The 57,671-nt window shown below is 72.6% G+C and carries 11 protein-coding genes and 1 pseudogene (2 of these 12 cut by a window edge); 8 read left to right on the forward strand and 4 right to left on the reverse strand.

The window, feature by feature from the left end:
• From ACZ7LU_RS06085 to ACZ7LU_RS06120, 8 genes and pseudogenes are all read left to right on the forward strand, one after another.
• Nucleotides 1-670: the final stretch of a type I polyketide synthase gene (locus ACZ7LU_RS06085; protein WP_471916488.1), read on the forward strand. 8,402 nt of this gene lie to the left of the window's left edge; the window shows 670 of its 9,072 coding nt (coding positions 8,403-9,072); the start codon falls outside the window, past its left edge; the stop codon is at nucleotides 668-670.
• Nucleotides 671-676: 6 nt separating this feature from the next.
• A complete protein-coding gene (locus tag ACZ7LU_RS06090; RefSeq protein WP_471915837.1) occupies nucleotides 677-7,393 on the forward strand; it encodes an SDR family NAD(P)-dependent oxidoreductase in 6,717 nt (2,238 codons plus the stop codon).
• Nucleotides 7,394-7,445: 52 nt separating this feature from the next.
• Nucleotides 7,446-19,874: an SDR family NAD(P)-dependent oxidoreductase gene (locus ACZ7LU_RS06095; protein ID WP_471915838.1), complete on the forward strand. Its 12,429-nt coding sequence runs from the start codon at nucleotides 7,446-7,448 to the stop codon at nucleotides 19,872-19,874.
• Between the two features lie 75 nt (nucleotides 19,875-19,949).
• Nucleotides 19,950-20,120 (forward strand): annotated as a pseudogene (locus tag ACZ7LU_RS06100) (hypothetical protein); the annotation flags it as partial.
• A 30-nt stretch (nucleotides 20,121-20,150) separates the two neighbouring features.
• Nucleotides 20,151-32,132, forward strand: coding sequence for an SDR family NAD(P)-dependent oxidoreductase (locus ACZ7LU_RS06105; RefSeq protein WP_471916489.1), 11,982 nt, complete (start codon nucleotides 20,151-20,153; stop codon nucleotides 32,130-32,132).
• A gap of 49 nt (nucleotides 32,133-32,181) precedes the next feature.
• Complete coding sequence (locus ACZ7LU_RS06110) at nucleotides 32,182-44,451, forward strand: SDR family NAD(P)-dependent oxidoreductase (protein ID WP_471915839.1); 12,270 nt, start codon at nucleotides 32,182-32,184, stop codon at nucleotides 44,449-44,451.
• A gap of 77 nt (nucleotides 44,452-44,528) precedes the next feature.
• Complete coding sequence (locus tag ACZ7LU_RS06115; protein WP_471916490.1) at nucleotides 44,529-49,559, forward strand: type I polyketide synthase; 5,031 nt, start codon at nucleotides 44,529-44,531, stop codon at nucleotides 49,557-49,559.
• Nucleotides 49,556-52,471, forward strand: a complete 2,916-nt coding sequence (locus ACZ7LU_RS06120; RefSeq protein WP_471915840.1) for a helix-turn-helix transcriptional regulator — start codon at nucleotides 49,556-49,558, stop codon at nucleotides 52,469-52,471. Before ACZ7LU_RS06115 ends, ACZ7LU_RS06120 begins: the two co-directional genes overlap by 4 nt.
• Nucleotides 52,472-52,528: 57 nt before the next feature.
• Here the strand turns inward: ACZ7LU_RS06120 and ACZ7LU_RS06125 are convergent, their stop codons facing one another.
• The 4 genes in view from ACZ7LU_RS06125 to ACZ7LU_RS06140 are tightly spaced (at most 55 nt apart) and all read right to left on the reverse strand, a layout consistent with a single transcriptional unit that may run on beyond the window.
• Complete coding sequence (locus ACZ7LU_RS06125) at nucleotides 52,529-54,046, reverse strand: NAD(P)/FAD-dependent oxidoreductase (protein ID WP_471915841.1); 1,518 nt, start codon at nucleotides 54,044-54,046, stop codon at nucleotides 52,529-52,531.
• A complete protein-coding gene (locus ACZ7LU_RS06130; RefSeq protein ID WP_468085829.1) occupies nucleotides 54,043-54,465 on the reverse strand; it encodes a nuclear transport factor 2 family protein in 423 nt (140 codons plus the stop codon). Before ACZ7LU_RS06130 ends, ACZ7LU_RS06125 begins: the two co-directional genes overlap by 4 nt.
• 55 nt (nucleotides 54,466-54,520) lie before the next feature.
• Complete coding sequence (locus tag ACZ7LU_RS06135; RefSeq protein ID WP_471915842.1) at nucleotides 54,521-54,955, reverse strand: nuclear transport factor 2 family protein; 435 nt, start codon at nucleotides 54,953-54,955, stop codon at nucleotides 54,521-54,523.
• Nucleotides 54,952-57,671: the end of a type I polyketide synthase gene (locus ACZ7LU_RS06140; RefSeq protein ID WP_471915843.1), read on the reverse strand. 8,590 nt of this gene lie beyond the right edge of the window; only the last 2,720 of its 11,310 coding nucleotides appear in the window; the start codon falls outside the window, past its right edge — the gene reads right to left on this strand; it ends in the stop codon at nucleotides 54,952-54,954. The genes ACZ7LU_RS06135 and ACZ7LU_RS06140 overlap by 4 nt, the downstream gene beginning before the upstream one ends.

Raw genomic sequence — 57,671 nt, forward strand, 5'->3', positions numbered from 1 at the left:
GGCCCGACTGGCCGCCCTGTCCGCCCCCGAACAACTCCGTCTGCTCATCGACGCCGTACGCACCCACGCCGCCGCGGTCCTCGGCCGCACCGACCCGGAAGCGCTGCGCGGGGACGCCACCTTCAAGCAGCTCGGCCTTGACTCGCTGACCGCCGTGGAACTGCGCAACCGGCTCGTGGAGGACACCGGCCTGCGCCTGCCCACCGCCCTCGTCTTCCGCTACCCGACCCCCGCGGCGATCGCCGCACACCTCCGCGAGCGGCTGACCAGCCCGAGCGAGACGGCCGCCACACAGCGGTCCGGAGGGCAGACGCTTGCAGCGGGGCAGGCGTCGTCCGCGCGCGCCCCCGGCGGATCGGCCGCCGGACCGCCCGCCGCAGACACCGTGCTGAGCGACCTGACCCGCATGGAGAACACCCTCTCCGTGCTCGCCGCCCAGCTGCCCCACACCGAGACGGGCGAGATCACCACCCGGCTCGAAGCGCTCCTCACGCGCTGGAAGACCACGAACGCCACGGCGAACGACAGCGGCGACGGCAGCGACGGCGATGGCGACGCCGCCGACCGCCTCAAGGCCGCGTCCGCCGACCAGATCTTCGACTTCATCGACAACGAGCTTGGTGTCGGGCACGGCACCTCGCGCGTGACCCCCACTCCGAAGGCCGGGTGACCGCACATGGCGAGTGAAGAGCAACTGGTCGAATATCTGCGCAGGGTGACCACCGAGCTCCATGACACGCGTCGGCGCCTGGTGCAGGAGGAGGACCGCAGGCACGAACCGGTGGCCCTGGTCGGGATGGCCTGCCGCTTCCCGGGCGGCGTGGCCTCTCCGGAGGACCTCTGGGACCTGGTCGCCGCGGGCAAGGACGCCATCGAGGACTTTCCCACCGACCGGGGCTGGGACCTGGAGGCGCTCTACGACCCGGACCCGGCCGCGTACGGCACCAGCTATGTCCGCCACGGCGGGTTCGTGGACGACGCGGGCTCCTTCGACGCCGACTTCTTCGGCATCAGCCCGCGAGAAGCCCTGGCGATGGACCCGCAGCAGCGGCTGATGCTGGAGACGTCCTGGGAGCTGTTCGAGCGCGCCGGCATCGACCCCGTCTCCCTCAAGGGCAGCCGTACCGGCGTCTACGCCGGGGTGTCCAGCGAGGACTACATGTCCCAACTGCCCCGCATACCCGAGGGGTTCGAGGGGCATGCCACCACCGGCAGCCTCACCAGCGTCATCTCGGGCCGTGTCGCGTACAACTACGGCCTCGAAGGCCCGGCCGTCACCGTCGACACGGCCTGTTCCGCCTCGCTCGTCGCCATCCACCTGGCGAGCCAGGCGCTGCGCCAGCGTGAGTGCGACCTCGCCCTCGCGGGTGGCGTGCTCGTACTGTCCAGCCCGCTCATGTTCACCGAGTTCTGCCGCCAGCGGGGCCTTGCTCCCGACGGCCGCTGCAAGCCGTTCGCCGCCGCGGCGGACGGCACCGGCTTCTCGGAGGGCATCGGTCTGCTCCTCCTGGAGCGCCTGTCCGACGCGCGCCGCAACGGCCACAAGGTGCTCGCGGTGATCCGCGGCTCCGCCGTCAACCAGGACGGCGCGAGCAACGGCCTGACCGCCCCCAACGACGCCGCGCAGGAACAGGTCATCCGCGCCGCCCTCGACAACGCCCGCCTCACCCCGTCCGAGGTGGACGCCGTCGAGGCGCACGGCACCGGCACCAAACTGGGCGACCCCATCGAGGCCGGAGCGCTGCTCGCCACCTACGGGCAACACCGCGCCCGGCCTCTCCTCCTCGGCTCCCTCAAGTCCAACATCGGCCACACCCACGCCACCGCGGGCGTCGCCGGTGTCATCAAGACCGTCATGGCGATACGCAACGGTCTGCTCCCCGCCACTCTCCACGTCGAGGAACTGAGCCCGCACGTCGACTGGGACGCGGGCGCGGTCGAGGTCGTCACGGAGCCCACCCCGTGGCCCGAGACCGGCCACCCCCGGCGCGCGGGCGTCTCGGCGTTCGGGATCTCCGGGACGAATGCGCACTTGATCCTGGAGGAGGCGCCGCCGGAGGAGGTTGTGCCCGCCCCCGTGGTTGTGGAGTCGGGTGGGGTCGTTCCGTGGGTGGTGTCCGGGCGGACGCCGGAGGCGTTGCGTGAACAGGCCCGGCGACTCGGCGAGTTCGTGGCGGGCGACACGGACGCACTGCCGAACGAGGTCGGCTGGTCCTTGGCCACGACCCGGTCGGTGTTCGAGCACCGGGCTGTGGTCGTGGGGCGTGATCGGGATGCGTTGACGGCCGGTCTGGGGGCGTTGGCTGCGGGTGAGGCTTCGGCGGGTGTGGTGGCCGGGGTTGCTGGTGATGTGGGTCCTGGGCCGGTGTTGGTGTTTCCGGGGCAGGGGTCGCAGTGGGTGGGCATGGGTGCCCAACTGCTGGACGAGTCGCCGGTGTTCGCGGCGCGGATCGCGGAGTGTGAGCGGGCGCTGTCGGCGCATGTGGACTGGTCGCTGAGTGCGGTGTTGCGCGGGGACGGGAGTGAACTGTCCCGGGTGGAAGTCGTACAGCCCGTGTTGTGGGCGGTGATGGTCTCCCTGGCTGCCGTCTGGGCGGACTATGGCGTCACTCCGGCCGCTGTGATCGGGCATTCGCAGGGTGAGATGGCTGCCGCGTGTGTGGCGGGGGCGCTGTCTTTGGAGGATGCGGCGCGCATCGTAGCGGTACGCAGTGACGCGCTTCGTCAGCTGCAAGGGCACGGCGACATGGCCTCGCTCGGCACCGGTGCCGAGCAGGCTACTGAGCTGATCGGCGACCGGCCGGGCGTGGTCGTCGCGGCCATCAACGGACCGTCTTCGACGGTGATTTCGGGGCCGCCGGAGCATGTGGCAGCGGTCGTCGCCGATGCAGAGGCGCAGGGGCTCAGGGCTCGCGTCATCGACGTCGGGTATGCCTCGCACGGCCCCCAGATCGACGAGCTGCACGATCTGCTGACGGAGCGCCTGGCTGACATCCGGCCCTCGAACACGGACGTGGCCTTCTATTCGACGGTCACCGCCGAGCGTCTGACGGACACCACGGCCCTGGACACGGATTACTGGGTGACCAACCTCCGCCAGCCGGTCCGGTTCGCCGACACCATCGAAGCGCTGCTGGCCGACGGTTATCGCCTGTTCATCGAGGCCAGCGCGCACCCGGTGCTGGCCCTGGGCATGGAGGAGACCATCGAGCAGGCGGACATCCCCGCCACGGTCGTCCCCACCCTGCGCCGCGACCACGGCGACACCACCCAGCTCACTCGCGCCGCCGCCCAGGCCTTCACCGCCGGCGCCGACGTCGACTGGCGGCGCTGGTTCCCGGCCGACCCCGCCCCCCGCACGATCGATCTCCCCACCTACGCCTTCCAGCGTCGCCGCTACTGGCTGGCCGACACAGTGAAGCGGGACAGCGGATGGGACCCGGCCGGGTCGGGGCATGCCCAGTTGCCGACCGCGGTCGCCCTCGCCGACGGGGGAGTGGTGCTGAACGGCCGGGTGTCCGCCGAGCGCGGTGGCTGGCTGGGCGGGCATGTGGTGGCGGGGACGGTTCTGGTGCCGGGTGCGGCGTTGATGGAGTGGGTGTTGCGCGCCGGTGATGAGGCGGGATGCCCGACGATTGAGGAACTGACTCTCCAGGCGCCGTTGGTACTGCCCGCATCCGGTGGGTTGCAGGTTCAGGTGGTCGTGGGTGCGGCCGATGAGCAGAGCGGCCGTCGCGACGTACATGTGTATTCGAGGTCTGAGCAGGACGCGTCGGCGGTGTGGCAGTGCCATGCCGTCGGTGAGCTCGGGCGCGCGTCGGTGGCGCGGCCGGTGCGGCAGGCCGGGCAGTGGCCTCCGGCGGGGGCCGAGCCGGTGGAGGTGGGCGGCTTCTACGAGGGGGTCGCGGCCGCCGGTTACGAGTACGGTCCGGCGTTCCGTGGGCTGCGCGCGATGTGGCGGCACGGTGATGACCTCCTTGCGGAGGTCGAGCTGCCGGAGGAGGCCGGTTCGCCGTCCGGTTTCGGCATCCACCCGGCGCTGCTGGATGCCGCCCTGCACCCGCTGCTCGCGCAGCGGAGCCGGGCCGGGGCCGGGGCGGGGGCCCACGGCGGGCAGGTGCTGCTGCCGTTCAGCTGGAGCGGTGTTTCGCTGTGGGCCAGTGAGGCCACCACGGTGCGGGTGCGGCTCGCCGGGCTGGGCGGGGGCGACGACGAGACGGTGTCCCTGACGGTCACCGACCCCGCCGGTGGCCCCGTGGTGGACGTGGCAGAGCTGCGGTTGCGGTCGACGAGCGCCCGGCAGGTGCGGGGTTCGGCAGGCCTTGGTGCGGACGGGCTCTACGAGCTGCGGTGGACACCGTTGCCCGAGCCGCTTCCCGTACCGGTCCCCGCGAACGGTCGCGATGTGGCCGACGACCTGTCCGGATGCGCCGTGCTCGGCGAACTGGTCGCGGAACCGGGCCCAGGCATCGACCTGGAGGGCTGCCCGTGCTACCCGGGCGTCGACGCGCTCGCCGACACCGCCTCCCCGCCCTCCGTGATCCTCGCCCCCGTGCACAGCGACACCACAGGCGGCGACGGACTCGCCCTGACGGAACGGGTGTTGCGCGTCATCCAGGACTTCCTGGCCGCACCAAGTCTGGAACAGAAACAGACGCGCCTGGCCTTCGTGACCCGGGGCGCGGCGGACACAGGCAGCACGACGGGAGGCTCGGCTGCCCCGTCAGAGACAGTCGACCCGGCGGTCGCGGCCGTATGGGGCCTGGTACGCAGCGCGCAGTCGGAAAACCCCGGCCGCTTCGTACTACTGGACACCGACGCGCCCCTCGACCAAGCGTCCGTCGCCCCCCTCGTGGACGCGGTGCGGTCTGCCGTGGAGGCGGACGAGCCCCAAGTCGCCCTGCGCAGCGGGCGGTTGCTCGTGCCCAGGTGGGCGCGGGCCGGCGCGCCCGTCGAGCTGGCCGGGCCGGCCGGAGCGCGGGCATGGCGGCTGGTGGGCGGAGACTCCGGGACGCTGGAGGCCGTCGTGGCGGAAGCCTGCGACGACAGCGTGCTGCGCCCGTTGGCGCCGGGCCAGGTCCGCGTCGCCGTCCATACGGCCGGGGTCAATTTCCGTGACGTCCTGATCGCCCTGGGCATGTACCCGGACCCGGACGCGCTGCCCGGCACCGAGGCGGCCGGCGTGGTGACGGAGGTCGGCCCGGGCGTCACCCGCCTGTCGGTGGGCGACCGCGTGATGGGCATGCTGGACGGCGCCTTCGGCCCGTGGGCCGTCGCCGACGCGCGGATGCTGGCTCCGGTCCCGGCCGGCTGGGACACCCGGCAGGCGGCCGCCGCCCCCGCCGCGTTCCTGACGGCTTGGTACGGGTTGGTGAAGCTGGCCGGCCTGAAGGCCGGTGAGCGCGTGCTGATCCATGCCGCGACGGGTGGTGTGGGGATGGCGGCGGTGCAGATCGCCCGGCATGTGGGTGCCGAGGTGTTCGCGACCGCGAGTCCGGGCAAGCACGCCGTGCTGGAGGAGATGGGCATCGATGCCGCCCACCGCGCCTCCTCCCGGGACCTCGCCTTCGAGGACGCCTTCCGGCAGGCCACCGACGGCCATGGCGTGGACGTCGTCCTCAACAGCCTCACCGGTGAACTGCTCGACGCGTCCCTGCGGTTGCTCGGCGACGGTGGGCGCTTCGTGGAGATGGGCAAGAGCGATCCGCGCGACCCCGAGCTGGTCGCGCTGGAGCACCCCGGGGTGTCGTACGACGCCTTCGACCTCGTCGCCGACGCCGGGCCCGAGCGGCTCGGGCTGATGCTCGACAGGCTCGGCGAGCTCTTCGCCGCCGGATCGCTGGTGCCGCTGCCGGTCACCGCATGGCCGCTGGGGCGGGCGCGAGAGGCGTTCCGCCACATGAGTCAGGCGAGGCACACCGGCAAGCTGGTGCTCGACGTGCCCGCGCCGCTCGACCCCGACGGCACCGTCCTCGTCACCGGGGGCACCGGCACCATCGGCGCTGCCGTGGCCGAACACCTGGCGCGTACCGGGGAGAGCAAGCACCTGCTCATCGTCAGCCGCAGCGGGCCGGCCGCCGACGGCGCCGAGGAACTTGCCTCTCGTATAGCCGAGTTCGGGGCCGAAGCCACCTTCGTCGCTGCCGACGTGAGTGAGCCCGGCGCGGTCGCCGCCCTGATCGAAGGGATCGATCCGGCCCATCCGCTGACCGGCGTCGTGCACGCCGCCGGAGTACTCGACAACGCCCTGATCGGCTCCCAGACCACCGAAAGCCTCACCCGCGTATGGGCGGCGAAGGCCGCCGCCGCGCAGCAACTCCACGAGGCCACAAGGGAGTCGAGGCTGGGACTGTTCGTGATGTTCTCCTCCTTCGCCTCCACCATGGGCACCCCCGGGCAGGCCAACTACTCCGCCGCCAACGCCTATTGCGACGCGCTGGCCGCTCTCCGACGTGCGGAGGGGCTCGCCGGTCTGTCCGTGGCGTGGGGGCTGTGGGAGGCGACCAGCGGCCTGACCGGGACGTTGTCGGCGGCCGACCGGGCCCGCATCGACCGGTACGGCATCAGGCCGACCAGCGCGGCACGCGGCTGCGCCCTGCTGGCAGCGGCACGCGCCCACGGGCGCCCCGACCTGCTCGCCATGGACCTGGACGCCCGCGTACCCGCCGCGTCCGACGCTCCGGTGCCCGCCGTACTGCGCACTCTGGCGGCCGCCGGAGCGCCCGCCACCGCCCGCCCCACCGCGGCGGCGGCCGCTGACGGGGCGGCGGACTGGTCCGGCAGGCTCGCCGGCCTCACCGAGGAGGCGCGGCTCGAACTCCTCACCGAGCTGGTGTGCACCCACGCGGCAGGGGTGCTCGGGCACGCCGACGCGGGCGCGGTCCAGGTGGACGCGCCGTTCAAGGAACTCGGCTTCGACTCGCTGACCGCCGTCGAACTGCGCAACCGGATCGCCGCCGCGACCGGCCTGAAGCTGCCCGCCGCCCTCGTCTTCGACTACCCGCAGGCTCGCGTTCTCGCCGCCCACCTGGCCGAACGGCTCGTCCCCGAAGGCGCGGGCGCCATGGGCGGTGTGAGCGGTGCGGAGGGCGTGAGTGACGCGTACGGGGCGGGCGGTCCGGGCGGTGACATGACCGCCCAGGTCCTGCTGGAGGTGGCCCGCGTCGAGCACACCCTGTCCGCCGCCGTCCCGCACGGCCTGGACCGGGCGGCCGTCGCGGCCCGCCTGGAGGCGCTGCTCGCCCGCTGCACGGCGACGACGGCGGCCACAGGGGCCGCAGGAGCCGCGGTGGAGGGTGACGGCGACAGCGACGGTGACGGCGCCGTGGACCAGCTGGAGACGGCCACCGCCGAGCAAGTACTGGACTTCATCGACAACGAACTCGGGGTGTGAGCCGCGTGCCGGCCGCACACCAGGCGATCACGGGCGGGGAGCTGCAGCGCACATGGTGAGCGAAGAGAAACTGGTCGACTACCTCAAGCGTGTCTCCGCGGACCTGCACGCCACCCGGCAGCGGCTGCGCGAGGCGGAGGAGCGCGGCCAGGAACCCGTGGCCGTGGTGGAGGCCGCCTGCCGCTACCCCGGCGGCATCCGCACCCCCGAAGACCTGTGGGACCTGGTCGCTGCGGGGGGCAACGCCCTGGGCGCCTTCCCCGACAACCGCGGCTGGGACCTGCGACGCCTCTTCCACCCCGACCCCGACCACCCCGGGACGACCTACGCCCGCGAGGGCGGCTTCCTCCACGACGCCGACCTGTTCGACCCGGAGTTCTTCGGCATCAGCCCCCGCGAGGCCGCGGTCCTCGACCCGCAGCAGCGACTGCTCCTGGAGTGCGCCTGGGAAGCATTGGAGCGCGCGGGCATCGACCCGCGGTCCCTCCAGGGCAGCCGCACCGGCGTGTACGCGGGTGCCGCCCTGCCCGGCTTCGGCACCCCGCACATCGACCCCGCCGCCGAGGGCCACCTGGTCACCGGCAGCGCCCCGAGCGTCCTCTCGGGCCGGCTCGCCTACACCTTCGGCCTCGAAGGGCCCGCGGTGACGATCGACACCGCCTGCTCGTCGTCCCTCGTCGCCGTGCACCTGGCGGCCCACGCGCTGCGGCAGCGCGAGTGCGATCTGGCGCTCGCCGGCGGTGTCACCGTCATGACCACCCCGTACGTGTTCACCGAGTTCTCGCGCCAGCGCGGCCTGGCCGCCGACGGCCGGTGCAAGCCCTTCGCGGCCGCCGCGGACGGCACGGCCTTCTCCGAGGGCGCCGGACTCCTCGTACTGGAACGCCTCTCCGACGCCCGCCGGGCCGGCCACCGGGTGCTCGCCGTCATCCGCGGCTCGGCCGTCAACCAGGACGGCGCGAGCAACGGCCTCACCGCCCCGAACGGCCCCGCCCAGCAGCGCGTGATCCGGGCCGCCCTCGCCGGGGCGCGGCTCTCGCCCGCGGAGGTGGACGCGGTCGAGGCGCACGGCACCGGCACCCGGCTGGGCGACCCCATCGAGGCCGACGCGCTCCTCGCCACCTACGGTCAGGAGCGCCACGGGGGCCGACCGCTGTGGCTCGGCTCGGTGAAGTCCAACATCGGCCACACGCAGGGCGCGGCCGGTGCCGCGGGCCTGATCAAGATGGTCCAGGCGCTGCGGCACGAGACGCTGCCCGCCACGTTGTACGCCGACGAACCCACCCCGCACGCCGACTGGGAGTCGGGCGCGGTGCGCCTGCTCAGCGCGCCGGTCGCCTGGCCGCGCGGAGAGCACGGGGAGCACACCCGCAGGGCCGGCATCTCCTCCTTCGGCATCTCCGGCACGAACGCCCACCTCATCCTGGAGGAGGCGCCCGCGGCCGACGCCGAAGGAGCGGGCGGCGACGGCGATGGCGACGGGGGAGGGGCGCGGCCGGTGGTGCGGGTCGGCGCCACGGGCCCCCGCGAAGAGCAGGGCCAAGTGCAGGGCCGAGAGCAGGGTCAAGGACAGGGCCGAAAGCAGGGTCAAGGACCGGGCCAAGAGCAGCACCAACAGCAACGTCAGCAGCAGCGGTCGTCGATGATGCCGACGCCGCACCTCCCGTGGCTGCTGTCCGCCCGCAGCCCCGCCGCGCTCCGCGCCCAGGCCGACGCGCTGGCGAACCATGTCGCCCACGCGGACCACTCCATCGCCGACATCGGCGGCACGCTGTTGCGTCGCACCCTGTTCGAGCACCGGGCGGTCGTCCTCGGAGCCGACCGTGATGAGCGTGCCGCAGCGCTTGCCGCCCTCGCGGCGGGACGCGCACACCCCGCGCTGACCCGGGCCGCAGGGCCGGCGAGGAACGGCGGCACCGCCTTCCTGTTCACCGGCCAGGGAAGCCAACGCCCGGGCATGGGGCGTCAGTTGTACGACATCTTCGACGTCTTCGCCGAGTCGCTCGACGAGACCTGCGCCCGGCTCGACCCCCTGCTCGAACAGCCGCTGAAGCCCGTCCTGTTCGCCCCCGCCGACACCGCGCAGGCCGCCGTGCTGCACGGGACCGGCATGACACAGGCCGCGCTGTTCGCCCTCGAAGTCGCCCTGTACCGCCAGGTCACCTCCTTCGGGATCGCCCCCAGCCACCTGACCGGGCACTCCGTCGGCGAGATCGCCGCCGCTCATGTCGCCGGGGTGTTCTCCCTGGCGGACGCCTGCACGCTGGTCGCGGCCCGGGGTCGCCTCATGCAGGCCCTGCCCGCAGGTGGCGCCATGCTCGCCGTCCAGGCGGCCGAGGACGACGTACTGCCGCTGCTCGCCGGGCAGGAGGAACGTCTCTCCCTCGCCGCCGTCAACGGCCCCACCGCCGTCGTCGTGTCCGGCGAGGCCGCCGCCGTCGGGGAGGTGGAGAAGGCCCTGCGCGGGCGCGGACTGAAGACCAAGCGGCTCAACGTCAGCCATGCCTTCCACTCGCCGCTCATCGAGCCGATGCTCGACGACTTCCGCGAAGTGGCCCGCGGACTGACCTTCCACGCGCCGACGCTGCCCGTCGTCTCCAACCTCACCGGCCGCCTCGCCGACGCGGAGCTGATGGCCGACGCCGAGTACTGGGTGCGGCACGTACGCCGGCCGGTGCGGTTCCACGACGGGCTGCGCGCCCTCGGTGAGCAAGGCGTCGTGCGCTACCTGGAGTTGGGGCCCGACCCGGTCCTCGCCACCATGGTCCAGGACGGCCTCCCGGTCCCGGCGGAGGGAGAGGAGCCCGAGCCGGTCGTCGCCGCGGCGCTGCGCTCCAAGCACGACGAGGGACGCACCCTGCTGGGTGCCGTCGCCGCGCTCCACACCGACGGACAGCCGGCCGACCTCACCGCCCTCTTCCCCGCCGACGCCGGGCAAGTGCCGCTCCCCACCTACCGGTTCCAGCGCCGACGGTACTGGCGCGTCGCGCCCGACGCCGCCGCGCCGGCCCGCGCCGCCGGCCTCCAGGAGACCGGCCACCCGCTGCTGCCCGCCGTCATCCGGCAGGCCGACGGGGGCATCCTGCTCGCGGGACGCCTGTCCCTGCGTACGCATCCATGGCTCGCCGACCACACCATCGCGGGCGGCGTCCCGCTGCCCGCCACCGCCTTCGTCGAACTCGCCCTGCTCGCAGGGCGGCACGCCGACTGCGACACGATCGACGATCTGACGCTGGAGACGCCGCTGCTGCTCGACGACACCGGTACCGGTGTCGGGGCGGCTGTGGGTGCGGGCGCCGATGCCCTCGTCGATGCCATAGAAGTGCAGCTCGCCCTCGGTGCTCCCGACGGTTCCGGCCGCCGTACTCTCACCGTCCACTCCCGTCCTGCCGACGATGCGGCTGACGACGGCGACGCGGCCGACGCGGCCGATGCGGCAGGCCGGGGAGGCCCGGGCGGCTCGGGCGACCTGGGCGATCTGGGCGATCTGGGCGACGGCGGGGGCTCCCGCGGCTGGCGCCGTCACGCCACCGGCATCCTCAGCGCCGGCCCGGCCGCCGAACCGGCCGCCCCCGACGCCGCTCCCTGGCCGCCCGCCGACGCCACCGCCCTCGACGTCGACGCGCTGTACGCCCGGCTCGACGCGCAGGGCTACAGCTACGGGCCCGCCTTCCGGGCCGTGCACGCCGCATGGCGGCACGGCGACGACCTCTACGCCGATGTCCGCCTCGCCGACGAGCAGCGCGCTGAAGCCGACGCGTTCGCCCTCCACCCGGCCCTGCTCGACGCCGCCCTGCACGCCGTCGACGAGCTGTACCGCGGCAGTGAGGGGCGGGAGCAAGAGCGGGGGCAGGGTGGTCAGGAGCCGGAGCAGGGCCGTGGCGACGCGGACGCCCCGGTACGGCTGCCGTTCTCCTTCAGCGACATACGCCACCACGCCACCGGGGCCACACGGCTGCGGGTCCGTCTCAGCCCCCAGGGCGACGATCGGCTGCGGCTGTCCCTGACCGACAGCGAGGGCGGACAGGTCGCGACAGTCGACGCCCTCCAACTGCGGTTGATACCCGCCGACCGGTGGCGCGCGGCCCGCCCCACCACAGCCGCCCCCCTGTACCACCTGGACTGGCAAGAGCTGCCGTTGCCCGACCCGGCCGAGACGGACCCGGCCGCCCACTCCTGGGCTGTGCTCGGAGCGTACGACGCGGGCCTCGCTCCCGCCGCGCGCTACCCGGACCTGGCCGCCCTGAAAGCCGCCGTCGAGGCCGGCGAGCCCGTGCCGGACATCGTCTTCGCACCGTTCCCCGCGCAGGGGACGGAGACCGATGTCCCGGCTCAGGTGCGAGCCCACGCCCGGCACGCCCTGGAGCTGCTGCGCGACTGGCTCACCACGGACGCCCTCGCCGCCGCCCGCCTCGTCGTCCTCACGACCGGTGCGGTCACCACCCGCCCTGAGGACGGGCCCGCCGACCTGGCCACCGCGCCTGTATGGGGCCTGGTCCGAGCCGCCCAGGCCGAACAACCCGACCGTGTCGTCCTGGTGGACATCGACAAGGACACCGACGAGGAGACCGACCAGGCCACCGACGCGGGCACCGCATCGCGCCACGCTCTGCCCGCCGCCTTGGCCGCGGCGGTGGCCCAAGCCGAGACACAGCTCGCCCTGCGCGCGGGCACCGTGCTCGTGCCGCGCCTCGCCGTCGTCCCGCCCCGGACCGACACCCCAGCGCTGCACGCCGCCGCCCCGGAGAGCACCACGGACACTGTGGACTCCACGGGCATCGCGGGCGCCGCGGAATCCGGCGGCACCGTCCTGATCACCGGCGGAACCGGTGGCCTCGGGCAGGCTGTCGCCCGTCACCTCGCCGCCGCGCACGGCGCCCGGCACCTGCTCCTCGTCAGCCGCCGGGGCGAGGCCGCCGAGGGCGTCGCCGAGCTGCGCGCCGACCTCGCGGGCGACGGCGTCGACGTACGCGTCGCCGCCTGCGACATCACCGACCGCGACGCGCTGGCCGGGCTCCTCGCGGACATCCCCGCCGCGCACCCGCTCACCGCGGTCGTGCACACCGCGGGCGTCATCGACGACAGCCTCATCACGGCGATGACCCCCGAGCGGCTCGACGCCGTCCTCGCACCCAAGGCCGACGCGGCCTGGCACCTGCACGAACTCACCCGCGACAAGGACCTGTCGGCCTTCGTCCTCTTCTCCTCGGGCGCCTCCGTCCTCGGCAACGGCGGCCAGGCCAACTACGCGGCCGCCAACACCTTCCTCAACACCCTCGCCGAACACCGCCGCGCGGCCGGCCTCGCCGCCACCTCCGTGGCCTGGGGCCTGTGGGAGTCCGCGTCCGGCGGCATGGCCGCCCGGCTCGGCGACGCCGACCGCGCCCGCATCCACCGCACCGGCGTGGCGGGCCTGACCGACGAGCAGGCCCTGGCCCTCTTTGACGCGGCCCTGACCGCCGAGCACCCCACGGTCCTCGCCACCCGCTTCGACCGCGCCGTGCTGCGCGGCCAGGCCGCCGCCCGCACCCTGCAGCCCGCCCTGCGCGGCCTGGTACGCACTCTGCGACCCACCGCGTCCGCCGGGGCCACAGGGTCCGCAGCCACCGGGTCCGTCACGGACGAGACCGCGCCCTCCTCGTGGGCCGCCCGGCTCGCCCGGCTGTCGGCCGCCGACCGCGACCGCGCCCTGAACGAACTCATCCGCGAGCAGATCGCGACCGTCCTGGCGCACCCCTCACCCGACTCCATCGAACTGGGCCGCGCCTTCCAGGAGTTGGGCTTCGACTCGCTCACCGCCCTGGAGCTCCGCAACCGCCTCTCCACGGCCACCGGCATCCGGCTGCCCGCCACCCTCGTCTTCGACCACCCGAGCCCCACCGCCCTCGTACGCCATCTCCACAGCCACCTCCCCGACGAGGCGCAGCACACTTCCCCGACCACCCCCGGCGCCTCTGCGGAGGGCACCACCGCCACGGCCACCGGCATCGACGACGACCCGATCGCCATCGTCGGCATGGCGTGCCGCTACCCGGGCGGCGTGACATCGCCCGAGCAGCTGTGGCAGCTCGTGGCCACGGGCACCGACGCCATCGGCCCGTTCCCCGAGGACCGCGGCTGGGACACGGCCGGACTGTTCGATCCCGACCCCGACCAGGTCGGCCACAGCTACACCCGCGAAGGCGGCTTCCTCTACGACGCCGCCCGCTTCGACGCGGGCTTCTTCGGCATCAGCCCGCGCGAGGCCGCCGCCACCGACCCGCAGCAGCGCCTGCTCCTGGAAACCGCCTGGCAGGCGTTCGAACACGCGGGCATCGACCCCGCCGCCCTGCGCGGCACCCCGTGCGGCGTCATCACCGGAATCATGTACGACGACTACGGCTCCCGCTTCCTCGCGCGCAAACCGGACGGCTTCGAGGGCCGCATCATGACCGGCAGCACGCCGAGTGTGGCCTCCGGCCGGGTCGCGTACACCTTCGGCCTGGAGGGCCCCGCCATCACGGTGGACACCGCGTGCTCCTCCTCACTGGTCGCGATGCACCTGGCGGCGCAGGCACTGCGGCAGGGCGAGTGCGAACTGGCCCTGGCCGGAGGTGTGACCGTGATGGCCACCCCGAACACCTTCGTGGAGTTCTCCCGCCAGCGCGGCCTGGCCCCCGACGGCCGCTGCAAGCCGTTCGCCGCCGCGGCGGACGGCACCGGCTGGGGCGAGGGCGCCGGACTCGTCGTCCTGGAGCGCCTCTCCGACGCACGCCGCAAGGGACACCGCGTCCTCGCCCTGCTGCGCGGCTCGGCCGTGAACCAGGACGGCGCGAGCAACGGCATGACCGCCCCGAACGGCCCCTCCCAGGAACGGGTCATCCGCGCCGCCCTGGCCGGCGCGGGCCGCGGCCCCGAGGACATCGACGTGGTGGAGGCGCACGGCACCGGCACCACGCTCGGCGACCCGATCGAGGCGCAGGCCCTGCTCGCCACGTACGGGCAGGGGCGCACGGAGGACCGCCCGCTCTGGCTCGGCTCGGTGAAGTCGAACATCGGCCACACGCAGGCCGCCGCCGGTGTCGCGGGCGTCATCAAGATGGTCATGGCACTGCGCCACGAGCAACTGCCCACGACCCTGCACGCCGACGAGCCGACCCCCCACGTGGAATGGGACGGCGGCGGCGTACGCCTCCTGACCGAACCGGTCCCGTGGTCGCGCGGCGAGCGCACACGGCGCGCCGGGGTGTCGTCCTTCGGGATCTCCGGGACGAACGCGCACCTGATCCTGGAGGAGGCGCCGGAGGAGGACCTGCCCGAGCCCGTGGCGGCGGAGCCGGGTGGGGTGGTGCCGTGGATGGTGTCCGGGCGGACGCCGGAGGCGCTGCGTGAACAGGCGCGGCGGCTGTGCGAGTTCGTGGTCGGTGCCGGGGATGTGTCGGCAGCCGAGGTGGGCTGGTCGCTGGCCACGACGCGGTCGGTGTTCGAACACCGGGCCGTGGTGGCGGGCCGGGACCGGGACGACCTGGTTGCCGGGATGCAGGCACTGGCCGCAGGGGAGACGCCGACAGATGCCGTGTCCGGTGCGGCGGCTTCCTCCGGTGCGGGTCCGGTGTTGGTGTTCCCGGGGCAGGGGTCGCAGTGGGTGGGCATGGGTGCCCAGCTGCTTGACGAGTCTGCGGTGTTCGCGGCGCGGATCGCGGAGTGTGAGCGGGCCCTGTCGGCGCATGTGGACTGGTCGCTGAGTGCGGTGTTGCGCGGGGATGGGAGTGAGCTGTCCCGGGTCGAGGTCGTGCAGCCGGTGTTGTGGGCGGTGATGGTCTCGCTGGCTGCCGTCTGGGCCGACTATGGCGTCACTCCGGCTGCCGTCATTGGGCACTCGCAGGGTGAGATGGCTGCCGCGTGCGTCGCGGGGGCACTCTCGCTGGAGGATGCGGCACGCATCGTGGCCGTACGCAGTGACGCGCTTCGTCAGCTGCAAGGGCACGGCGACATGGCATCGCTCAGCACCGGTGCCGAGCAGGCTACTGAGTTGATCGGTGACCGGCCGGGTGTGGTCGTCGCGGCGGTCAACGGGCCGTCGTCTACGGTGATTTCGGGGCCGCCGGAGCATGTGGCAGCGGTCGTCGCCGATGCGGAGGCGCAGGGACTCAGGGCCCGTGTCATCGACGTCGGGTACGCCTCGCACGGCCCCCAGATCGACCAGCTCCGTGATCTCCTCACCGACCGGCTCGCCGATATCCAGCCGACCGCCACCGACGTGGCGTTCTACTCGACGGTCACCGCCGAGCGCCTGGCCGACACCACGGCCCTGGACACGGATTACTGGGTCACCAACCTCCGCCAGCCCGTCCGCTTCGCTGACACCATCGAAGCCCTTCTCGCGGACGGCTACCGCCTCTTCATCGAAGCCAGCGCACACCCGGTACTGGGCCTGGGCATGGAGGAGACCATCGAGCAGGCGGACATCCCTGCCACGGTCGTCCCCACCCTGCGCCGTGACCACGGCGACACCACCCAGGTCACCCGTTCCGCCGCCCACGCCTTCACCGCCGGCGCCCCCGTCGACTGGCGACGCTGGTTCCCGGCCGACCCCACCCCCCGCACCGTCGACCTCCCCACCTACGCCTTCCAGCACCAGCACTACTGGCTGGAGGAGTCCACCGGGCTCACCGGAGACGCCGCCGACCTCGGCATGGTGGCCGCCGGGCATCCGCTGCTCGGTGCCTGCGTGGAACTCGCGGAGAGTGACTCGTACTTGTTCACCGGGCGGCTCTCGCGCAAGGCTCCGTCCTGGCTGGCCGAACACGTGGTGGCGGGGACGGTTCTGGTGCCGGGTGCGGCGTTGGTGGAGTGGGTGTTGCGGGCCGGTGATGAGGCGGGGTGTCCGACGCTTGAGGAGTTGACGCTCCAGGCGCCGTTGGTGCTGCCCGAGTCGGGTGGGTTGCAGGTTCAGGTGGTCGTGGGTGCGGCCGATGAGCAGAGCGGCCGTCGTGACGTACATGTGTATTCGCGGTCGGAGCAGGATGCCTCGGCGGTGTGGGTGTGCCATGCCGTCGGTGTGGTGAGCTCCGAAACGCCAGAAGCAGCAGCCGAGTTGAGCGGGCAGTGGCCTCCCGCCGGGGCCGAAGCCGTGGATGTCGAGGACTTCTACGCGCGGGCCGCGGAGACCGGATACGCGTACGGTCCGGCGTTCCAGGGGCTGCGGGCGCTGTGGCGGCACGGGACGGAGCTGTTCGCCGAGGTGGTGCTGCCCGAACAGGCGGGTGCGCACGACGGTTTCGGCATCCACCCGGCGCTGCTGGACGCCGCCCTGCATCCGCTGATGCTCCTCGACCGGCCCGCGGACGGGCAGATGTGGCTGCCGTTCGCGTGGAGCGGGGTGTCGCTGAACGCGGACCGGGCGACCCACGTCCGTGTCCGGCTCTCCCCGCAGGGGGAGGCGGCCGAGCGTGACCTGCGGGTCGTCATCGCCGACGCGACCGGCGCGCCCGTCCTGACGGTCGACGCCCTGACCCTGCGCGCGGCCGATCCCGGCCGGCTGGGTGCGGCGGCCCGTGGCGGTGTCGACGGCCTCTACACCGTCGACTGGACCCCGCTGCCCCTGCCCCAGCCCCTTCCGCTGCCGCGGACGGATGCCGGGGGGAGTGCCGACTGGGTCATACTCTCGGACAACTCCAGTGCAGCTCTGGCTGATGCCGTGTCGTCCGCGACGGCGGCAGGTGGCGGAGCTCCGTGGGCGGTGCTCGCTCCCGTGGGTGGCGGCTCTGCCGATGACGGGTTGCCGGTGGTGCGGCGGACCCTCTCCCTCGTACAGGAGTTCCTGGCCACCCCGGAGCTGACCGAGTCCCGTCTCGTCATCGTGACGCGCGGCGCCGTGGCCACCGACGCCGATGGTGACGTCGCGGCGTCCGCGGCAGCGGTATGGGGCCTGGTCCGCAGCGCCCAGTCGGAGAATCCGGGCCGTTTCGTCCTGCTCGACGTCGAGGAGGAGCACCTTCGCCCGGACGGTCGGGAACTGCCGTACGCCGCCCTGCGCCACGCCGTCGAGGAGCTCGACGAGCCTCAACTTGCCCTCCGCAGCGGCGAATTCCTCGTACCTCGCATGACGCCCGCTGCCGCTCCCGAGGAGCTCGTCCCGCCGGTCGGTACGTCCGGCTGGCGCCTCGGCACCTCGGGTACGGCCACCCTGGAGAATCTGTCGGTGATCGACGCTCCCGAGGCGTTCGCGCCGCTGGAGCCCGGGCAGGTGCGGATCTCCGTGCGGGCGGCGGGCATGAACTTCCGTGACGTGCTGATCGCGTTGGGCATGTATCCCGACAAGGGCACGTTCGCGGGAAGCGAGGGCGCCGGACATGTGACGGAGGTGGGACCGGGCGTCACTCATCTGTCGGTCGGTGACCGGGTGATGGGTCTGTTCGAGGGCGCGTTCGCGCCGCTGGCCGTCGCGGACGCCCGGATGGTCGTCCCGATTCCGGAGGGCTGGAGCTTCCAGGAGGCCGCGGCGGTGCCCGTGGTGTTCCTGACGGCCTGGTACGGGCTCGTGGACCTCGGCCGCCTCCGGGCGGGCGAATCGCTGCTCATCCACGCGGGCACCGGCGGGGTGGGCATGGCCGCCACCCAGATCGCCCGCCACCTGGGCGCCGAGGTGTTCGCCACCGCGAGCCCCGCCAAGCACGGCGTGCTCGACGGCATGGGCATCGACGCGGCCCACCGCGCCTCCTCCCGTGACCTCGACTTCGAGGAGACCTTGCGGGCGGCGACGGGTGGGCGCGGCATGGACGTCGTACTCAACAGCCTGGCCGGGGAGTTCACCGACGCCTCGCTGCGGCTGCTCGCCGAGGGCGGGCGCATGGTGGACATGGGCAAGACCGACAAGCGCGACCCCGACCGGGTCGCCGCCGAGCACGCGGGCGCGTGGTACCGGGCCTTCGACCTCGTGCCGCACGCCGGACCCGACCGGATCGGGGAAATGCTGGCGGAGCTGGGCGAGTTGTTCGCCTCCGGTGTCCTGGCGCCGCTGCCCGTCCAGACCTGGCCGCTGGGCCGGGCGCGTGAGGCGTTCCGGTTCATGAGCCAGGCGAAGCACACCGGCAAGCTGGTGCTGGAGATCCCGCCCGCCCTCGATCCGGACGGCACAGTGCTCATCACCGGCGGGACCGGAGTCCTCGCCGCCGCGGTGGCCGAGCATCTGGTGAGGGAGTGGGGCGTACGACACCTGCTGCTGGCCGGGAGGCGCGGTCCCGAGGCGCCCGGGAGCGGTGAACTCGCCGCGAAACTGACCGAGTTGGGGGCCGAGGTGGCCTTCGTCGCGGCCGATGTCAGTGATCCGGACGCCGTGGCGGAGCTCGTCGGCAAGACCGATCCGGCGCACCCGCTGACCGGCGTGATCCACGCGGCCGGTGTGCTGGACGACGCCGTGGTCACCGCACAGACCCCGGAGAGCCTCGCGCGGGTGTGGGCGGCGAAGGCGACGGCCGCACACCTGCTGCACGAGGCGACCCGGGAGGCGCGCCTCGGTCTTTTCCTGGTGTTCTCCTCGGCGGCGGCGACACTCGGCAGCCCAGGTCAGGCCAACTACGCGGCGGCCAACGCCTATTGCGACGCCCTCGTCCGGCAACGGCGTGCCGAGGGCCTGGCCGGTCTCTCGATCGGCTGGGGTCTGTGGCAGACGGCGAGCGGCATGACCGGACACCTCGGCGAGACGGACCTGGCACGCATGAAGCGCACCGGGTTCACTCCGCTGACCACCGAAGGCGGCCTGGCCCTCCTCGACGCCGCCCGCGCCCACGGCCGCCCGCACGTGGTCGCGGTGGACCTCGACGCGCGCGCCGTCGCCGCGCAGCCCGCCCCGTCCCGGCCCGCGCTCCTGCGCGCCCTGGCCGCGGGTGCGACCCCGGGGGCCCGCACTGCCCGGCGCACCGCGGCCGCGGGCACCGTCGCCCCGGCGGACGGTCTCGCCGACCGGCTCGCCGGCCTGCCGCATCCCGAACGGCGCCGGCTGCTGCTCGACCTCGTACGCGGCAACGTCGCCGGCGTCCTCGGGCACAGCGACCACGACGCCGTCCGCCCGGACACGTCGTTCAAGGAGCTCGGCTTCGACTCCCTGACCGCCGTGGAACTGCGCAACCGGCTGGCCGCCGCCACCGGTCTGAAGCTGCCCGCGGCGCTCGTCTTCGACTACCCCGAGTCGGCCACCCTCGTCGACCACCTTTTGGAGCGTCTGTCGCCCGACGGCGCGCCGCCGCCCGTCAAGGACGCCGCGGACCCCGTTCTCAACGACCTCGGCAGGATCGAGTCCTCCCTGGACGCGCTCGCCCTCAACGCGGACGCGCGCAGCCGGGTCACGAGGCGTCTGAACACCCTGCTGTCGAAGCTGAACGGAGCCGCCACCGCCGGCTCCCCGGCGGGCGCGGCGGACGTCGCGGACCTGGACACGCTGGACGCGCTGGACGACGTGTCCGACGACGAGATGTTCGAGTTCATCGACCGAGAGCTGTGACCCCCCTGCCCGCCCCGTCCCCCTTCCTCGCCCCCACGTTCCCCGTGCCCTTCGCTGATGGAGAAGTGACGTTCGATGTCGAGTGCTGAAGAGTCGAGTCCTGATGTGTCCGGCACGGGTGTGTCCGGTACGGGAGAGTCCGCTACGGGTACGTCGAGTACGGCTGCATCGAGTACGGGTGCGTCGAGTGCGGGCGCGAGTACGGAAGCCAAGCTCCGGCAGTATCTGAAGCGGGTCACGGTGGACCTCGGCCAGGCCCGCCGGCGGCTGCGCGAGGTGGAGGAGCGGGCCCAGGAGCCGATCGCCATCGTCTCCATGGCGTGCCGCTTCCCCGGCGACACCCGCACGCCTGAGGCCCTGTGGGACCTGGTCGCCGAGGGCGGCGACGCCATCGACGACTTCCCCACCAATCGCGGCTGGGACCTGGAGAGCCTCTACCACCCCGACCCCGACCACCCCGGCACCAGCTATGTGCGACGCGGCGGGTTCCTGTACGACGCCCCCGCCTTCGACGCGTCGTTCTTCGGGATCAGCCCGCGCGAGGCCCTGGCCATGGACCCGCAGCAGCGGGTGCTCATGGAGACGGCCTGGCAGCTTCTGGAGCGGGCCGGCATCGACCCGGCGTCGCTGAAGCTGAGCGCCACCGGCGTCTACATCGGCGCGGGCGTGCTCGGGTTCGGCGGCGCGCAGCCCGACAAGACGGTGGAGGGCCACCTCCTGACCGGCAGCGCGCTGAGTGTCCTGTCCGGCCGTATCTCCTTCACGCTCGGCCTCGAGGGCCCGTCGGTCAGCGTCGACACGGCGTGCTCCTCCTCGCTGGTCTCCATGCACCTGGCGGCCCAGGCGCTGCGGCAGGGGGAGTGCGATCTCGCGCTGGCCGGCGGTGTCACCGTGATGTCGACGCCCGGCGCGTTCACCGAGTTCTCCCGCCAGGGCGCGCTGTCCCCCGACGGCCGCTCGAAGGCTTTCGCGGCCTCGGCCGACGGCACCGGTTTCTCGGAGGGCGCGGGACTGCTCCTCCTGGAGCGGCTCTCCGACGCGCGCCGCAACGGCCACAAGGTGCTCGCGGTGATCCGCGGCTCGGCCGTCAACCAGGACGGCGCGAGCAACGGTCTCACCGCCCCCAACGGCCCCTCCCAGGAACGCGTCATCCGCGCCGCCCTCGCCAACGCGGGCCTGGGCGCCGCCGAGGTCGACGCGGTCGAGGCGCACGGCACCGGCACGAAGCTCGGCGACCCCATCGAGGCCGGTGCGCTGCTCGCCACCTACGGCCGCGACAGGGACGAGGACCGGCCGCTGTGGCTGGGCTCGGTCAAGTCGAACATCGGGCACCCGCAGGGCGCAGCCGGCGTCGCGGGCGTCATCAAGATGGTGATGGCGCTGCAGCGCGAACTGCTCCCCGCCACCCTGTACGTCGACGAGCCCACCCCGCACGTCGACTGGTCCTCGGGCTCCGTCAGGCTCCTCACCGAACCGGTCCCGTGGACCCGCGGTGAGCGCCCGCGCCGCGCGGGCGTGTCCGCCTTCGGCATGTCCGGGACGAACGCCCACGTGATCCTGGAGGAGGCACCGCCCGAGGAGACACCGGCTGCGGAAACACCGGCGGAAGGGACAGGCACAGTCGTCCCGTGGGTCGTCTCCGGCCGGGGCGAGGAGGCGCTGCGGGCCCAGGCCGCACGGCTCGCCGAGCACGTGCGCGACGACGACCAGCGGCCGGCGTCGCCGCTGGAGGTGGGGTGGTCGCTCGCCACGACACGGTCGGTGTTCGAGAACCGGGCCGTCGTCGTCGGGGACGACCGCGACGCGCTCCTCGACGGCCTCCGGTCGCTGGCGGCAGGTGAGGCGTCGCCGGACGTGGTGTCCGGGGCGGTCGGCCCCACGGGGCCCGGGCCGGTCATGGTGTTCCCCGGCCAGGGCGGCCAGTGGGTGGGCATGGGGGCCCGGCTCCTCGACGAGTCCCCGGTGTTCGCGGCCCGGATCGCCGAGTGCGAGCAGGCCCTGTCGGCGTACGTGGACTGGTCCCTGACCGACGTGCTGCGCGGGGACGGGTCGGAGCTGGCCCGGATCGACGTCGTCCAGCCCGTGCTGTGGGCCGTCATGGTCGCGCTCGCCGCCGTCTGGGCGGACCAGGGCATCGAACCCGCCGCCGTCGTCGGCCACTCGCAGGGCGAGATAGCCGCGGCGTGCGTCGTGGGCGCCATCTCCCTGGACGAGGCGGCCCGCATCGTCGCCGTACGCAGTGTGCTGCTGCGGCAGCTGTCCGGACGCGGCGGCATGGCGTCCCTGGGGATGGGCCAGGAGCAGGCCGCCGACCTGATCGACGGACATCCGGGGGTGGTTGTCGCGGCCGTCAACGGGCCGTCGTCCACCGTCATCTCGGGCCCGCCCGAGGGCATCGCCGCCGTCGTCGCCGACGCCCAGGAGCGCGGCCTTCGCGCCAGGGCCGTCGCCTCCGACGTCGCGGGCCACGGCCCGCAGCTGGACGCGATCCTGGACCAGCTCACGGAGGGCCTGGCCGGTATCCGGCCCGCCGCCACCGACGTCGCGTTCTACTCCACCGTCACCGCCGGGCACCTCACCGACACCACCGAACTCGACACCGCGTACTGGGTGCGGAACGTGCGCCGGACGGTGCGTTTCGCCGACACGATCGACGCGCTGCTCGCGGACGGGTACCGCCTGTTCATCGAGGTGAGCCCCCACCCCGTCCTCAACCTCGCGCTGGAAGGCCTCATCGAACGGGCGGCCGTGCCCGCCACGGTCGTGCCCACCCTGCGCCGCGACCACGGCGACACCACCCAGCTCGCCCGCGCCGCGGCCCACGCCTTCGCCGCGGGCGCGGACGTCGACTGGCGGCGCTGGTTCCCGGCCGACCCCGCCCCCCGTACCGTCGACCTGCCCACCTACGCCTTCCAGCGCCAGGACTTCTGGCCTGCCCCCGCCGGCGGGCGGTCCGGCGACCCCGCCGGGCTCGGCCTCGCCGCCTCCGGACACCCGCTCCTGGGCGCCTCCGTCGGCCTCGCGAGCGGGGACGTACACCTGCTGAGCGGGCGGGTGTCCCGGCAGTCCGCCGCCTGGCTGGACGACCACGTCGTGGCGGGCCAGGCCCTGGTGCCCGGCGCGGCGCAGGTGGAGTGGGTGCTGCGGGCCGGCGACGACGCGGGCTGCTCCGCCCTGGAGGAGCTGACGCTCCAGACGCCGCTCGTGCTGCCCGACACCGGCGGCCTGCGGATCCAGGTCGTCGTCGAAGCGGCCGACGCACACGGCCGGCGCGACGTCCGGCTGTTCTCCCGCCCCGATGACGACGACGCCTTCGCGTCGACGCACCCCTGGACCTGCCACGCCACGGGCGTGCTCGCCCCCGCCCCGACGGACGGCACCAACGAAACGCGGGACGCCGCCGACACCCTGGACGGCGCATGGCCCCCGGCCGACGCCGAACCCGTCCCCGCCGACGACCTCTACGCGCAGGCCGACCGCACCGGATACGGCTACGGCCCCGCCTTCCGGGGCGTACGGGCGCTGTGGCGCCACGGCAAGGACGTCCTGGCCGAGGTGACGCTGCCCAAGGAGGCCGGCGACCCGGACGGCTTCGGCATCCACCCGGCCCTCCTCGACGCCGTCCTGCAACCCGCCGCACTGCTGCTGCCCCCGACCGACGCCGAACAGGTCTGGCTGCCGTTCGCCTGGAACGACGTGGCGCTGCACGCCGTACGGGCCACCACGGTCCGGGTGCGCCTCACCCCGCTCGGCGAGCGGATCGACCAAGGGCTGCGCATCACCGTGGCCGACGCCGTGGGCGCGCCCGTGCTCACCGTCCGCGACCTGCGCTCGCGCCCGACCGACACCGGCCGCCTCGCCGCGGCCGCGGCCCGCGACCGGCACGGACTGTTCGACCTGGAGTGGATCACGCCGGAGAACGCGGCGGACAACGCGGCGGGTCCGGCCCGGGACGCGTCCGAAGGGTGGGTGACACTCGGCGAGGACGCCGCGAGCCTCGCGGACCTGCTGGCGTCCGTCGAGGCCGGCGCTCCGGCGCCGCAGCTCGTGGCCGCCCCCGTCGAACCCGACCGGACCGACGACGGCCTGGCACTCGCCACCCACGTCCTCGACCTCGTACAGACCTGGCTCGCCTCGCCCCTGCACGACTCCCGCCTGGTCCTGGTGACGCGAGGGGCAGTGACGGATGCGGATGCGGATGTGGATGTGGCTGCCGCGGCCGTTTGGGGTCTGGTACGCAGCGCCCAGTCGGAGCACCCCGGCCGCTTCACGCTGATCGACCTCGGCCCCGACGACACGCTTGCCGCAGCCATGCAGGCGGCGCACCTGGAAGAGCCTCAACTGGCGGTGCACGGCGGCGAGATACGAGTGCCGCGACTGGTCCGCGCCACGACCGACCCGACCGCCCCGAACGGGACACCGGAGGCCGACCGGACGGCGGACCCGTCCGAAGGACTCCACCGGAACGGTACGGTTCTCATCACCGGCGGCACCGGCGTACTCGGCCGACTGGTGGCCGAACACCTGGTCACGGAGTGGGGCGTACGCCACCTGCTGCTCGCTAGCCGACGCGGCGACCAGGCGCCGGGCAGCGCCGAACTCCGCGCCCGCCTGAGCGAATTGGGAGCATCGGTCGAGATCGCCCCGGCCGATGTCGGCGACGCGGAAGCGGTCGCCGCACTGATCGCGTCGGTCGACCCGGCCCACCCGCTCACCGGCGTGATCCACGCGGCCGGTGTCCTGGACGACGCCGTGATCACCGCCCAGACCCCCGAGAGCCTCGCGCGGGTGTGGGCGACGAAGGCGACGGCGGCACGCCACCTGCACGAGGCGACACGGGAGACACCCCTCGACTTCTTCGTGGTGTTCTCCTCGGCGGCCGCCTCACTCGGCAGCCCCGGCCAGGCCAACTACGCGTCGGCCAACGCCTATTGCGACGCCCTCGTCCAGCACCGCCGCGCCCAAGGGCTCGCGGGCCTCTCGATCGCCTGGGGCCTGTGGCAGGCGACCAGCGGCATGACCGGGCAGCTGAGCGAGACCGACCTGGCGCGCATGAAGCGCACCGGGTTCGCCGCGCTGACCGACGAGGGCGGCCTGGCCCTGCTCGACGCCGCCCGCGCCCACGACCGGGCCTATGTGGTCGCGGCCGACCTCGACCCGCGCGCCGTGACCGACGGCCTGTCCCCGCTCCTGCGCGCCCTCACGGCGCCCGCCACGCGGCGGCGCGTGGCCTCCGAAGGCCTCGCCGACGGGGCGCTCGCGACCCGCCTGGCCGGCCTCGACGCGGACGGCCGCCTGCGGCTCCTCACCGATGTCGTACGCGAGTACGTCGCGGCCGTCCTCGGCCACGGTTCCGCCGCCCGGGTGGGCGTCGACATCGCCTTCAAGGACCTGGGCTTCGACTCGCTGACAGCGGTGGAGCTGCGCAACCGGCTGTCGGCCGCCTGCGACGTGCGGCTGCCCGCCACACTGATCTTCGACCACCCCACCCCGCAGGCACTCGCCACCCACCTGGTGGACCGCTTGGCGGGCAGCACGACGGCGACCACGACGGCGCCGGCAGCCGCCCACGTCGCCGCAGGGGCCGACGTCGAGGCAGACACCGACGACCCGGTCGCCATCGTCGCCATGACGTGCCGGTTCCCGGGCGGCGTCGCGTCCCCGGACGACCTGTGGGACCTGCTCGACGCGCGCAAGGACGCGATGGGCGCCTTCCCCGCCGACCGCGGCTGGGACCTGGAACGCCTCTTCCACCCCGACCCGGACCACCCCGGCACCAGCTACACCGACCAGGGCGGATTCCTCCCCGACGCGGGTGATTTCGATGCGGCGTTCTTCGGGATCAATCCGCGGGAGGCGCTGGCGATGGATCCGCAGCAGCGGCTGTTGCTGGAGGCGTCGTGGGAGGTGCTGGAGCGTGCGGGTATCGACCCGACGACGCTCAAGGGCACCCCGACCGGCACCTACGTGGGCCTCATGTACCACGACTACGCCAAGTCCTTCCCCACGGCTGACGCCCAGTTGGAGGGCTACTCCTACCTGGCGAGCACCGGCAGCATGGTCTCCGGCCGCGTCGCCTACACCCTGGGCCTCGAAGGTCCGGCGGTGACGGTCGACACCGCGTGCTCCTCCTCCCTGGTCTCCATCCACCTGGCCGCGCAAGCACTCCGGCACGGCGAGTGCGACCTCGCCCTCGCGGGCGGCGTGACCGTCATGGCCGACCCGGACATGTTCGCGGGCTTCTCGCGCCAGCGCGGCCTCTCACCTGACGGCCGCTGCAAGGCCTACGCCGCCGCGGCCGACGGAGTCGGATTCTCCGAGGGAGTAGGCGTATTGCTCCTTGAGCGGTTGTCGGATGCGCGGCGTCATGGGCGTCGGGTGTTGGGTGTGGTGCGGGGTTCGGCGGTGAATCAGGACGGTGCGAGTAATGGGTTGACGGCGCCGAATGGTCCGTCGCAGGAGCGGGTGATTCGTCAGGCGTTGGCCAGTGGTGGGTTGTCGTCGGTGGATGTGGATGTGGTGGAGGGGCATGGGACGGGGACCACGTTGGGTGATCCGATCGAGGCGCAGGCTTTGCTGGCCACGTATGGGCAGGGGCGTCCGGAGGACCGTCCGTTGTGGCTCGGGTCGGTGAAGTCGAATATTGGTCATACGCAGGCGGCTGCGGGTGTTGCGGGTGTCATCAAGATGGTGATGGCGATGCGGCATGGTGTGGTGCCGGCGAGTTTGCATGTGGATGTGCCGTCGCCGCATGTGGAGTGGGATTCGGGTGCGGTGCGGTTGGCGGTTGAGTCGGTGCCGTGGCCGCAGGTGGGGGGTCGTCCGCGTCGGGCGGGTGTGTCGTCGTTCGGTGCTTCGGGGACGAATGCGCACGTGATCGTGGAGTCTGTTCCCGATGGGCTGGGGGAGGACTCGGTATCGGTCGGCGGTGAGGCCCCCGAGACTGAGACTGAGACTGACGGGCGCTTGGTGCCGTGGGTGGTATCGGCCCGCAGCCCGCAGGCCCTGCGTGACCAGGCACTACGCCTGCGTGACTTTGCCAGTGACGCGTCGTTCCGCGCGCCGCTCGCCGACGTGGGCTGGTCGCTGCTGAAGACGCGTGCGCTGCATGAGCATCGCGCCGTTGTGGTGGGCGCGGAGCGGGCAGAGCTGATCGCCGCTCTGGAGGCGCTGGCGACGGGTGAGCCGCATGCGGCGCTGGTCGGCCCGGCCTGCTCGCAGGCTCGGGCGGGTGGCGATGACGTGGTGTGGCTGTTCAGTGGTCAGGGCAGCCAGTTGGTCGGTATGGGTGCTGGTCTGTATGAGCGGTTCCCGGTGTTCGCGGCTGCGTTTGATGAGGTGTGCGGCCTGTTGGAGGGGGAGCTGGGGATCGGTTCGGGTGGGTTGCGGGAGGTGGTGTTCCGTGGCCCGAAGGAGCGGTTGGATCACACTATGTGGGCGCAGGCGGGGTTGTTTGCGCTGCAGGTGGGGTTGGCCCGGTTGTGGGAGTCGGTCGGGGTGCGGCCGGATGTGGTGCTCGGGCATTCGATCGGTGAGATCGCGGCCGCGCATGTGGCGGGGGTTTTTGATCTGGCGGATGCGTGTCGGGTGGTGGGTGCGCGGGCGCGTTTGATGGGTGGGTTGCCTGAGGGTGGGGCGATGTGTGCGGTGCAGGCCACGCCCGCCGAACTGGCCGCGGATGTGGACGGCTCGGGTGTGAGTGTGGCGGCAGTCAACACCCCTGACTCGACGGTGATTTCGGGTCCGTCGGATGAGGTGGATCGCATTGCTGGGGCGTGGCGGGAGCGTGGGCGTAAGACGAAGGCGCTGAGCGTCAGTCATGCCTTCCACTCGGCGTTGATGGAGCCGATGCTCGGGGAGTTCACCGAGGCGATACGAGGGGTCAAGTTCAGGCAGCCGTCGATCCCGCTCATGAGCAATGTCTCCGGAGAGCGGGCCGGCGAGGAGGTCACGGATCCGGAGTACTGGGCGAGGCATGTGCGTAATGCGGTGCTCTTCCAGCCCGCCATTGCCCAAGTAGCGGATTCGGCAGGCGTGTTTGTGGAGCTCGGCCCCGCACCTGTGCTGATCACTGCCGCCCAGCACACCCTGGACGAGTCGGACAGCCAGGAGTCGGTGCTGGTCGCGTCTCTCGCCGGTGAGCGTCCTGAGGAGTCGGCGTTTGTGGAGGCGATGGCTCGTCTGCATGCCGCTGGTGTTGCTGTGGACTGGTCGGTGTTGTTCGCGGGTGGTCCTGTGCCTGGGCTGGTGGAGTTGCCGACGTATGCGTTCCAGCGGGAGCGGTTTTGGTTGAGTGGCCGTTCCGGTGGTGGGGATGCGGCGACTTTGGGGTTGGTGGCGGCGGGGCATCCGTTGTTGGGTGCGGCGGTGGAGTTCGCGGATCGGGGTGGGTGTCTGCTGACCGGTCGGCTGTCGCGGTCTGGGGTGTCGTGGCTTGATGATCATGTGGTGGCGGGTGCGGTTCTGGTGCCGGGTGCTGCGTTGGTGGAGTGGGCGTTGCGGGCCGGTGATGAGGTCGGTTGTGTGACGGTGGAGGAGTTGATGTTGCAGGCGCCTTTGGTGGTGCCTGAGGCGTCGGGTCTGCGGGTTCAGGTGGTGGTCGAGGAGGCGGGTGAGGACGGGCGGCGCGGTGTCCAGATCTACAGCCGGCCTGACGCGGACCCCGTGGGCGGCGACGACTCGTGGATCTGCCACGCGACCGGCGTACTGTCCCCCGAAAGCGCCCGTCTGGACGAGGAGTTGGGTGGCGTCTGGCCGCCGGCCGGTGCCGAACCGCTGGATGTCGACGGCTTCTACGCGCAGGCCGGCGAGGCCGGGTACGGATACGGTCCGGCGTTCCAGGGACTGCGTGCCGTGTGGCGGCACGGCCAGGACCTGCTGGCCGAGGTCGTCCTGCCCGAAGCCGCCGGCGCCCACGACGGCTACGGCATCCACCCCGCCCTCCTCGACGCCACCCTCCATCCGCTCCTCGCCGCCCGCTTCATGGACGGTTCCGAGGACGAGCAGCTCTACGTACCGTTCGGGTGGGCCGGAGTGTCTCTGCGGGCGGTCGGAGCCACGACTGTGCGCGTTCGCCTCCGTCCGGTCGGGGAGAGCGTCGACCAAGGGCTGAGCGTGACAGTCACCGATGCGACCGGCGGTCCCGTTCTGAGCGTCGACTCCCTCCAGACCCGCCCCGTGAAGCCGAGCCAATTGGCTGCCGCCCAACAGCGTGACGTACGGGGTCTGTTCACTGTGGAGTGGACGCCGCTGCCGCAGACGGATGCCGACGGGGATGCCGACTGGGTTGTGCTCTCGGACGGTATCGGTCGTCTGGCTGATGTGGTGTCGGCGGCGGGTGGTGAAGCGCCGTGGGCAGTGGTCGCTCCTGTCGATGCGTCTGTGGGCGACGGTCGTGAGGGGCTTGACGGTCGGCTGGTCGTGGAGCGGGTGCTGTCACTCGTACAGGAGTTCCTGGCCGCGCCGGAGCTGGCCGAGTCCCGGCTCCTCTTGGTCACGCGTGGCGCGGTAGCCACCGGCGTCGACGGCGACGGTGACGTGGACGCGTCCGCCGCAGCCGTATGGGGCCTGGTCCGCAGTGCTCAGTCCGAGAATCCGGGCCGCTTCATCCTGCTCGACGTGGACGTGGACGTGGACGTGGATGGCGACGGCACTGGCGGCGATCTGGACCCGGACCTGAACGGCCGGCATCTGCCCCACGCCACCCTGCGTCACGCCGCCGAGGAACTCGACGAGCCCCAACTCGCCCTGCGGGAAGGGACGCTCTACGTCCCCCGACTGACCCAGGCGCGCCAGTCCACCGAACTCGTCGCGCCTCCCGGTGAACCGGCGTGGCGCCTGCGGATGGTGCACGACGGCTCGCTGGACGCCCTGGCGGCAGTGGCCTGCCCGGAGGTCCTGGAGCCCTTGGCGCCGGGGCAGGTGCGTATCGCCGTACACGCTGCGGGCATCAACTTCCGCGACGTACTGGTGGCCTTGGGCATGGTCCCCGCGTACGGGGCCATGGGCGGCGAAGGTGCCGGTGTCGTGACGGAGGTCGGTCCCGAGGTCACCCATGTCTCGGTGGGCGACCGCGTGATGGGCGTGTTCGAGGGCGCGTTCGGCCCTGTGGTGATCGCCGAGGCGCGGATGGTCACACCTGTCCCGCAGGGCTGGGACATGAGGGAGGCGGCCGGTATTCCGGCGGCGTTCCTGACGGCTTGGTACGGGTTGGTGGAGCTGGCCAATCTGAAGGCCGGTGAGCGTGTGCTGATCCATGCTGCGACGGGTGGTGTGGGGATGGCGGCGGTGCAGATCGCCCGGCATGTGGGTGCCGAGGTGTTCGCCACCGCGAGTCCGGGCAAGCACGCCGTGCTGGAGGAGATGGGCGTCGACGCCGCCCACCGGGCCTCCTCCCGGGACCTCGCCTTCGAGGACACGTTCAGGGAGGCAACGGGCGGCCGCGGCATGGACGTCGTCCTCAACAGCCTTGCCGGCGAGTTCATCGACGCCTCTCTGCGGTTGCTCGGCGACGGCGGCCGGTTCCTGGAGATGGGCAAGACCGATGTGCGGTCCGCCGAAGAGGTGGCTGCGGAGCACGCGGACGTCTCGTACACGGCGTACGACCTCGTCGGTGATGCCGGACCCGACCGCATCAGCAACATGCTGGACAAGCTCGTCGAATTGTTCGCCTCAGAACGGCTTAAGCCGCTGCCGGTACGTTCCTGGCCGCTGGACAAGGCGCAGGAGGCGTTCCGGTTCATGAGTCAGGCCAAGCACACCGGCAAGCTGGTGCTGGAGGTCCCGCCTGCCCTCGACCCCGAGGGCACGGTTCTGGTCACCGGGGGCACCGGTGCGCTGGGGCAGGTCGTGGCCGAGCATCTGGTACGGGAGTGGGGCGTACGGCACCTGCTGCTGGCCAGCCGTCGCGGTCCGGAGGCGCCGGGCAGCGACGAACTGGCCGCGAAGCTTACCGGGTTGGGTGCCGAGGTCACCCTTGTCGCGGCCGATGTCAGCGACCCGGCCTCGATGGTGGAGCTGGTCGGCAAGACGGATCCCTCGCACCCGTTGACGGGTGTCGTGCATGCGGCGGGCGTGCTGGAGGACGGTGTCGTGACCGCGCAGACGCCGGAGGGGCTGGCGCGGGTGTGGGCGGCCAAGGCCACTGCGGCGGCGAATCTCCATGAGGCGACCCGGGGGATGCGTCTCGGTCTGTTCGTGGTGTTCTCCTCGGCGGCCGCCACGCTCGGCAGTCCGGGCCAGGCCAACTACGCGGCTGCGAACGCCTATTGCGACGCGCTGATGCAGCGCCGACGGGCGGCGGGCCAGGTCGGCCTGTCGGTCGGCTGGGGCCTCTGGGAGGCACCGGACGCCAAGCCGGGAGTTGCCGCCGACGCCAAGGCGAGTGCTCTATCCGACGGCACGAACGGCAGCGCTCCCCAGGGCACGAACGGCACCGCCCTCCAGGGCGAGACCGGCACCGCCCCCCAGGGCATGACCGGCGGACTCACCGACACCGACGTAGCCCGCATGGCACGCATCGGCGTCAAGGGCATGAGCAACGCACACGGTCTCGCCCTGTTCGACGCCGCGCACCGCCACGGCCGCCCCCACCTGGTGGGATTCAACCTCGACCTGCGCACCCTGGCCACGCACCCCCTGCACACCCGGCTCGCCCTCCTGCGCGGCCTGGCCGCCCCCACCGCCGGCGGGGCGAGCAGGCCGACCGCGACGGCGGGCGGACAGCCCGCCGACCTGGCTGGCCGGCTGGCCGCGCTGTCGCCGTCGGACCGGCACCACACGCTGGTGCGGCTCATCAGGGAACAGGCCGCCACCGTGCTCGGGCACCACCCGGACAGTCTCACCACGGGCAGCACCTTCAAGGAACTCGGATTCGACTCCCTGACCGCGGTCGAACTGCGCAACAGGCTGTCCGCCGCCACCGGTCTCCGGCTCCCCGCCGGCCTGGTCTTCGACCACCCGGACGCCGACATCCTGGCCGAACACCTCGGCGCGCAACTCGCCCCCGACGGGGACACCCCCGCCGGTGCGGAAGCCACCGACCCGGTCCTCCGCGACCTGGCGAAACTCGAGAACGCCCTCTCCTCCACCCTCGTCGAGCACCTCGACGCCGACGCGGTCACGGCCCGACTGGAAGCACTCCTGTCGAACTGGAAGGCGGCGAGCGCGGCGCCCGGCTCGGGCAGCACGAAGGAGCAGCTGCAGGTTGCCACGACCGACCAGGTACTCGACTTCATCGACAAAGAACTGGGTGTGTGAAACGACCGTGCACGGCGCGACAACCACGCTGAAGGCTGGGTGAACTCTCATGGCGAGTGAAGAGGAACTGGTCGACTACCTCAAGCGGGTCGCCGCCGAACTGCACGACACCCGGCAGCGTCTGCGCGAGGTCGAGGACCGGCGGCAGGAGCCGGTGGCCGTCGTCGGAATGGCCTGCCGTTTCCCCGGCGGCATCGAGACGCCCGAGGGACTGTGGGAGCTGGTCGCGGCCGGCGACGACGCCATCGAGCCCTTCCCCACCGACCGGGGCTGGGACCTGGAAGGCATCTACCACCCGGACCCCGACCACCCGGGTACCTGCTACGTCCGGGAGGGCGGGTTCCTCGCCGCTCCCGACCGGTTCGACTCCGACTTCTTCGGCTTCAGCCCGCGCGAAGCTCTGGCCAGCAGCCCGCAACTGCGACTGCTCCTGGAGACGTCCTGGGAGGCCCTCGAACGAGCGGGCATCAACCCCGCCTCGCTCAAGGGCAGCCCCACCGGCGTCTACGTCGGCGCCGCGACCACCGGCAACCAGACCCAGGGTGACCCCGGCGGCAAGGCGACCGAGGGCTACGCGGGCACCGCGCCCAGCGTCCTCTCGGGCCGCCTCTCCTTCACGCTCGGCCTGGAGGGCCCGGCGGTGACCGTCGAGACAGCGTGCTCCTCCTCGCTGGTTGCGATGCACCTGGCGGCCAACGCCCTGCGCCAGGGCGAGTGCGACCTCGCCCTCGCGGGCGGCGTCACCGTCATGTCCACCCCCGAGGTGTTCACGGGCTTCTCGCGTCAGCGGGGTCTGGCCCCCGACGGCCGCTGCAAGCCGTTCGCCGCCGCGGCCGACGGCACTGGCTGGGGCGAGGGCGCGGGCCTGATCCTCCTGGAGCGCCTCTCCGACGCCCGCAGGAAGGGCCACAAGGTCCTCGCGGTGATCCGGGGTTCGGCGATCAACCAGGACGGCGCGAGCAACGGCTTCACCGCGCCCAACGGCCCCTCGCAGCGCCGCGTCATCCGCCAGGCACTCTCCAGCGCCCACCTCTCCACGTCGGAGATCGACGTCGTCGAGGCGCACGGCACCGGCACCAGGCTCGGCGACCCCATCGAGGCCGAGGCGCTCATCGCCACCTACGGCAAGGAGCGCGAGGACGACCGTCCCCTGTGGCTCGGCTCGGTCAAGTCCAACATCGGCCACACGCAGGCCGCCGCGGGCGTCGCCGGAGTCATCAAGATGGTGATGGCGCTGCAGCGCGAACTGCTCCCCGCGACCCTGAACGTCGATGAGCCGACCCCGCACGTCCAGTGGGAGGGCGGCGGCGTACGCCTCCTGACCGAACCGGTCCCGTGGACGCGCGGCGAACGCCCGCGCCGCGCCGGAATCTCCTCCTTCGGCATCTCGGGCACCAACGCGCACGTGGTCCTGGAGGAGGCACCGCCGGAGGAGGACGTGCCGGCCCCCGTGGCTGCGGAGCCGGACGGGGTGGTGCCGTGGGTGGTCTCCGCGCGGACCGAGGAGGCGTTGAGCGAACAGGCGCGGCGCCTGGGCGAGTTCGTGGCCGACACAGATCCGTCGACCGCTGACGTCGGGTGGTCACTGACCACGAGCAGGGCGATCCTTGAACACCGCGCTGTGGTGGTGGGGCGTGATCGGGATGCGCTGACGACCGGCCTGGCGGCGTTGGCCGCGGGTGAGGAGTCGGCGGATGTAGTGGCCGGGGTGGCCGGTGATGTGGGTCCTGGGCCGGTGTTGGTGTTTCCGGGGCAGGGGTCGCAGTGGGTGGGCATGGGTGCCCAGCTCCTTGACGAGTCGCCGGTGTTCGCGGCGCGGATCGCGGAGTGTGAGCGGGCGCTGTCGGCGCATGTGGACTGGTCGCTGAGTGATGTCCTGCGCGGGGACGGGAGTGAACTGTCCCGGGTCGAGGTCGTGCAGCCCGTGCTGTGGGCGGTGATGGTCTCGCTGGCCGCCGTCTGGGCGGATTACGGGGTCACTCCGGCCGCTGTGGTGGGGCATTCGCAGGGTGAGATGGCTGCTGCGTGTGTCGCGGGGGCACTGTCTTTGGAGGATGCGGCGCGGATCGTAGCCGTACGTAGTGACGCGCTTCGTCAGCTGCAAGGGCACGGCGACATGGCGTCGTTGGGCACCAGCTCGGAGCAGGCGGCTGAGCTCATCGGTGATCGGCCCGGCGTATGCATCGCAGCGGTCAACGGGCCGTCCTCGACAGTGATTTCAGGGCCGCCGGAGCATGTGGCAGCCGTGGTCGCGGATGCGGAGGCACGTGGTCTGCGCGCCCGGGTCATCGACGTCGGGTACGCCTCTCACGGTCCCCAGATCGACCAGCTCCGTGATCTCCTCACCGACCGGCTCGCCGATATCCAGCCGACCGCCACCGACGTGGCGTTCTACTCGACGGTCACCGCCGAGCGCCTCACGGACACCACGGCCCTCGACACGGATTACTGGGTCACCAACCTCCGCCAGCCCGTCCGTTTCGCCGACACCATCGAAGCCCTTCTCGCGGACGGCTACCGCCTCTTCATCGAGGCCAGCGCCCACCCCGTGCTGGGCCTGGGCATGGAGGAGACCATCGAGCAGGCGGACATCCCTGCCACGGTCGTGCCCACCCTGCGCCGCGACCACGGTGACACCACCCAGCTCACCCGAGCCGCCGCCCACGCCTTCACCGCCGGCGCCGACGTCGACTGGCGACGCTGGTTCCCGGCCGACCCCACCCCCCGCACCATCGACCTGCCCACCTACGCCTTCCAGCGCCGCAGCTACTGGCTGCCGGTGGACGGTGTCGGAGATGTGCGGTCGGCCGGACTGCGGCGGGTGGAACACTCGCTCTTGCCCGCGGCGCTCGGTCTCGCCGATGGTGCGCTCGTGCTGACCGGACGGCTCGCGGCGTCCGGTGGTGGTGGCGGTTGGCTCGCGGATCACGCGGTGGCGGGCACGACGCTCGTCCCCGGTGCCACGCTGGTCGAGTGGGCGTTGCGGGCCGCCGACGAGGCGGGTTGCCCCTCCCTTGAGGAGCTGACGCTCCAGGCACCTCTGGTGCTGCCCGGCTCCGGGGGCCTCCAGGTCCAAGTGGTCGTGGGTCCGGCCGACGGACAGGGCGGCCGGCGTGAGGTGCGCGTCTTCTCGCGTGTCGACTCGGACGACGAGGCCGCGGGGCAGGACGAGGGGTGGTCGTGTCACGCGACCGGTGTGCTGAGCCCCGAGCCCGGTGCGGTACCGGACGGGCTGAGCGGACAGTGGCCGCCGACGGGCGCCGAGCCGCTGGAGATCAGTGATCTCTACGAGCAGGCGGCATCGGCGGGATACGAGTACGGGCCGTCGTTCCGGGGCCTGCGCTCCGTGTGGCGGCACGGGCAGGATCTGCTGGCAGAGGTGGAGCTGCCCGAACAGGCGGGTGCGCACGACGACTTCGGCATCCACCCCGTACTGCTGGACGCCGCGCTGCACCCGGCGCTGCTGCTCGACCAGAACGCGCCCGGCGAAGAGCAAGAGCCAGCCCAGCCCACCCTTCGCCTGCCGTTCGTGTGGAACGGCGTCTCCCTGTGGGCCACCGGCGCCGCGACCGTGAGGGTACGGCTGACCCCGCACGGGGGAGGGGAGACGGACGACAGCGCCGGGCTGCGCGTGACGGTCGCCGACGCCACCGGAGCGCCGGTGCTGAGCGTGGACTCCCTCGCGCTGCGCCCCGCCGACCCCGAACTGCTGCGCACGGCCGGTCGGGCGGGCAGCGGCACCAACGGTTTGTTCACGGTGGAGTGGACCGCTCTGCCCCCGGCGGACGTGGCGGAGCACGCCGCAGACGACGGCTGGGCGGTGCTCGGTCAGGACGTACCCGGCTGGGCCGGAGCAGACATGCCCCGGCATCCCGACATGGCATCCCTGTCGGCCGCGCTGGACGAGGGAATGCAGGCCCCCGCGACCGTCTTCGTGGAGACCACAACCACACCGCACGCCACACCGAACACCACAGCGGACGCGACGCTCGACGCGTCCGGCCGGGCGGTTGCCGAGCGCACCCTGCACCTGCTGCGGGACTGGCTCGCCGAACCCCGCCTCGCCGAGACCCGGCTCGTCCTCATCACCCACCACGCGGTGACGACCCCGGCGGACGACGACGTGAACGCCGCACCCCTCGACGTCCCGGCCGCCGCCCTGTGGGGACTGATCCGCAGCGCACAGGCCGAACACCCGGACCGCTTCGTTCTGTTGGACACCGACGCGAAGGCCAACGCCGACCCCGGCCCCAACACCGACACCAGTACTGACCACAGCACCGCATCGGATACGGACCGAACTGTCATCGCGCGGGCCCTCGCCGCCGGGGAGCCACAACTGGCCGTGCGCGCGGGAGAACTGCTGGCTCCCCGCCTCGCCCGAGCCGCCACCCCCGCACCCGAGACACAGTCCGACACCGGATCTGGACCCGGCGCGACCCTGGACCCCGACGGCACCGTCCTCATCGCGGGCGGCACCGGCATGATGGGTGGTCTCGTCGCCGAACACCTGGTCCGCGCCTGGTCAGTGCGGCACCTGCTGCTCGTCAGCCGGCAAGGGCCCGACGCGCCGGGCGCCCGCGACCTCGCCGACCGGCTGACCGGCCTGGGTGCGACGGTACGGATCGTCGCGGCCGACCTGACGGACGGGCGGGCCACCGCGGACCTCGTCGCGTCGGTCGACCCGGCGCACCCCCTCACCGGTGTGATCCACGCGGCCGGCGTCCTGGACGACGCCGTGGTCACCGCGCAGACCTCCGACCAGCTGGCCAGGGTGTGGGCGGCCAAGGCATCCGTCGCCGCCAACCTGGACGCGGCCACGTCGGAGCTGCCGCTCGGCTTGTTCCTGATGTTCTCGTCCGCCGCCGGTGTCCTCGGCAACGCGGGCCAGGCCGGTTACGCGGCCGCCAACGCCTTCGTCGACGCCCTGGTCGGCCGCCGTCGCGCCACCGGCCTGCCCGGCCTGTCGATCGCCTGGGGCCTGTGGGCGCGCGGCAGCGCCATGACCCGGCACCTGGACGACGCCGACCTCGCGCGGCTGCGCGCCGGCGGGGTCAAGCCCCTGCTGGACGAGCAGGGCCTCGCCCTCCTCGACGCGGCGCGCGCCACCGCCGCGCACACCTCGCTGGTGGTCGCGGTCGGTATCGACGTACGCGGACTGAACAGGGACGACGTACCCGCGATCCTCCGCGACCTGGCGGGCCGGACCCGCCGCAGGGCGGCCACCGACTCCACCGTCGACCAGGCCGCGCTGGAGCGGCGCCTCACCGGCCTGGACGAGGCCGAGCGCCGGGCTGTCGTCACCGACGTCGTACGCGAATGCGTCGCGGCCGTGCTCGGCCACCGGTCGGCGGCCGACGTACGCACCGAGGCCAACTTCAAGGACCTCGGCTTCGACTCGCTCACTGCGGTGCAGCTGCGCAACCGCCTCTCGGCGGCGAGCGGCCTCCGCCTGCCCGCCACCCTGGCCTTCGACCACCCCACCCCCCAGGCGCTGGCGGCGTACCTCGGCACGCGCCTGAGCGGCCGGACCACCACCCCCGCCACGCCCATCGCACCCGTGGCGCCTTCCGCAGCCACGACGGACGACCCGGTGGCGATCGTCGCGATGGCCTGCAAGTACCCGGGCGGAGCGACCTCACCGGAAGGCCTCTGGGACCTGGTCGCGGCGGGCGTGGACACGGTCGGCGCCTTCCCGACGGGCCGCGGCTGGGACCTCGAACGGCTCTTCCACCCGGACCCGGACCACCCCGGCACGAGTTACGCCGACGAAGGGGCCTTCCTTCCTGACGCGGGTGATTTCGATGCGGCGTTCTTCGGGATCAATCCGCGGGAGGCGCTGGCGATGGATCCGCAGCAGCGGCTGTTGCTGGAGGCGTCGTGGGAGGTGTTGGAGCGTGCGGGTATCGATCCGACGACGCTCAAGGGCACCCCGACCGGCACGTACGTCGGCGTGATGTACCACGACTACGCGGCAGGCCTCGCCCAGGACGCCCAACTGGAGGGCTACTCCATGCTCGCCGGCTCCGGCAGCGTCGTCTCCGGCCGCGTCGCCTACACCCTGGGGCTTGAGGGTCCGGCGGTGACGGTCGACACCGCGTGCTCCTCGTCCCTGGTCTCCATCCACCTGGCCGCGCAAGCACTGCGACAGGGCGAGTGCACTCTCGCCCTGGCAGGCGGCGTGACCGTCATGGCCACGCCCGAGGTGTTCACCGGATTCTCGCGCCAGCGAGGCCTGGCCCCTGACGGCCGCTGCAAGCCGTTCGCGGCCGCCGCCGACGGCACCGGCTGGGGTGAGGGTGTTGGTGTGTTGCTCCTTGAGCGGTTGTCGGATGCGCGGCGTCATGGGCGTCGGGTGTTGGGTGTGGTGCGGGGTTCGGCGGTGAATCAGGACGGTGCGAGTAATGGGTTGACGGCGCCGAATGGTCCCTCGCAGGAGCGGGTGATTCGTCAGGCGTTGGCCAGTGGTGGGTTGTCGTCGGTGGATGTTGATGTGGTGGAGGGGCATGGGACGGGTACCACGTTGGGTGATCCGATCGAGGCGCAGGCTCTGCTGGCCACGTATGGGCAGGGGCGCCCAGCCGATCGCCCGTTGTGGTTGGGGTCGGTGAAGTCGAATATTGGTCATACGCAGGCGGCTGCGGGTGTTGCGGGTGTCATCAAGATGGTGATGGCGATGCGGCATGGTGTGGTGCCGGCGAGTTTGCATGTGGATGTGCCGTCGCCGCATGTGGAGTGGGATTCGGGTGCGGTGCGGTTGGCGGTTGAGTCGGTGCCGTGGCCGCAGGTGGGGGGTCGTCCGCGTCGGGCGGGTGTGTCGTCGTTCGGGGCTTCGGGGACGAATGCGCATGTGATCGTGGAGTCTGTTCCCGATGGGTTGGGGGAGGACTCGGCGTCCGTCTGTGGTGAGGCTCCCGAGACGGAGACTGACGGGTACTTGGTGCCGTGGGTGGTGTCGGCCCGTAGCCCACAGGCCCTGCGCGACCAGGCACTACGCCTGCGTGATGCGGTGGCGGCCGACTCAACGGTGTCGGTGCAGGATGTGGGCTGGTCGCTGCTGCGGTCGCGTGCGCTGTTCGAGCAGCGGGCGGTGGTGGTGGGGTGTGAGAGGGCTGAACTGGTGGCGGGGCTTGCTGCGTTGGCCGCTGGTGAGGAGCACCCGGCTGTGACGCGGTCTCGTGAGGACGGGGTTGCTGCGAGCGGTGATGTGGTGTGGCTGTTCAGCGGTCAGGGCAGTCAGTTGGTCGGTATGGGTGCTGGGTTGTATGGGCGGTTCCCGGTGTTTGCGGCTGCGTTTGATGAGGTGTGCGGCCTGTTGGAGGGGGAGCTGGGGGTTGGTTCGGGTGGGTTGCGGGAGGTGGTGTTCCGTGGCCCGCGGGAGCGGTTGGATCACACGGTGTGGGCGCAGGCGGGGTTGTTTGCGCTGCAGGTGGGGTTGGCCCGGTTGTGGGAGTCGGTCGGGGTGCGGCCGGATGTGGTGCTCGGGCATTCGATCGGTGAGATCGCGGCCGCGCACGTGGCGGGGGTCTTCGACCTGGCGGATGCGTGCCGGGTGGTGGGGGCGCGGGCCCGTTTGATGGGTGGGCTGCCTGAGGGTGGGTCGATGTGCGCGGTGCAGGCCACGCCCGCCGAGCTGGCCGCCGACGTGGACGGTTCGTCCGTGAGTGTGGCGGCGGTCAACACCCCTGACTCGACGGTGATTTCTGGTCCGTCAGGTGAGGTGGATCGCATTGCTGGGGCGTGGCGGGAGCGTGGGCGTAAGACGAAGGCGCTGAGCGTCAGTCATGCTTTCCATTCGGCGTTGATGGAGCCGATGCTCGCGGAGTTCACGGAAGCAATACGAGAGGTCAAGTTCACGCGACCGAAGGTGTCGTTGATCAGCAACGTCTCTGGTCTGGAGGCGGGTGAGGAGATCGCGTCCCCGGAGTACTGGGCACGCCATGTACGCCAGACAGTGCTCTTCCAGCCCGGCATCGCCCAAGTGGCTTCCACGGCAGGCGTGTTTGTCGAGCTCGGCCCCGGCCCCGTACTGACTACTGCCGCTCAGCACACCCTGGACGACGTAACCGATAGGCATGGTACCGATCCGGTACTGGTGTCCTCGCTGGCCGGTGAGCGTCCTGAGGAGTCGGCGTTTGTGGAGGCGATGGCTCGTCTGCATACCGCTGGTGTTGGTGTGGACTGGTCGGTGTTGTTCGCGGGTGATCGTGTGCCTGGGCTGGTGGAGTTGCCGACGTATGCGTTCCAGCGGGAGCGGTTCTGGTTGAGTGGCCGTTCTGGGGGTGGGGATGCGGCGACTTTGGGGTTGGTGGCGGCGGGGCATCCGTTGTTGGGTGCGGCGGTGGAGTTCGCGGACCGGGGTGGGTGTCTGCTGACCGGTCGGCTGTCGCGGTCTGGGGTGTCGTGGCTTGCTGATCATGTGGTGGCGGGTGCGGTTCTGGTGCCGGGTGCTGCGTTGGTGGAGTGGGCGTTGCGGGCCGGTGATGAGGTCGGTTGTGTGACGGTGGAGGAGTTGATGTTGCAGGCGCCTTTGGTGGTGCCTGAGGTGTCGGGTCTGCGGGTTCAGGTGGTGGTCGAGGAGGCGGGTGAGGACGGGCGGCGCGGTGTTCAGATCTACAGCCGTCCTGGCGCGGACCCTGTGGGCGGCGACGACTCGTGGATCTGCCACGCGACCGGCACCCTCACTCCCCAGCACACCGACGCTCCGAACGACGGACTGGCCGGGGCGTGGCCCGCGGCGGGCGCCGTGCCGGTGGACTTGGCAGGCTTCTACGAGCGCGTGGCTGACGCGGGCTATGCGTACGGTCCGGGGTTCCAGGGGCTGCGTGCCGTGTGGCGGCACGGCCAGGATCTGCTGGCCGAGGTCGAGCTCCCCGAAGCCGCGGGTGCCCATGACGGCTACGGCATTCACCCGGCCCTCCTCGACGCCACCCTCCACCCGGCCCTGCTCCTCGACTGGCCCGGGGAGGCGCAGGACGACGACGGGAAGGTCTGGCTGCCGTTCACCTGGAACCAGGTCTCCTTGCGGGCCGCGGGAGCCGCCACCGTACGCGTACGTCTCTCGCCCGGCGAGCACGACGAGGCGGAACGGGAAGTACAGGTACTGGTGGCCGACGCCACCGGGACCGATGTCCTGAGCGTGGGGTCGGTGACATTGCGTCCCGCCGACATCCGGCAACTGCGGGCCGTGCCGGGGCACGACGACGGTCTGTTCTCGGTGGACTGGACGCCACTGCCGCTGTCGCGGACGGATGTGCCGCAGACGGATGCCGACGGGGATGCCGACTGGGTTGTGCTCTCGGACGGTGTCGACAGCCTGGCTGATGTGGTGTCGGCGGCGGGTGGTGAAGCGCCGTGGGCAGTGGTCGCTCCCGTCGATGCGTCCGCGGGCGACGGCCTTGCCGGCTTTGACCGCCGTGAGGGTCTTGACGGTCGGCTGGTCGTGGAGCGGGCGCTGTCACTCGTACAGGAGTTCCTGGCCGCGCCGGAGCTGGCCGAGTCCCGGCTCCTCGTGGTGACGCGCGGCGCCGTGGCGACCGGCGGCGACGGCGACGGTGATGTGGACGCGTCCGCCGCAGCCGTTTGGGGCCTGGTCCGCAGTGCGCAGTCCGAGAACCCGGGCCGCTTCATCCTGCTCGACGTGGACGTCGACGTGGACGTGGACGTGGACGTGAACGGCGACGGCAATGGCAGCGACTTGGACCCGGACCTGAACGGCCGGCAACTGCCCCACGCCACCCTGCGTCACGCCACCGAGGAACTCGACGAACCCCAACTCGCCCTGCGCGACGGACAGCTGCTCGTCCCGCGGCTGGTCCGCGCCACCGGCGGCGGACTCGTCGCGGCGCCCACCGAGCGTGCCTGGCGCCTGGACAAGGGAAGCGCCGAAACGCTGGAGAGCGTGGCACCGGTCGCGTACCCCGAAGTCATGGAACCCCTGGGCCCCGGCCAGGTCCGCCTCGGCATCCACGCCGCGGGCATCAACTTCCGCGACGTCCTGGTCAGCCTCGGCATGGTGCCCGGCCAGGTCGGCCTGGGCGGCGAAGGCGCCGGTGTCGTGACGGAGACAGGCCCCGGCGTCACCCACCTGTCGGTCGGCGACCGCGTGATGGGCGTCCTCCACGGCTCCTTCGGCCCGACGGCCGTGGCGGACACACGCATGGTCGCCCCGGTTCCGCAGGGCTGGGACATGCGGCAGGCGGCCGCGATGCCCGTCGCGTATCTGACGGCTTGGTACGGGTTGGTGGAGCTGGCCGGTCTGAAGGCGGGCGAGCGCGTGCTGATCCACGCAGCCACGGGTGGTGTGGGAATGGCGGCGGTGCAGATCGCCCGTCACCTGGGCGCCGAGGTGTTCGCCACCGCCAGCGCCGCCAAGCACGCCGTACTGGAAGAGATGGGCATCGACGCCGCCCACCGCGCCTCCTCCCGGGACCTCGCCTTCGAGGACACCTTCCGGCAGGCCACCGACGGGCGCGGCATGGACGTCGTCCTCAACAGCCTGACCGGCGAGTTCATCGACGCCTCCCTGCGGTTGCTCGGCGACGGCGGCCGGTTCCTGGAAATGGGCAAGACCGATGTGCGCACGCCGGAGGAGGTGGCCGCGGAGTACCCGGGCGTCACCTACACCGTGTACGACCTCGTCACCGACGCGGGGCCGGATCGCATCGCGGTCATGATGGGTGAGCTGGGCGAGAGGTTCGCTTCGGGTGCCCTTGACCCTCTGCCGGTGCGTTCCTGGCCGCTGGACAAGGCGCGTGAGGCGTTCCGGTTCATGAGTCAGGCCAAGCACACCGGCAAACTCGTACTCGACGTGCCCGCGCCGCTCGACCCCGACGGGACCGTCCTGATCACCGGAGGCACGGGGGCGCTGGGGCAGGTCGTGGCCGAGCATCTGGTGCGGGAGTGGGGCGTACGGCACCTGCTGCTGGCCAGCCGCCGTGGACTGGACGCCCCCGGCAGCAGCGAACTCGCCGACAGGCTGTCGGACTTGGGCGCCGAGGTGACCGTCGCGGCGGCCGATGTCAGCGACCCGGCCTCGGTGGTGGAGCTGGTCGGCAAGACGGATCCCTCGCATCCGCTGACGGGTGTCGTGCACGCGGCGGGCGTGCTGGAGGACGGGATCGTGACCGCGCAGACGCCTGAGGGACTGGCGCGGGTGTGGGCGGCCAAAGCCGCTGCCGCGGCGAATCTCCATGAGGCGACCCAGGAGATGCGCCTTGGTCTGTTCGTGGTGTTCTCCTCGGCGGCCGCCACACTCGGCAGTCCGGGCCAGGCCAACTACGCCGCCGCGAACGCCTATTGCGACGCGCTGATGCAGCGCCGACGGGCCACGGGCCAGGCCGGCCTGTCGGTCGGCTGGGGCCTCTGGGAGGCACCGGACGCCAAGCCGAGTGTTGCCGCCGACGCCAAGGCGGGTGTTGCCGCCGACGCCAAACCGGATGTTGCCGCCGACGCCAAGACGGGAATTGCCGCCGACGGCACTTCCCAGGGCATGACCGGCACCCTGAGCGGCACCGACATGGCCCGCATGGCACGCATCGGCGTCAAGGCGATGACCAGCGCACACGGTCTCGCCCTGCTCGACGCCGCGCACCGCCACGGCCGCCCCCACCTCGTCGCCGTCGACCTCGACACCCGCGTCCTGGCGCACAAACCCGCCCCGGCCCTCCCCGCCCTCCTGCGCGCCTTCGCCGGAGACCAGGGAGGCGGCCGAGGCGGCGGTCGGGGCGGCGGCCCGGCACGACCGGCGGCCGCCACCGCCCGGCAGAACGTCGACTGGGCCGCGAAGCTGTCCGTGCTGACCGCCGAGGAACAGCACCGCACCCTCCTCGACCTGGTACGGACGCACGCGGCAGCCGTCCTCGGGCACGCGGGCACCGACGCCGTACGCGCCGACGCCGCCTTCCAGGATCTCGGCTTCGACTCCCTCACCGCGGTCGAACTGCGCAACCGCCTCTCCGCCTCCACCGGCCTGCGCCTGCCCGCCACGTTCATCTTCCGGCACCCGACCCCGTCGGCCATCGCCGACGAACTGCGCGCACAGCTGGCCCCCGCGGGGGCCGACCCGGCCGCGCCGCTCTTCGGTGAACTGGACAAGCTGGAGACGGTGATCGCGGGGCACGCGCACGACGAGAGCACCCGGACCCGCCTGGCGGCACGCCTGCAGAACCTGCTGTGGCGCCTGGACGACACTTCGGCCCGCTCGGACCACGCGGCCGGCGCGAGCGACGCCGACGGCGACGCCGTCGACAACCGAGACCTCGAGTCCGCCTCCGACGACGAGCTCTTTGAGCTGATCGACCGAGAACTGCCTTCTTGATCAGGAGTGGAGAAGACATGCCGGGTACGAACGACATGCCGGGTACCGAGGACAAGCTCCGCCACTACCTGAAGCGAGTGACCGCGGATCTCGGCCAGACCCGTCAGCGCCTGCGCGACGTGGAGGAGCGCCAGCGGGAACCGATCGCCATCGTCGCGATGGCCTGCCGCTACCCGGGCGGGGTGGCCTCCCCCGAGCAGCTGTGGGACCTGGTCGTCTCGCGCGGTGACGCCATCGAGGAGTTCCCCACCGACCGCGGCTGGGACGTGGCCGGCCTCTACCACCCCGACCCGGACCACCCCGGCACGACCTACGTACGAGAGGCCGGATTCCTGCGGGACGCCGCCCGCTTCGACGCCGACTTCTTCGGCATCAACCCGCGAGAGGCGCTCGCCGCCGACCCGCAGCAACGGGTGCTCCTCGAAGTGTCGTGGGAACTGTTCGAGCGGGCGGGCATCGACCCCGCCACGCTCAAGGACACCCTCACCGGCGTGTACGCGGGGGTGTCCAGCCAGGACCACATGTCCGGGAGCCGGGTCCCGCCGGAGGTCGAGGGCTACGCCACCACGGGAACCCTCTCCAGCGTCATCTCCGGCCGCATCGCCTACACCTTCGGCCTGGAGGGCCCGGCCGTGACGCTCGACACGGCGTGCTCGGCATCGCTGGTCGCGATCCACCTCGCCTGCCAGGCCCTGCGCCAGGGCGACTGCGGCCTGGCGGTGGCGGGAGGCGTGACCGTACTGTCCACGCCGACGGCGTTCGTGGAGTTCTCACGCCAGCGCGGACTCGCACCGGACGGCCGCTGCAAGCCGTTCGCCGAGGCCGCCGACGGCACCGGATTCTCCGAGGGCGTCGGCCTGATCCTCCTGGAACGCCTCTCCGACGCCCGCCGCAACGGACATCAAGTCCTCGGCGTCGTACGCGGATCGGCCGTCAACCAGGACGGCGCGAGCAACGGCCTGACCGCCCCGAACGACGTCGCCCAGGAACGCGTGATCCGCCAGGCCCTGACCAACGCCCGCGTCACCCCGGACGCCGTCGACGCCGTGGAGGCACACGGCACCGGCACCACGCTCGGCGACCCGATCGAAGGGAACGCACTCCTCGCGACGTACGGAAAGGACCGCCCCGCCGACCGGCCGCTGTGGCTCGGCTCCGTGAAGTCGAACATCGGCCACACGCAGGCCGCCGCGGGCGTCGCGGGCGTCATCAAGATGGTGATGGCGATGCGCCACGGCGAGCTGCCCGCCTCCCTGCACATCGACCGGCCCACGCCCCACGTGGACTGGGAGGGCGGGGGAGTGCGGCTGCTCACCGACCCCGTGCCGTGGCCACGGGCCGACCGCCCCCGCCGCGCGGGGGTCTCCTCCTTCGGCATCAGCGGCACGAACGCCCACCTGATCGTGGAACAGGCCCCCGCCCCCTCCGACACGGTCGACGACGCCCCGGAAGGCGCCGAGGCCCCCGGCGCCTCCGAGGGCCTCGTGGTGCCGTGGGTGGTGTCAGCGCGTAGTCCGCAGGCTCTGCGCGATCAGGCACTACGCCTGCGTGACTTTGCCAGTGACGCGTCGTTCCGCGCGCCGCTCGCCGACGTGGGCTGGTCTTTGCTGCGGTCGCGTGCGCTGTTCGAGCAGCGGGCGGTGGTGGCGGGGCGTGAGAGGGCTGAACTGCTGGCGGGGCTCGCTGCGTTGGCCGCCGGTGAGGAGCACCCGGCTGTGACGCGGTCTCGTGATGACGGGGTTGCTGCGAGCGGTGATGTGGTGTGGCTGTTCAGTGGTCAGGGCAGCCAGTTGGTCGGTATGGGTGCTGGTTTGTATGAGCGGTTCCTGGTGTTCGCGGCTGCGTTTGATGAGGTGTGCGGCCTGTTGGAGGGGCCGTTGGGCGTGGAGGCGGGTGGGTTGCGGGAGGTGGTGTTCCGTGGCCCGAGGGAGCGGTTGGATCACACGGTGTGGGCGCAGGCGGGGTTGTTTGCGCTGCAGGTGGGGTTGGCCCGGTTGTGGGAGTCGGTCGGGGTGCGGCCGGATGTGGTGCTCGGGCATTCGATCGGTGAGATTGCGGCCGCGCATGTGGCGGGGGTTTTCGATCTGGCGGATGCGTGTCGGGTGGTGGGGGCGCGGGCGCGTTTGATGGGTGGGTTGCCTGAGGGTGGGGCGATGTGCGCGGTGCAAGCCACGCCCGCCGAACTGGCCGCGGATGTGGATGGTTCGTCCGTGAGTGTGGCGGCGGTCAACACACCTGACTCGACGGTGATTTCGGGGCCGTCGGATGAGGTGGCTCGGATTGCTGGGGTGTGGCGGGAGCGTGGGCGTAAGACGAAGGCGCTGAGCGTGAGTCATGCTTTCCACTCGGCGTTGATGGAGCCGATGCTCGGCGAGTTCACCGAGGCGATACGAGAGGTCAAGTTCAGGCAGCCGTCGATCCCGCTCATGAGCAACGTCTCCGGAGAGCGGGCCGGCGAGGAGATCACATCCCCGGAGTACTGGGCGAGGCATGTACGCCAGACAGTGCTCTTCCAGCCCGGAGTCGCCCAAGTGGGCGCAGAGGCGCGCGCGTTCGTCGAACTCGGCCCCGGCCCCGTACTGGCCACCGCCGCCCAGCACACCGTGGACCACATCACCGATCCGGAAGCCCCCGAGCCGGTCGTCACCGCGTCCCTCCACCCTGACCGGCCGGACGACGTGGCCTTCGCGCACGCCATGGCCGCCCTCCACGTGGCCGGTATCGGCGTGGACTGGTCGGCGTACTTCCCAGACGACCCCGCCCCCCGCACCGTCGACCTGCCCACCTACGCCTTCCAAGGGCGGCGCTTCTGGCTGGCGGACATCGCGGCGCCCGAGGCCGTGTCCTCGGCGGACGGTGAGGAGGCCGGGTTCTGGGCCGCCGTCGAAGGTGCGGACTTCCAGGCGCTGTGCCACACCCTGCACCTCAAGGACGACGAGCACCGGGCGGCTCTGGAGACGGTGTTCCCGGCGCTGTCCGCGTGGCGGCGCGAGCGACGTGAGCGGTCGATCGTCGATGCCTGGCGGTACCGGGTCGACTGGCGGCGCGTCGAGCTGCCGACATCTGTTCCGGGCGCCGGCGCGGGTCCCGACGCCGACACGGGCCTCGGGGCGTGGCTGATCGTGGCTCCCACGCACGGGTCGGGTACTTGGCCGCAAGCCTGTGCCCGGGTGTTGGAGGAGGCGGGCGCGCCGGTACGTATCGTCGAGGCCGGCCCGGACGCCGACCGGGCGGACATGGCAGACCTGGTCCAGGCATGGCGGGCAAGCTGTGCGGACGACACCATCCAGCTCGGAGGAGTGCTCTCCCTGCTGGCTCTCGCCGAGGTACCGGCCACCAGTTCCGACACCACTTCCAATACCAATACCAGTTCCGGTAGCAGCTCTCTTGCGTCCCACGGCCTCACCGGCACCTTGACGCTGCTGCACGGTCTGCTGGACGCGGGCGTCGAAGCGCCTCTCTGGTGTGCCACGCGCGGTGCCGTGTCGTGCGGCGACGCCGATCCGCTCGTCTCCCCGTCGCAGGCCCCGATCTGGGGACTCGGACGCGTGGCCGCTCTGGAACACCCGGAGCTGTGGGGCGGCCTGGTCGACCTGCCCACCGACCCGGAGTCGCTCGACGCGAGCGCGTTGTATGCGGTTCTGCGCGGAGACGGTGGCGAGGATCAGGTCGCGCTGCGCCGGGGCGCGGTCCTCGGCCGTCGCCTGGTGCCCGACGCGACCCCGGACGTGACCCCCGACGTGTCCGGAGGTGCAGCCTCCACCGACGCGACCTCCGGGGAGTGGCAGCCGCATGGTGCCGTCCTCGTCACCGGAGGCGTCGGCCACCTGGCCGATCAAGTCGTACGGTGGCTCGCCGCGTCCGGCGCCGAACACGTCGTACTCCTGGACACGGGCCCCGCCGACACCCGTGGTCCCGGCCGGAACGACGACCTCGCCGCGGAAGCCGCCGAACACGGCACCGAGCTGACGGTCCTGCGGTCCCTGAGCGAGCTGACGGACATATCCGTACGTCCCATACGGACCGTCATCCACACATCGCTGCCCGGCGAGCTCGCGCCGCTGGCCGAGGTCACCCCCGACGCACTCGGCGCGGCCGTGTCCGCCGCCGCGCGGCTGAGCGAACTGCCCGGCATCGGGTCAGTGGATACCGTGCTGTTCTTCTCCTCCGTGACGGCTTCGCTCGGCAGCAGGGAGCACGGCGCGTACGCCGCCGCCAACGCCTACCTCGACGCGCTGGCGCAACGGGCCGGGGCCGATGCCGCGAGCCCCCGGACGGTCTCGGTGGGGTGGGGCATCTGGGATCTGCCGGACGACGGGGACGTGGCGCGTGGCGCCGCCGGGCTGTCCCGAAGGCAGGGACTGCCTCCGCTGGAACCGCAGTTGGCGCTCGGCGCCCTGCGCGCGGCGCTCGACGGCGGCAAGGGGCACACGCTGGTCGCCGACATCGAGTGGGAGCGGTTCGCACCGCTGTTCACGCTGGCCAGGCCCACCCGGCTGCTCGACGGGATCCCCGCGGCCCAGCGGGTCCTCGACGCCTCCTCGGAGAGCGCCGAGGCCTCGGAGAACGCCTCGGCCCTCCGCCGCGAACTGACGGCCCTGCCCGTGCGGGAGCGGACCGGGGCACTTCTCGACCTGGTCCGCAAACAGGTGGCCGCCGTCCTGCGCTACGAGCCGGGCCAGGACGTGGCGCCCGAGAAGGCCTTCAAGGACCTGGGCTTCGACTCCCTCGTGGTCGTGGAGCTGCGCAACCGGCTGCGCGCCGCCACCGGGCTCCGGCTGCCCGCCACCCTGGTCTACGACTACCCCACACCCCGCGCGCTCGCCGAACACCTGCTGGACAGGGTGCTGCCCGACGGAGGCGCGGCAGAGCTTCCCGTGGCCGCCCACCTGGACGACCTGGAGGCGGCCCTCACCGACCTGCCGGCCGACGACCCCCGCCGCAAGGGCCTGGTCCGGCGTCTACAGACGCTGCTGTGGAAGCAGCCCGACGCCATGGGGGCGGCGGGCCCCGCCGACGAGGAGGAGCAGGCCGCGCCCGAGGACCTGTCGACCGCGAGCGCCGACGACATGTTCGCCCTGATCGACCGGGAGTGGGGCACGCGGTGAGCGCGGTGGAGCGGGGTGTGGGGTCGGCGGGCCCTGTGGAACAGGGTGACGGACTCGCGGGCCTGGTCGAGCGGGCCGAGGCGCTGGCCGCTCTGCGGGGCGCCTTCGAAGACTCCCCGGGCACCGGCGGCAGTCTCGTCGTGCTCAGCGGCGCGGTGGGCACCGGCAAGACCGCGCTGCTACGGGCGTGGGCCGACCGCATCGGCGCCGACACCGACGCCCTCGTCCTGACCGCCACCGCCTGCCGCGCCGAGCGCGACCTGCCGCTGGGCGTCTTGGAACAGCTGGTACGCAGCCCCGGCCTGCCCCCGGCCAGCGCTGAGCGCGCGCTGGCGTGGTGGGACGAGGAGGCCTCGGCCACCCCCGGAAAGACGGACGCTAACGGGACGAACGCCAACGGGAGGGCGGGCGTGGGGCAGACGGGTGTGGGGCAGACGAGCGCGGGCGGAGAGCCCGTCCTGGCCGCCTCCGCCCTGCGAGGCCTGTGCGACGTGCTGCGGGACCTGCTCGCCGAGCGGCCCGTCATGGTCGCCGTCGACGACGTCCACCACGCCGACGCGGCGTCGCTCCAGTGCCTGCTCTCCGTGGTGCGTCGGCTGCGGTCGGCACGGCTCCATGTGCTGTTCACCGAGTACGCCCATCAGAAAGCGCAGAACGCCCTGCTGAGCAGCGAGTTCCTGCACGAGCCCGCCCTGCGGCGGATCCGCCTGGAACCGCTGTCGAAGGCGGGCGTGGAGGGCTTGCTGGCCCGGCACCTCGACGAGCGGACGGCACAAGACCTCACACCCGCCGTCCACGGCATGAGCGCGGGCCACCCGCTCCTCGTACGGGCGCTGGCCGAGGACCACCGTGCGGCGGGCGGCGCCGGGGAGGCGTACGGCCGTGCCGTCCTCAGTTTTCTGTACCGGCACGAGACTCCGGTCATCCAAGTCGCCTGTGCCATAGCCGCGTTGGGCGCGCACGCCGGACCCGGCCAGGTCGGGCGGCTGCTCGATGTCGACGCGGCGTCCGTCGAGCGGGCCGTGCGACAGCTGACCGTCGCGGAGGTGCTGCACGAGGGCCGCCTCTGCCACCCGGCGTTCGCGGCGGCGGTCCTGGACGGCATGCCGCCCGAGGAACGCCGCGCCCTGCACGGACGGGTCGCCGACCTCCTGCACGAGGAGGGGGCACCGGCCACCGAAGTGGCCGCCCACCTCGTCGCCGCCGACCGGTCCGACGCCCCGTGGGCGGTACCCGTCTTCCAGGAAGCGGCCCAACTCGCCCTGGACAAGGACCGGGTGGAGACCGGCGTCGAATATCTGCGCGCGGCCCACCAGCGGTGCCGGGACGCCGCGCAGCGCGCCGCGGTCGTCGGCGCGCTCGCCGACGCCGAGTGGCGGCTCGACCCAGCAAAGGTCCTGCGCCACCTGCCCGACCCCGCAGCCGTGGCCCCACACACGAACCCCGCAGCCGTAACCCCACAAACGGACCCCTCACCCACAGCGGCACCCACAGCCACCCCCACCCCCACCCTCATCCCGACCACCCCGCCCCTCCCCACCCACCTGCTCTGGCACGGGCGGGTCGAGGAAGGCCTGGATGCCATCGGCACGCTCACCGGGCCCGGGCCCAACCCGGCGGGTGCGCCGCCGATGAACCCCGCGGACCTGGACACCCCATGGCTGTGGGGCGCCTACCTCTACCCCGGGCACGTCAAGGAGCGCCTGGGCTCCGGCGCCCTGTCCCCGCAGCGCTCGACCCCGCCGGCGGTCACGCCGGAGCTCCAAGGCGCGGGCACGCTGATGAACGACCTGCTGCACGGCGGCGAACGCGACGCCACCGAGGCCGCCGAGCGCGCCCTGAACCGCTACCGGCTCGGCCCCCGCACCATCGCGGTCCAGACGGCCGCGCTGGCCGCCCTCACCTACCGCGACCGGCCGCACCGCGCGGCCGCCTGGTGCGACGGCCTCGTCGCCCAGGCCGACGAGCGCAACAGCCCCACCTGGCGGGCCCTGTTCACCGCGTGGCGTGCCCTGCTCCACCTGCGGCAGGGTGACCCGGCCGCGGCGGAACAGCGCGCCGAAACCGCCCTCGCCCTGCTCGGACCGAAGGGCTGGGGCGCCGCGATCGGCCTGCCGCTGGCAGCCGCCGTACAGGCCAAGGCGGCCCTCGGCGATGTCGACGGGGCGGCGGCCCTCCTGGAACGGCCCGTGCCGCAGGCGGTCTTCCAGACCCGCACCGGACTGCACTACCTGGTGGCCCGGGGCCGCTATCACCTCGCCACCGGCTGCCACTACGCCGCACTGTGCGACTTCTACGCCTGCGGGACCCGCATGAGCAGCTGGGGAGTGGACCTGCCCGCGCTGGAGCCGTGGCGCCTCGGCGCGGCGGAAGCGTACCTGGCCCTCGGCGAAACGCTCCTGGCACGCCAACTCGTCGACGGCCAGCTGTCGTTGCCCACGCCCGCCGACGGCCGCACCTGGGGCATGACGCTGCGCCTGCGGGCGGCCACGTCCCCCGCGCCGGCCCGGGCCGAACTCCTCGACGAGGCCGTGGCGGTGCTCCGGGAGAGCGGCGACACCTTCGAGCTTGCGCGGGCGGTCGCCGACCAGGCTGTTGCCGTACGCGAAGGGGGCGAGGCGGAACGCGCCCGGCTGCTGGCCCGCAAGGCGGAGCTGCTGGCCCGGCGCTGGGGCAGCGCGCCCGCGCCCGCCACCGTCCTCGAACCGCCGGAGCGGCCAGGACCGGCCACTCCGGACGCCGAACTGACCAGTGCGGAGCGGAGGGTGGCCGAGCTGGCCGCCGAAGGGTTCACCAACCGGGAGATCTCCCGGAAGCTGTGCGTCACGGTCAGCACCGTGGAACAGCACCTGACCCGGATCTACCGGAAGCTCGACGTCAGGCGACTGGACCTCCAGGCAGCCCTCGGCTGACCTTCAGGCGGCCCTCGGCTGACCGCAGGCCATGCGCCTACGGTCAGCCTTCCTGAGTCAGGACCGTACAGCCGCCGTAGCTGTAGGCGCGGGCGTAGGCGTGGGCGATATCGTCGCCGCGTCCAGACCCACCACGGCCAGCTCCTCCGGGAGGAACGGGGGAGCGGTCAGCTCCGGGAGGCGTTCGTCGGCGCGCATCGCCATCAGGAAACGGTTGGAGCCCAGTTCGGCCTGCGGTGCGTTGAGGCTCATCACGTCCGTGACGATCTCGGACGCCTTCGGGGAACGGATCGACGCCGCGGTGATGGCCTCGGCGAACCGCAGGCGCTGCTCGGTGTCCACACCGATGAGCCGCGGATCCGTCGCCGAGACCCGGCAGTTGACGTAGTCGATGTCCTTGGTCGCGGCGAGGATCCACGGGTCGTCCACGGCCGCGCCGATCGCCTTCTGCAGGGCGCGGGTGCCGGCGCGGGCGGACCCCGTACCCTCCTGCACGCTCCGCTCGAACTCGCGGTCGATCGTGGTGGCGCAGCGCGCGGCCGAGCTCATGCCGTGGCCGTAGATCGGGTTGAACGCGGTCAGCGAGTCGCCGATGACGAGGAGACCGTCGGGCCACTGTTCGAGGCGCTCCGGATAGAGGCGGCGGTTGGCGCCGGAGCGGGAACCGAAGACGGGGGTGAGCGGTTCGGCGTCCCGGAGCAGGTCGGCGAGGATCGGATGGTTTAGGTTCTCGGCGAAGGGAAGGAACTCGTCCTCGTGTGTGGGCAGTTGTGCGCCCCGCGTGCAGGAGAGCGTCGCGAGCCAGCGGCCGCCCTCGATGGGGTAGACCACGCCGAAGCGGCCGGGTTCGCGCACCCGGTCGTCGGCGGCGATGTTCACGGCGGGGAAGTGTGTCGTCGCGCCCGGTGGGGCCTTGAAGAGCCGGGTGGCGTAGGCGACGCCGGCGTCCACGACGTCTTCCTCCAGTGCCGGCACGCCGAGCACGGCGAGCCACTGCTTGAGGCGGGAGCCGCGCCCGGTGGCGTCGATCACCAGGTCGGCCTCCAGCTGCTCCTGCCGACCGCTGTCGAGGTCGCGGACGACGACACCGGTGACCCGGCCGCCGCTGCCACGGTCACCGCTTTCGCCGTCCCCACCACTTCCCGTCAGCTCGACGGCCTCGGTGCGCTGCCGAACGGTGATGTTGTCCGCCGCCAAGGCCTGCTGACGTACCGTCAGGTCCAGTAGTGGGCGGCTGGCGACCAGGGCGAACTGGGTGGCGGGGAAGCGGTGCTGCCACCCCTGTCCGGTCAGCGTCACCAGGTCCTCGGGGAAGCCGAGGCGGCGGGCGCCGGCCGCGAGCAGGCGGTCGGTGGTGCCGGGCAGCATCTCCTCGATGAGGCGGGCGCCATTGGACCACAGGAGGTGCGCGTGGCGGGCCTGCGGGACCCCCTTGCGGTGCTGGGGCTCCTCGGGCAGCGCGTCACGTTCCACGACGGTGACGGCGTCGACGTGCCGGGCCAGGACGTGGGCCGCCAGGGTGCCTGCCATGCTGGCACCCAGGACGACGGCGTGTGCGGGGCGGGTGGTGGTCACGCGCGTATCCCTTCGGGGTGGGTGGTGTCGGCGGGCCCGGCCGGATCGTCCATGGTCACGTCCGTGACGCCCCAGAACGCCTGGACCCGGCGGCCGAGCCCGTTCTCGTCGAGCTCGACGATGCCGACGATGCGGAAGGTCATCGGCCGCGGCCGCTGCACGGTGACCGTGGTCGGCGTCACCACGAAACGGTCGTCCATCGACGTCATCGGCGGGTCCGGCACCTCGTGCGTACCGCAGGAGACGGCCAGTTCGAGATGGCGGCGGAGATCGTCCTTGCCCACCATCGGGGGCCGCCCCACGGGGTCCTCGAAGACGATGTCGTCCGTGAACAGGTCGAGGACGCCTTCGATGTCACCGGCGTTGATGCGCTCGGCGTAGTCGACGGCCATCTGCTTGCGCGCGGCCTCGTCGGGCATGGCACCTCCAGGAAGGGTGGGCAGACCTTGTGAACGTCATCGAGGGCCGTTCGGTTCAGCCGAGGACCGTGAGATCGGATGTGCCCCAGTACGACTTCAGATGCCGGATGAGGCCGGACGTGTCCATGCGGATCACGAGCATCGCCGTGCGGTGTATGCGGGCCGTCCCCGGGGCGTCGGGGGCCTTGAGCCAGCCCCGCTCCGCGTAGAGCGGGCCCACGGGCAGGTAGTCCATGACGGAGGAGATCTGGATCAGCGCGTGCGTGGCGTCCTGCCCGGCGACGGGCTCGGCCGCCTCCTCGCGCAGGTGCGCGGCGAGCAGCGGTTCGTAATGGGCGCGCAGCGCGTCGTGCCCGGTGACGGGCGGGGGGCCGACCGGGTCCTCGAGGACCGCGTCGGGCGCGTACAGCTCGATGATCGCGTCCAGGTCCCCGGCGTTGATCCGCCGGCTGTGCTCCAAGGCCCGCTTCTTGCGGGCGAACTCGTTCATCGCTGGCCCTCCACTGCCTGACCGTGTCCGTGTCCGTTGCCGTTGCCATTGCCGTGTCCGTTGCCCTGCCCGGTGGGCTGTGAGTTGCCCTGTCCGCTCGCGCCGTCCCTGCCGAGGTCCCGGTCGATGAACGCGAAGATCTCGTCCGCCGAAGCGTCCTGGATACGTGTACGAGTGGCCACCGCGACCTCGCCGGCCGTGTCCTGCGGCGCGTCGAGCCTGGCCAGCGTCGCGCGCAGCCGCCCCGCCAGTTCGGCCCGCGCCGAGCCGTCCTTCGAGGAGACCGAGAGCAGCGAGTCCTCGATGCGCTCGAACTCCGCCAGGACGTCGGCGAGCGGATCCGCCGCGCGCGGGGCCAGCTCCTGCCGCAGCTGCGCGGCGAGCTCCGCCGGGTTGGGATGGTCGAAGACGAACGTGGCGGGCAGCTTCAGCCCCGTCGCGGCCGAGAGCCGGTTGCGCAGCTCCACCGCGGTCAGGGAGTCGAAGCCGAGTTCCCGCAGCCCCTGCGTCGCGTTGACGGGCGTCGCCGCGTCGTAGCCGAGGACGGCCGCGATGTGGGTGCACACCAGGTCGAGCAGCGCCTCCTCCCGTTCGGGGTCGGACATCGCGCCGAGCGACTTGAGCAGCGCGGCCGCCCCCGCCGACACAGCACCGCCGCCGCTCTTGCTCCCCCCGCGCACCAGGTCGCGCAGCAGCGCCGGGGCGGGGTGGCTCTGGGCCTGCCGGCGCATCCGGGCCAGGTCCAGACGGACCGGCGCGTACAGGGGCAGTCCGCCGGCCCACGCCGCGTCGAGGAGGGCGAGTCCCTCGTCGGCGCCGAGCCCGACCACGCCGGCGCGGGCGTGGCGCGCCCGGTCGGCGTCGGTGAGCCGTCCCGACATGCCGCTCGCCAGCTCCCAGTAGCCCCATGCCAGGGAGGTCGCCGCCGCGCCGCCGTCGTGCCGGTGCCGGGCCAACGCGTCCAGGAAGGCGTTGGCGGCCGTGTAGCTGCCCTGGCCGGGGCCGCCGAGCAGCCCGGCGACCGAGGAGTACAGGACGAACGCGGACAGGTCCGCGTCCCGCGTCAGCTCGTGCAGGTGCCAGGCGGCGTCCGCCTTCACGCGCATCACCTCCTCGACCTGCTCGGCCGTGAGGTTCTGCACCACCGCGTCGTTCACGGTGCCCGCGCAGTGGAAGACGGCGGTCAGCGGGTGGTCCGCGGGCACCGTCGCGAGGAGGGCGGCGGCTTCGTCCCGGTCGCCCGGGTCGCACGCGGCGAAGGTGACTCGCGCGCCGAGCGCGGAGAGGTCGGCGGCCAGTTCGAGTGCGCCCGGCGCGTCGGCTCCGCGCCTGCTGGACAGCAACAGGTGCCTGGCTCCGTACCGTTCCACCAGGTGACGGGCCGTCAGCGAGCCGAGTGCTCCGGTGCCGCCGGTGATCAGCACGGTGCCCTCGGGGTCGAAGGCGGGAGGCAGCGAGAACACGGTCGTGCCCGCCGAGGGCGGGGCCGCCATCGCGGCGGGCGCCTGCCGGATGTCCCACACGGTGATGTCGAGCGGCGTCAGAGCACGGCTGTCACCCCGTTCCGCGGGCAGCCCGGGCTTCGCCGACTCCGTGACCTCGGCAAGCTCGGTCAGCTCCGGCAGCTCCGGCAGCTCGGTCAGCTCGGTCAGCTCCGCGAGGATTTCCCGTACGCGCCCGGGCTCGGGCGGCACGACAGCCTGTCCCTCGTCCGGACGACCGCCCGCACGGTGGACCACCAGGGCCCCCTCGTGGCGGAGGGTGACGTCGACCGCGCGCTCGCCGCCCGAACCGTCCGCCGTCGGCGCACCGTCCACGGCCTCGACCCGCCACCGCCCGGCGAGAGCGAGACGCAGCACGGCACGGCCGACGGAACCGGTCTCCTCCCCGACGAGCAGAGTCTCGCCACCGCGGGGCGCCATGACATCCGACAGCACGTGATACGCGGACACATAGGCCCCCAAGGACCCGGCCGCCTGCGCCCAACTCCAGCCCGTCGGAACCGGCATGAGCAGCGCGGCATCGGCGACGGCCACCGGGCCCACCGCGTCGAACAACCCCATCACCCGGTCGCCCACGGCCACCGACCCGACCTCGCCGCCGACCTCCGTCACCACACCGGCACCCTCGACCTGGCCCGCCGTGAGCGGCCCCGGCGTCGCGGCCCGCACCGCCACCCGCACCTCGTGCGGCTCCAGCGCCCGCCCGGCCTCGGGAGCGTCGACAAGCGACAACTGCTCTCCGCCACCCGCCTCTTGGCCACGAGCCAGCCGCCACGTGAGCGATCCGACCGGCGGCACCAGCCGCACCGACGCGTCGTCGCGCACGAGCCGTGGCACGTAGGCGCGCCCGCCACGCAGCGCCAACTCCGGTTCACCGGACGCCAGTACGCCGGTCAGCGCGGCCGGAGAAGACTCCAGTCCGTCCACGTCGAGCAGCGTCAGGCGACCGGGGTTCTCGGCCTGCGCGCTGCGCACCAGACCCCACAGCGACGCGCCCGCCAGATCACCGGCGGTCTCACCCGGCCGCGCGGCGACCGCGCCCCGGGTGACGACGACGAGACGGGTCGCCGCGAACGCCGGGTCGTCCACCCACTCCTTGAGCAGCGACAGAAGGGACACGGTGGCCAGCCGCGCGTACCCGGCTGCGTCACCGCCCGTGCCATCGGCATCCGCAACGTCCCCGGCACCTGCGCCGGGCGCGGCGCACACGGCGA

The organism is Streptomyces sp. NPDC039462, from assembly GCF_055639375.1.

Coding starts and splice junctions, on each gene's coding strand:
- ACZ7LU_RS06090 (WP_471915837.1), top strand. CDS start 677: ATGGCGAGTGAAGAGCAACTGGTCGAATATCTGCGCAGGGTGACCACC.
- ACZ7LU_RS06095 (WP_471915838.1), top strand. CDS start 7,446: ATGGTGAGCGAAGAGAAACTGGTCGACTACCTCAAGCGTGTCTCCGCG.
- ACZ7LU_RS06110 (WP_471915839.1), top strand. CDS start 32,182: ATGGCGAGTGAAGAGGAACTGGTCGACTACCTCAAGCGGGTCGCCGCC.
- ACZ7LU_RS06130 (WP_468085829.1), bottom strand. CDS start 54,465: ATGCCCGACGAGGCCGCGCGCAAGCAGATGGCCGTCGACTACGCCGAG.
- ACZ7LU_RS06135 (WP_471915842.1), bottom strand. CDS start 54,955: ATGAACGAGTTCGCCCGCAAGAAGCGGGCCTTGGAGCACAGCCGGCGG.